This is a genomic window from Arthrobacter sp. 2MCAF15, assembly GCF_052115605.1.
Classification (GTDB): domain Bacteria; phylum Actinomycetota; class Actinomycetes; order Actinomycetales; family Micrococcaceae; genus Arthrobacter.
The window spans coordinates 1-56,412 of record NZ_JBFRGZ010000012.1 but is presented as its reverse complement, the minus strand read 5'-3'; the positions used below and the strand labels follow the sequence as shown (position 1 = coordinate 56,412).

Genomic DNA, 56,412 nt, shown 5'->3' with positions numbered 1-56,412 from the left:
ACAGTTTCCACCGGCACGGGGGCGGAGACCACGCGCTCGGTGCGGGTCTTGGCCATGACCCCTTCGGGGCCAAGCTTCACGACGGCGATTTCGACGCCGGCCGCGAGCAGCCGGTCGGCCTGTTCGTCCGGAGTTCCCTCGCCGACGGCGACGGCACATTCCTTGTCGTTGCCGATCGCCACGGTGACGTGGGGCAGGATCTTGGCGACCTGTTCCCGGGCCTCTTCCTCGGAGGACCAGAACATCGGCCGGTAATCGAGGTCCAGGATGGTGAACTGGCCCGGCTTCAGCCCGGTCCGGGGCCGCGCCTCGTGGGCCGCCAGCTGGGCGCCGCGGCTGGGTTCCTGGCAGAGGCCGGTGACGGTGGACCAGAAGATCCCGGCGTCCCGGATGGCGTCCAGGTCCAGCTCCTCGGCCTTGATCTGCAGGTCAGGGGCGGTGGGGAACCGGCCGTAGAAGTAGAGCGGGAACTCGTCCGTGGCCGGCTTGATGGCGCAGAACGTGACCGCGGTGGGCCATTCCTTGACAGCGGTGACGAAGGAATCGTCCACGTTGAACTTGTGAAGTTCGCGGTGCAGGTATTTGCCAAAGGCGTCGTCGCCGGTCCGGGTGATGACGGCGGTGCGTCGGCCGTGGCGGGCCGCGGCGACTGCCACGTTGGACGGTGATCCGCCAAGGTACTTTCCGAAGGACGTGACATCCTCCAGATCCACCCCGATGTCGTTCGGGTAGATATCAACGCTGATGCGCCCGATCGTGAGCAGTTCGTGGGTCACGGTGATCGCGGACCTTTCTGGTGTGAACTCGGTACCTTTGCGCAGCCTGAGCTTCGGCGCTGGGCGGTCGGCGTGAGCCGGACCACATCCACTACTTTGCCTTAGAATCTATGTACTGTCAAAGGTTTGTACTGACATATTTACAACATGACACGGAGGGCCTGGAAGGCTCCGCTGCAGGGGCGCCGCAGCGTCCACAGAAACGCCCTTTTCGGCTATTTGTCGGGGACTCCGAGTTCTCCGGTGACGTACTGAGCCTGGCCAAAGCCGAACGACCAGTCCCCCGCAGTGTTTTCGACATATCCGATAAAGACGTCCTCGCCGGCGACCCCCGCGGCCGCCAGCCGGTCGGCGATGGCGGCGAACAGAGATTGCTTGGCGGGCTGGCTCCGGCCGGCCTGGGTGAAGATCTGGATCATCACCACATCCGGCGTCCGCTCGAAGCCGAGCCCTGCGTCCTGGGCGACAATCTGTCCCGCGGGATGTTCCGTCAGCACATGGAAGTAGTCGCGCTCCGGAATGCCGAACTCGGCCACGATTGCAGCATGGATTCCCCGACTGAGCCCACGGAGCTGCTCCGGGGCGCGGCCTTGGTTGACGTCAATTCGCACGAGGGGCACTCGCATCTCCTTCGATAGTTTGTCCTGACATACTAACAAAGTAATCACTAAGCGCCCTTCCCGGGGCGCGGAAGGGCGCTTCGTGACCCCGCGTTGGGGTATTGCACAGGCCGGCCGCCAGGGGTATCGTAAACAACCTAGAGGTTGATCAATGAATGCATTGAATACCTCGGATGTTGAATACCTTGGCAACAACAAGGAGGCACCCACCCATGGATTCCAGCGACGACGGCGAGCTCGACGCGGCCTTCCTGGCCCTCGCCGATCCTGTCCGCCGCCGCATCATTGCCCGGCTCAGCCGGGGTCCGGCCACCGTCAACGAGCTGGCGGAGCCCTTCGCGATCACCAAGCAGGCGGTCTCGAAACACATCCAGGTCCTCGAGCAGGCACAGCTTGTCACGCGCACACGTGACGCCCAGCGCCGGCCCGTGCACCTGAACCCCGCACGGCTGGAAGCGCTCACCGCATGGATCGACCAGTACCGGCTGGTCCGCGAGGGGCAATTCCGCAACCTTGACGCCGTGCTTGAAACCCGCGCCGCCCGGGGCGGCACACAGGCAAAGGATGCATCATGAGCAATGCACTGAAACTGACAGTCCCCGAGGGTCTGCCCTTCATCGATTTCGAGCGGGAGTTCGATTTTCCCGTAGCCGAGGTATTCCGGGCCCACAAGGATCCCGAGCTCGTCGCCCAATGGCTTGGGCCGCGGCAAATGACCATGAGCATTAGCCACTACGACTTCAGGACCGGCGGCGGCTACCGCTATACCCACACCGGGCCGGACGGCAGCGCGTATGTGTTCAGCGGCGTCTTCCACACCGTCCGCGAGAACGAGTTCGCCATCCAGACCTTTGAATTCGACGGCTACCCCGATGTGGTGAGCATCGAGTTCATGACCTTCGAGGACCTCGGCGGCGGCCGTTCCCGGCTCAGCGGCCGTGCGGTCTACCCCAGCATGGAAGCCCGCGACGGCATGGCCCAGTCCGGGATGGAGGGCGGCATGTCCGAAGGCTACGAACGGCTCGAAGAAGTCCTCGCCGGGGCAAAAGTCTAGGAAAGCAAAGAACGACGGCGGCGGGCCACCTTCACCGGGAAGGTGGCCTGCCGCCGTCGTCGTCCTTAAACACAGCAACGCGGGGTCACTTCACCCTCATCCCAACCAGTGGAATGGGCGGTCAGTGGCCCCGCGTTGCTGTGGCGCTGTCTTGCTGTGGTGCTTGGTGCCGCGGACCTAGAGGGTCGCGAAGACCTCGCGCAGGAGCTTGGCGGTCTCGGACGGCGTCTTGCCGACCTTCACGCCGGCAGCCTCAAGGGCTTCCTTCTTGGCCTGGGCGGTGCCGGCGGAACCGGAGACGATGGCGCCTGCGTGGCCCATGGTCTTGCCTTCCGGGGCGGTGAAGCCGGCCACGTAGCCAACAACCGGCTTCGTGACGTGTGCCTTGATGTAGTCGGCCGCACGCTCTTCGGCGTCGCCACCGATTTCGCCGATCATGACGATCGCCTTGGTCTCCGGGTCAGCTTCGAACGCCTCGAGGGCATCGATGTGGGTGGTGCCGATGACCGGGTCGCCGCCGATGCCGATGGCGGTGGAGAAGCCGAGGTCGCGCAGTTCGTACATCATCTGGTAAGTCAGGGTGCCTGACTTGGAGACGAGGCCGATGGGGCCCTTGCCCGTGATGTTGGCCGGGGTGATGCCGACCAGGGCCTCGCCCGGGGTGATGATGCCGGGGCAGTTCGGTCCGATGATGCGGGTGACCTGCTTGCCGTTGGCGTCGACCTTGGACTGGGCCAGTGCCCAGAACTCGGCCGAATCCTGGACCGGCACGCCTTCGGTGATGACCACGACGAGGCCGATGCCGGCTTCGATGGCTTCGACGACGGCGTCCTTGGTGAAGGCCGGCGGCACGAAGACGATGGAAACGTCAGCGCCGGTCTCGGCCATGGCTTCCTTGACGGTGCCGAAGACGGTGATTTCGGTGTCACCGTGCAGGACCGTGGTGCCGGCCTTGCGGGCGTTGACGCCGCCAACGACGTTGGTACCGGCCTTGAGCATCAGGGCGGTGTGCTTGGTGCCTTCGCCGCCGGTGATGCCCTGGACGATGACCTTGGAGTCTTTGTTCAGATAAATAGACATAGTCCGGTCCCTCTACTTCGCTGCGTTGGCGAGCTCGGCAGCCTTGTCGGCGCCCTCGTCCATGGTGGCGGCCAGGGTAACCAGCGGGTGGTTGGCCTCGGCCAGGATGCGGCGGCCTTCCTCGACGTTGTTGCCGTCGAGGCGGACTACCAGCGGCTTGTTCGCGGAGTGGCCCAGCTCGGCCAGTGCACCGACGATGCCCTTGGCGACGGCGTCACAGGCGGTGATGCCGCCGAAGACGTTGACGAACACGGACTTGACCTGCGGGTCGCCCAGGATGACGTCGAGGCCTGCTGCCATGACCTCGGCGGAAGCTCCACCGCCGATGTCCAGGAAGTTGGCGGGCTTGACGTTGCCGTGGTTCTCGCCGGCGTAAGCAACGACGTCGAGGGTGGACATGACCAGCCCGGCACCGTTACCGATGATGCCGACTTCGCCGTCCAGCTTGACGTAGTTGAGGTCCTGCGCCTTGGCCTTGGCCTCGAGCGGGTCAGCAGCGTCCTTGTCTTCAAGGTGGGCGTGCTTGGGGTGGCGGAAGTCGGCGTTCTCATCGAGGGAGACCTTGCCGTCGAGGGCAACGATGTCACCGGCGCCGGTCAGGACCAGCGGGTTGACCTCCACGAGGGTGGCGTCTTCCTTCTTGAAAACGTCCCAGAGCTTCAGGATTACGCTGGCGACCTTGCCGCGCAGTTCCTCAGCGAAGCCGGCAGCGGCGACGATTTCGTCGGCCTTGGCTTGGTCGATGCCCACGGCCGGGTCGATCGAGATCTTGGCCAGGGCTTCGGGACGCTCAACGGCGAGCTGCTCGATTTCCATGCCGCCTTCAACCGAGCACATGGCCAGGTAGTTGCGGTTGGCCCGATCCAGAAGGACGGAGAAGTAGTATTCCTCGGCGATGTCCGCACCCTGGGCGATCATGACCCGGTGGACGGTGTGGCCCTTGATGTCCATACCGAGGATGTTGGTGGAGTGTTCAAGCGCCTCATCGGCGCTCTTGGCGACCTTGACGCCGCCGGCCTTGCCGCGGCCTCCGGCCTTGACCTGCGCCTTTACGACAGTAACGCCGCCGATCTTCTCGGCAGCTGCCTTTGCTTCTTCAGGGGTGTGCGCCACGATGCCAGCAAGCACGGGTACACCGTGCGCCTCGAACATATCGCGCGCCTGATATTCAAACAGGTCCACGGTTTAGTGTCCTTCTACGTCGAAGTAGTTTCTGTACAGCCGGACCCCACGTACTCGCGGTTACCGGGCTGCGGAATAAACGCACCCTGCGACAAGCTTGGAAACGAGCCACACGGCGCAATGCTCCTCTGGGAACTCTAGTCCTTTGATCGGACCAGCCCGTCCCAGAGTACCTGTTATGTGAGTAAGGACACTATTCTATGGAGCGTAGAAAAACCCCTAGATTCCGCGGTTTTTAGGGTGTCCGACGGCGTGCAGAAGGGCCGCACGCCGGTCTCGGCGGCGGGCTTAAGACCTGTCCGACGGCGTTTGGCCAACGCGCGCGCGACGACGGGTGGGGCGACGCATGCCGGCCTTGCGGGGACTGCGACTATGCGGACAGCTTGGTGAGCGGCGCGTAGCGCAGCAGCAGCCGCTTCTCGCCGACGTCGAACTTCACCTTGGCGACCGTCTTGTCCCCGGCGCCCTCCACCGCCAGGACGGTGCCGTTGCCGAAGCTGGTGTGGTTGACCTTGTCGCCCACGCTGACGGCGACGATTTCCTTCTGCGGCTGGACCCTGTTCTTGGCCACTGACGCGGGGACGTCGGCGTTGAAGCCTGCGGACGGGCTGGCACCGGCGCCGCGGGCGGTCCCGGCGCCCCAGAAGGATCCGCCGTAGCGGCTCGAACCGATCGCGGTGCCGCTCCCCCAGCCGCCGCCCTGGCGGCTGGCGCCTTCCCGCTTCCACTCGACGAGCTCGGCCGGGATCTCCTCGATGAACTGGCTCGCCGGGTTGTACTGGCTCTGGCCCCACATGCTGCGGACCTCCGAGCGGGTCAGGTACAGCCGTTTCCGGGCCCGGGTCAGGCCCACGTAGGCCAGCCGGCGTTCCTCGGCCAGTTCCTTGGGATCGGTGGCGGAGCGCTGGTGCGGGAACAGCCCGTGCTCCATGCCGGTGAGGAACACCACCGGGAATTCCAGGCCCTTGGCGGTGTGCAGGGTCATCAGGGTGACGACGCCGAGCCGCTTGGCTTCGGCGACGGCGGCCGCCAGGTCATCGGCGGTGCCCGCCGGGGCGTCCGGGATCTGGTCGGCGTCGGCCACGAGGGAGACCTGCTCCAGGAAGGCCCCGAGCGAGCCTTCGGGGTTGTCGCGTTCGTATTCCCGGACGACGGCGACAAGTTCGGCGAGGTTCTCCACCCGGGATTCGTCCTGGGGGTCGGTGCTGGAGCGCAGGGCCGCGAGGTAACCGGTCTGTTCGAGCACGGCTTCCAGGGCGGCGGCCGCACCGGAGCCGGAGGCCACCTCGGCGAGGTCGTCGAGGAGTTTCACGAAGCCCAGCACCGCGTTGACGGAGCGGGTCGCCATGCCCGGCGCTTCGTCGGCGCGCCTGGCGGCGGCCATGAAGGACGTCCGGTCACGCTCGGCAAGGGAGGCGACGGCGCCTTCTGCACGGTCGCCGATCCCGCGCTTGGGTTCGTTGAGGATGCGGCGGAGGTTGACGTCGTCGTCGGGGTTGACCAGAACCCGCAGGTAGGCGAGGGCGTCCTTGATTTCCTTGCGCTCGTAGAAGCGGGTGCCGCCGACCACCTTGTAGGGCAGGCCCACGCGCACCAGGACGTCTTCGATCGAGCGGGACTGGGCGTTGGTGCGGTAGAAAATGGCGACGTCGCCGGGGCGCAGGTTGCCCTCGTCTTGCAGCCGGTCGATTTCCTTTGCGATGAACTGGGCTTCGTCGTGCTCGTTCTCGCCGACGTAGCCGACGATCTTTTCGCCGTCGCCCTCGGCCGTCCAGAGCCGTTTCTCCGGCCGGTTGGGGTTGCGGGAGATTACCGAGTTGGCGGCGCTGAGGATGGTCTGGGTGGAGCGGTAGTTCTGCTCGAGCTTGATGGTTCGGGCGTCCGGGTAGTCCTTTTCGAACTCCACGATGTTGCGGATGTCCGCGCCGCGGAAGGCGTAGATGGACTGGTCTGAGTCGCCGACGACGGTCAGTTCGGCGGCGTCCGGGCCCTCGCCGACGATCTCGCGCACCAGGGCGTACTGGGCGTGGTTGGTGTCCTGGTATTCATCGACCAGGACGTGCCGGAAGCGGCGCCGGTACGAGTCGGCGAGCGCCGGGAACGCCCGGAACATGTAGACGGTCTCGGCGATCAGGTCATCGAAGTCCATCGCGTTGGCCTGCCGCAGCCGCTGGGTGTAGCCCTTGAAGACCTCGGCGACCGCCTGCTCGAAGGGGTCGTTGTGATTGGCGCTCGAGGAGTAGCTGTCCGCGTCGATCAGTTCATTCTTGAGCGCGGAAATCTTGTGCTGGATGGCTTTGGGGGCGAAGCGCTTCGGATCGAGGTCCAGGTTCTTGGCGACCAGGGTGATCAGGCGCAGCGAGTCCGCGGAGTCGTAGATCGAGAAGTTGGAGTTGAGCCCGACATTCTTGGCCTCACGGCGCAGGATCCGGACGCAGGAGGAGTGGAAGGTGGAGATCCACATGGTCTTGGCCCGGCCGCCGACCAGCGCCTCGATCCGTTCCCGCATTTCGGCCGCGGCCTTGTTGGTAAAGGTAATGGCCAGGATCTCCCCGTGATGCGCCCGCCTTGTGGCGATCAGGTAGGCGATCCGGTTACTGAGCACACGGGTCTTGCCCGATCCCGCACCGGCAACAATCAGCAGGGCGCTGCCGGCGTGTTTAACCGCTTCTTCCTGCTCGGGGTTCAGCCCCTCGAGCAGTTCGCTGGCGTTCGGGTGCCGCGGGCCATGCCGGTCCCCGTCATGGCCGCCCTCGGGGCCTTCGGGGCTGTTCGGGCCCCAGCCGGGGGTGGATCCCACCGCTGCCGGGCCTGTTCCGAGAGACGATTTTGTGGCTGTCGCCGTCCTGGGGGCAGCTTGGAAGGGTCCGTCGGCGTAAGGGTCAAACAACATATCCATGGTGTTAACAAGTCTAGGCGGTGCCACTGACAGCGGCGTCCGCGCCCCGGGACATGCCCTTCCCTGCCCGCGGCCAGTGGACATAATCCCCTTATGCCCAGCCCTGACAGCGAAGGATGAGCATGTCCCGCGGACAGGGCATGGGGCTCGGAATGCACATGTCCTCCGCCGCCCCAGCTGGGTGGACACGCTGCCCTTATGCCCAGTCTTGATCGCGAAGGATGAGCATGTCCCGCGGACAGGGCATGGGGCTCGGAATGCACATGTCCTCCGCCGCCCCGGCTGAGTGGACACAAGGCCCTTATGCCCAGTCCTGATCACGAAGAATGAGCATGTTCTCGGGGATCCGTCCTTCGGAGTGAACATGCCCCGCGGACGGGCCGGAGCAAAGGGCATGTCCCACTGAGGAGCCCGAGCAATGGGCATGTTCCACGGAGGAGGCCCGGAGGAAAGAGCATGCCCTCCTGCTACTGCCGCAGAGCGGACATATTGTCCTTAAGCCCAGTCATGGCCGCGAAGAATGGGCATGTCCCCCGGCCGGGTCCTGCGGCGAGGGAGCCTAGCCGACCTGGCCAGAGGTGAGAGCTGCGCGCAGCTGGCGCACCGCCGTCGTGCCTCCCGCTATGAACCAGTCGAGACCGTTGACCCGCACGACGTCGGTTGCGCCGCCGGCCGCCTCGACGATGGCCTTGCCGGGCAGCCAGTCCCACTCGGGGCAGCTGTGCTGGAACCAGCAGTCGAGCTGCCCGTCTGCCACACGGCCGAGGTCGCAGGAGCCGGACCCGAACATGCGCAGCGAGGCCGCCGACGTCGCTGCCGCGTGCCACGGCATGGCGCACATGGGATCGGCAAGCCACGTCGGGTGGATGTACGTTGCCGCGCCGAGTTCAGAAACGGGGGCGTCAGACCGCCCCTTGCCGGACGCGTCGGGGAGGAACGAGACCAGTTTTTCGCCGTTGAGCGTCGCCGCCCGGGAGGTTCCGCCGAGCCAGAGTTTGTCCTCCTCGGGCTGGAAGATGGCTCCGAGGCCTGCGCCGGATGAATCCTTCAGGGCAATGGCCGAGCACCAGTAGGTGGATCCGTGCAGGAAGTTGTAGGTCCCGTCCACGGGGTCTATGACCCAGGTCCGTCCGCTGCTGCCCGCCACGGAGGCGCCTTCTTCGCCCAGGACGGCGTCGTCGGGCCGGCAGCGCCGAAGCTGTTCCAGTACGTAGGACTCGGCGGCGTGGTCGGCGGCCGTGACCACGTCCGAGACCGACGTCTTCTGCTTGCCCTCCAGCCCGGCCTGCCGCATCAGCAGCGCCAGGGTTCCGGCCTCGCGGACCAGGGCCTCGGCGAGTTGATAGTCATCCAGCGACGGGTCGAGATCTGCGGTGCTGTGCCGGCCAAGCCGGTGTTTTCCTAGTTCGGTCACGCGTCCCAGACTATCGGCGCCCGTTGGCAGTGAACAGCCGGCGCGGGCAGGCGGCGAGGGCAGCTGCCCGGGACGGGCGATAATGGAGCCATGGCCAAGACACCCGCGCAGCGGATCAAGAAGCACGGCGCTAACGCGGCGGTCCCCCAGCACCATCTCCCCCCGGTGATCAATCCGACCACCGCCCGGACCCCGCAGAAGGCACAGGGCAACAGCAATCTGATTGTGATCGCCGGCGTCGTGGCCAGCCTGTTCCTGTTCTGGTACCTGCACCTCCTCACCCTCGACCAGCTCACCCAATTGTCGGGCGGCCAGGCCATGCCCGATTCGTTGGTCGGCGGCTTCGACCAAGGGTTCGTGGAGCGCTTGCGCGCGGCCATGGACTCCGACGCCCGGGGCCAGTTGAGTTACGTCCACAAGACGGCCGGCATGCTCTTCCCGCTGATTTTTGGCTTCACGTGGCTGCTGCTGATCGGCACCAACGTGGACCGCAAATCACTTCGCTGGGCACTATGGGCCCTCCCGCTGCTCTTTGCTGTCGTCCGGCTGTGGGGCAACACGGTGATCGATGGAATGATGTCCGCGAACACCCTGGACGGCGGGCAGGTCGCCCTGGCGTCCACGCTCACTGTGGCGGGCTGGGTGCTCCTGGCGTTGAGCCTGGTGGCCGGCGCCGCGGCCGTCTTCCTGGGCCGCAAGGGCGCTGATGATTCCTCCGCCGCCGGACATGTCCAGTCCTAGCCGCGAACACTGGGCGCAGAGGAACTATGTCCACTCCTCCCCACGGGCGGAGGGCATGTCCCCCGGGGAGCTACAGCAGCCGGAGGGCATGTCCAAGCGCGGCTCCGGCTCAGTGCACGGTCAGTGCGCGTCTGTCAGGAATTCCAGGGCCTGCTCTGCACGCTGCGGGGCTCCCGCCTTCTCAAAGTGGTCCGCGGCTTCCAGCAGGTGCCTCCGGGCTTCGGCCCCATTTCCTAAAGCGGCATGAGACCGGCCCAGCAACAGATATGCCTCGCCCAGAATCTGCGGCGACGTTTTCTCGGGGACCGGGAAGATGCTCCCAAGAGTGTCGACAGCCGCTTTTTGGTCCCCAGCCAGAAAATTCCAGTGGCCACGGTTTAGTTTGAGCAGTATGTGATCTTCTTCGGTGCCGCCGATGACGTCGGTGGCCAACTCAGCGCGTTCGATGCAGCGCAGCGTGTCCGCGTCCGCAACATCGGCGGCTAGCCGCATGGCGGCCGACGCCTTGTTGAATTTGGCCCAAATATCAAGATTTCGCGCCGGAGAAAACGTTTCCGCCGCGAGTTCGTGATACTCAAGCCCCTCCTTCACTTTGTTGCAGAGGAACGCAACATTGCCGATAACCCAGTAGGCCTTTCCGACCAACTGGTCATCGACCTCGTTGGAAATATCGTCAGCCAGCAGGAGGCTCTCTTTCCAGGCTTCCTCCAAGCTGCCGCTTTCTGCGAGCGCCGCGATGAGCGCCTGCCGGGCTTTGACGTTATTCTCCACGTCACCCGCACCCCAGGACAGACTCGCTGCCATTCGCGCTGCGTCGGCCGCCTGCCCCAGCATGCCTGCGCCTTGCCTGGCTTTTGCGAGCAGAATATTTGCTTTGCCGCGGGCATCTTCAGCCGGGGCGCCGGGGGCGCTGACCACCAACTCGGCGGCAAGTACCGCACAGGCCTCAAAGTCGCCGGCGTCGAGCAGATTCTCCGCCTGAAAGAGCCTCATACCCCAGGCAGCCGTCAGATCGCCGTCGTTCCTCGCGATTTCCGAGGCCATCTGCGCACTGCTGGCCGCACGACCGAAGTCGTGGCTGGTTCGATATTCCCGGGCCTGCAGCTCTGCGGCGGCGTAGGAAGGCGAAACTGAGTTTCGTTGCATGCCTCAATTATCCGTTGCCGCGGGAGCGGAAACGAACCAGCCACGCAAGAAGGACCTCCGCAGGGTTCACGCAAGATTCACCTCATAAGTGCAGATATCACACTTGATCACAATTCATCATGAATTGTTACCTTGTGGCGTGTCCTTTTCCCCTATACTAAGCCTGTATCACATGAGTCACATCAGCCTCTTACGTATCAGGAGTTCAAATGAAGAAAATCCTTGCAACGCTCCTCGTCGCCGGTGCGCTGGCCGGCGCCGGCCTGTCCGCTTCGGCAGCTGTCTCTGCCTCCAGCGGTTCGAGCCAGGGCTCTGTTGTAGCAGTTGGCTGGTGGCCGAACTCCACTCCGAAGAACTAACGGATACGGAGCGGCTGCGGCGGGCACCGGGCATTATGTCCGGAGCCCGCCGCATTTCTATTTGGGAAGACGGTTTAGCCCGCATCACAGCCACACGTAATGCGACGCCCAGGGCAAAAGAGGCCAGGACGAAAGATCCAACCGCCGCCGTCCCTGCCAGCGCGTTTATTCAGACTTATTGCGGTTTATCAATTGCACAATGTCGGCCGCCGGGGCCGGCCGGCCGAAGTAGTAGCCCTGGCCGCTGCCGCACCCCATCTCACGGAGCACCTGGGCCTGCTCCGGTGTCTCGATCCCCTCGGCCAGCGCCTTGAGGCCGCAGGCGTGGATGAGGTGCAGCACGGCGGCCACGAAGTCCCGCTGCTGCTCGTCGTCGCCCAGGCCGCTGATGAGGCTCCGGTCGATCTTGACCACGTTCACGGGCAGCTTGCGCAGGTAGCTGATGGACGAATAGCCGGTCCCGAAGTCATCGATCTCCAGCTGCACGCCGAGACGCCGCAGGCCGTTGAGCGAATACTGGTCGACATCCCCTCCATTAACTGCCATGGACTCCGTCAGCTCCACGATCAGGTTTGATGCATCCACGCCGGTTTCCCTGAGGATGTCTCGCACATGTTCGATCAGCTCGAGATTTTGCAGCTCGGTGGTGGAAATGTTGACGCGGACGTTGAACGTGCTGTCCACCTGCAATTCCTGCTGCCATGCCCGCAACTGACGCACGGAATTGCGCAGCACCCAGTGTCCCAGGTCCACAATCATGCCGGTTTCCTCGGCGAGGGGAATGAACTGGTCCGGCATGAGGAGGCCGCGCTCGGGGTGGTTCCACCGGACCAGCGCCTCGACGCCTTCGATTCGACCCGAGACCAGGTCCACCACCGGCTGGTAATGCAAGGTCAGCTGGTCCTGCCGGATGGCTTCGCGCATTTCGGTAATCATGACGCTCTGCAGCCGGCGCGCGTACAACAGCGCCGGCTCGAAGACTTTGATGCTGCTGTGAGGCTGCGCCTTTGCGGCGTACATGGCGGTGTCGGCCTCCATGACCAGGTCATCGACGCTCTGGCCGGGTTCTGCAATCCGAAGACCGATGCTCGTCCCGCACGTGATTTTCAGGTCCCCGACGTCGAGGCTCTCGTTGAGCGCGGCGAGGATCCTGTTCGCCACCCGGCGGGCCCGGACCAGGTTGGACTTCGGCAGCATAATGGCGAATTCGTCGCCGCCGAGGCGGGCCACCGTGTCTGTCTCGCGGACGGCGTCCTGGAGCCGGCGGGCGATGACCCGCAGGACGTCGTCGCCGGCGCTGTGCCCCAGGGTGTCGTTGATGCCCTTGAAGGAATCGAGGTCGAGAATCAGGAGCGCCGGCGGCATCTCGCCGCGGGAGGACTCCGCCAGGGCATGGCTCAGAACCGAATTCAGGGCCGTGCGGTTGGCGAGCTGGGTCAGGGGGTCGGTCAAGGCCATGCGTTCGAGTTCCACCTGCGCCTCGCGCAGCATGGCAGTGCGGCTTTCGACCCGTTCCTCCAGCTCCTGGTAGATGGTCTGCAGGTCATCGGCCATCAGGTTGATGCCCGCGATGACGGCGGCAACGTCGTCGCGGGCCCCGGAATGGGGAATCCTGGTGCTCAGATCGCCGCCAGCGATCCGCACAATGCCCTCCACGAGGGCGTGCAGCCTGGGGTCCGGCGCGTCATTCATCACGGGCATACTGCCTTAGCCATTCGACGGCGGCGGGTTCAGAGGTGAAGAACTGCGCCGGGATCGTCTCGCTCTTGGAGCGCAGGAGGTAGTGGGCAATGACCCGGTCCACGGGGCTCTCGCCCACCAGGGCGAAGGCCGTCGCCGCGATGGAACCGCTGTAGACCTGCCGCGCCTCAATGCTGACACCGACGACGCCGGTAATCACCAGGAGCACCGGCATCCGCCGGCCCGCGGCGAGCGCACGGACGGCCTCACCGGCGACGCGGGCCTCCGGCCCCTCGATTTCTTCGTTCGGAGGCAGCAGGACCTCGATGATTCCGCCGTCGATCATCCGCACGCCGATGGCGCGGGCGGCAATGCCGTTCGAGAAGGCCCCGTCGACCGCCGTGACCCCATCGACCACCGTTGCCGCGGCCTCAGCCGCCGCCGCCGGCAGGACAGCGCCGGTCGCCATCTCCGGCAACCGGTCCGCGGGCGGCCGCTCGTCCGGCCCGGCCAGGGCCTCAAGCGTCATCGGACCGCAATTCGACGGCGGCGGTCCGTGGATCCCCAGAGGGCACGGTTTAGCCGGCGGTCACCGTGACAGAGAATAGTTTTCCAGTCGATTTCCTCGGCTGCCTTGGCTATCACAGGGCTCTCCTTGGCTTTCTTGGGCCGGGGACTGACATCGAGCCAGTTAGCCATCCTTAGGAATGCATGCACGGCAGTATTGACAGAGCCGCTGACGTGGATTTGGAAACGGTAAAGGACTCCTGGCGGGGCAACGAGAAGCACTAGGGAAAACGTCAGGAATGTTACGACGACAAGATCAGAGAGTTCCTCAAAGTGAAACCTGAATCCTGAATTCGGATCGTCCGCAAGCTCTTTCAGCATGGCTGCAATACCGTAGCCAATCCCAGCAGCAAGCGTCGTGAGAATTCCTAGCTCAACACCGGTTATCTTGCACCCGGATGGCCTCGCATCAACAATGGACAGCGGCTCGGGGAGCCCCGGGGCTCCCCATTGACGGGTCCAGACCGCACCGTTTAGTGCAGAAGTCACACTTTCCACGTCCAAGCGCGGCAAGACAAGCTGATCTGGCATTCGTCCCCATAAGACTGCAAAGTCGGCATAATGGCGCGCGCCGACGGCAAACCCGCACGCCCGCACCGGAATGTTCCGGCGAGTGACCCCATGATAATGCAAGATCAGGCGCTTACAAGCCATAAAACGTCCCGAAAATCGCTTAGCGAGCCTCCTTCATCGGCACTCTCTCAGCCCACCTGGGCGCGGGCCCGCTTGCGCAGCGTGCGTTCGTGCTGGACCCGCTGGGCGAGGACCAAGCCGGCGGCGGCGACGCCAAGCGTAATGGGGTAGCCCATGAGCCGCTCCAGGGTGCCTGGTTCCGGCACGAGCATGCCTGTCAGGCCGCCTGCGATGAGTGCCACCGAGGACACGATGCCGCAGGCCAGGATGAACCACCCGAGCGGCGTCTGCCTGAGCCACAGCCAGCCGAGGACCAGCAGCGCCAGGGCCCCGGCTGCGAAGTACATCAGGGCGCCGGCGACATGCCAGCCCGATCCCGTATCTTCGGGCACCAGCCCCACGATGATCGTTCCCGCCCCGGCGGTGCCGGTCAGCAGGCGGGCGGCGCCCGCGGCGACCACCCCCGTTCCCCAGCGCCCCCTGCCCGGCATCCGGCCGTGCACGCCGCCCTCTACGCCGCCATGCATGCTGCCCTGCCTGACGGGTACGCCGGCCCGCGCGGCACAGCACATGAGCGCCGAGCCAAGCAGGAGCGCACCGACGATCATGCCCAGTCCCTGGATCACAAACGACGCGTTCATGAGCAGGTGCGCCGGCGAGCAGACGTCCCGGCCGGAGAAGTCCCCGCAGGACACGGCGCCGAGGTCGCTGATGTACCCCGTGCGACGGCTGTAGGGTTCTGCGCCCGCCCAGGCGCCGATCACCGCCGATTCGGCCACGAAATACTGCAGCACGCTCAGCTTCGCCAGGGCCCCGACGTAAAACCGGGTCGCGGCCACATCGGGGTAGTAGAGGGCGCCGGCGGAAAGCTCGGTGGTTCCTGCGGTCATGCCAAGAGCGTAGTACGCGCGCTCACCTTGTATGCTTATATCCGTGTCCGACCGGACCGGCCTTGGGCCGGGCCGCGGACGCCCGCCCTCGTAGCTCAGTGGATAGAGCACGGCTCTCCTAAAGCCGGTGTCGTTGGTTCGATTCCAATCGAGGGCACTTGAACATTCCTGCCCCGGACGAAACCCCGGACACGGGTCCGGACTTTGACCTCCGCGCCTACCTGCGTGGCTCCTGGTCCGTCGACCGCACCCTGCTGGACCGCAGCACCGGGATCAGCGGAACCTTCACCGGCGTCGTGCGCTTCACGGACCTCGACGACGGCGGCCTGGTGTGGCGTGAAGAGGGCACCGTGCACTGGACCTCTTTCAGCGGCGCGCCGTTCACCGGGCCGGCCAGCCGGGAATACCTGTTGCGGTCCGCGGACACGCCGGAGGTCCTGGACGTGTACTTCCCTGACGGCCGCCCCTTCCACCGCATGGGCTTCTCCGGGCAGGCCAACCACGACGTGCACTGGTGTGACCCCGACACGTACCGCGTGAGCTACCAGGTCCTCGGACCGGACGACTGCGGCTACCGCTGGGACGTCACCGGGCCCGCCAAGGACCAGCTGCTTGAGTCCGTCCTGCATCGGCTGAAAGCAGGACCAGAAGCAGGACCAGACGCGACGACAGACGTCTGTTCGGAAGAAAGGAGTGCCGAATGAACCCACGCATTGTCGTCTCCGCCGTCTGCGTTTTCGACCGCTCCGGACGCCTCCTGACCGTCCGCAAACGGGGCACGGACAAGTTCATGCATCCCGGCGGCAAACCGGAGGCCGGCGAAACGGCGGCCCAGGCGGCGGCGCGTGAGCTCCGGGAGGAAGTGGGGATTGTGCTGGCCCCGGACCGGCTGGACCTGCTGGGCTGCTGGCTGGCGGACGCCGCCAACGAGGCTGCCACCCAGATCGAGGCCACGGTCTTCACGGCGCCGGGGGTGTGGAGTGCCCGGCCGTCGGCGGAAATCGCCGAGATCCGCTGGCTGGACCTGGCCGCCGAGCTGCCCGGGGACCTGGCCCCGCTCCTGACGGACCATGTGCTGCCGGCGCTGTCCGCCAAACCGTCAGCCCACCAGGACGGGTAGCGGGGGCCCGGTCGCGCGGCTGGGTACCGCGACCCAGTAGACCGACCCAGTACACCGACCCGGTACCGCGGCTCAGTACCCGGGCACGGCTTCCTGGGCAACCGCGGTGGCCTCGGAGAACTGCGTGCGGTACAGCTCCGCGTAGCGGCCCTCGGCGGCGAGGAGCTCCTTGTGTGTCCCGCGCTCCACGATCGAGCCGTCCTCCACCACCAGGATCGCGTCGGCTGCCCGGATTGTGGAGAGCCGGTGGGCGATCACGACGGCGGTGCGGCCTTCCAGCGCGGCGCCCAGCGCCTCCTGGACGGCGGCCTCGTTGGTGGAGTCCAGCGCGGCGGTGGCCTCGTCGAGGATGACCACCCGGGGCTGCGCGATGAGCAGGCGGGCGATCGTCAGGCGCTGCCGCTCGCCGCCGGAGAGCCGGTAGCCGCGCTCCCCCACCACGGTGTCCAGGCCCTCGGGCAGGGACCGGATCATGTCTTCGAGCCGGGCGCGCCGCAGCGCATCCCACATCTGCTCGTCGGTGGCCTCGGGGCGGGCCAGGCGCAGGTTGGAGGCGATGCTCTCATGGAACAGGTGGCCGTCCTGCGTCACCATGCCGAGGGTCGCGCGCATCGAGTCGAACGTGAGGTCGCGGACGTCCACGTCCGTGCCGGGCGTGGTGCCGCCGAAGCGGACCGCGCCGGAGTCGACGTCGTACAGGCGCGAGAGGAGCTGGGCGATGGTGGACTTGCCCGCGCCGGAAGAGCCGACCAGGGCCACCGTCTGCCCGGGCTCCACCCGGAAGCTGATGCCGTGCAGCACTTCCTCGCCGCCGCGGGTGTCCAGGGTCAGTACGTCCTCCAGGGAGGCCAGCGAGACCTTGTCCGCCGAGGGGTAGGCGAAGCGGACGTCGTCGAACTCCACCGAGAGCGGACCGGGCGGGGAGGCTACGGCGTCCGGCTTCTGCTGGATGAGCGGCTTGAGGTCCAGGATCTCAAAGACACGCTCGAAGCTGACCAGGGCGCTCATCACCTCCACCCTCGCGCTCGAAAGTGCCGTGAGCGGCGCGTAGAGGCGGGTGAGCAGCAGTGCCAGCACGACGACGTCGCCCGCGTTCAGCTGCCCGGCCAGCGCGAGCCAGCCGCCCAGGCCGTAGACCAGCGCCAGGGCCAGGGCCGAGACCAGAGTCAGCGCCGTGACAAAGGTGAACTGCAGCATGGCGGTGCGGACACCGATGTCCCGGACCCGGCCGGCCCGCAAGGCGAACTCGCGGGATTCCTCGTCGGGGCGGCCGAAGAGCTTGACCAGGGTGGCGCCGGGCGCGGAGAAGCGCTCGGTCATCTGGGTTCCCATGGTGGCGTTGTGTTCGGCGGCTTCGCGCCGCAGGTCGGCCAGCTTGGAGCCCATTCGGCGGGCCGGGATCAGGAAGATCGGCAGCAGGATCATGGCGAGCACAGTCACGAGCCAGGACTTGTTGAGCATCACCGCAAGGGTCAGTGCCAGGGCCACGACATTGCTGACCACGCCCGAGAGCGTGCCGGCGAAGGCCGACTGCGCCCCAATGACGTCATTGTTCAGCCGGCTGACCAGGGCCCCGGTCCGGGTCCTGGTGAAGAATGCGATCGGCATTTTCTGGACGTGGTCGAAGACCTTGGTGCGCAGGTCCACGATCACGCCTTCACCGATGGTGGAGGACAGCCAGCGGGTCACGAGGCCCAGCCCCGCCTCGGCCACCGCGACAATGGCGATCAGGACAGCAAGCCAGATCACTGTTGAGGCCTCGGCATGGGCGATGATCTCGTCGACCACCTGCCCGGCGAGGACCGGGGTGGCAACAGCCAGGAAGGCCATCACAATGGACAGCAGCACGAAGGCGATCAGCTTGCCGCGGTGCGGGCGGGCGAAGCTGAAGACCCGCTTCAGCGTCTCCTTGGAGAACGGCTTGGACCCGCTGGAGGCGCGGGTGATGTTGTAGAGGGAGCTCCAGGCGACCCGGTCCATGCTCATGTGGTGCTGCCTTTCGGGGCATCGGCGTGCAGTTCGGTGACGACGCCGCTTTCGAGGTTCCAGCGCGCGTCCAGGCGGACGTTTTCGAGCAGCCTGCGGTCGTGGGTGACCAGCAGCAGCGCGCCGTCGTAGCTGTCGAGGGCTTCCTCGAGCTGCTCAATGGCGGGCAGGTCGAGGTGGTTGGTGGGTTCGTCCAGCACCAGCAGGTTCACGCCGCGGGCCTGCAGCAGCGCCAGGGCGGCCCGGGTCCGCTCCCCCGGAGACAGGGAGTCGACGGGCCGGTTGGTGTGATCGGCCTTGAGGCCGAACTTGGCCAGGAGGGTGCGCACTTCCGCCGGGGTCTGCTCCGTCAGGACGGCCTCGACGGCGTCCCCCAGCAGCAGATCGCCGGCCAGCAGGCCGCGTGCCTGGTCGATCTCCCCAATGGCGACGGACGCACCCATGGAGGCATCGCCGGCGTCGGGCTGCTGGACGCCGAGCAGGAGCCGGAGCAGGGTGGATTTGCCGGCACCGTTGGGGCCGGTGATCCCGATCCGTTCGCCCGCGTTCAGCTGCAGGTTCACCGGGCCCAGGGTGAACCCGCCCTGCTGCGCGACGGCGCCGCGCAGGGTGGCCACCACCGAGCTGGACCGGGGGGCCGCCCCGATGCTGAACTGCAGCTGCCATTCCTTGCGCGGTTCCTCGACTTCTTCGAGCCGGGCGATGCGGGACTCCATCTGCCGGACCTTCTGGCCCTGCTTTTCGGAGGACTCGGTACTGGCCGCCCGCCGGATCTTGTCATTGTCCGGGTTCTTCTTCATGGCGTTCCGGACGCCCTGGGAGCTCCATTCGCGCTGGGTCCGGGTCCGGGAAACGAGGTCGGCCTTGGTGTTGGCGTACTCCTCGTAGCGTTCCCGGGCGTGCCGGCGGGCGACGGCGCGTTCCTCCAGGTAGGCCTCGTAGCCGCCGTCGTAGACCGCCACCGAGTTCTGCGCCAGGTCCAGCTCCACGATCGTGGTGACGCAGCGGGAGAGGAACTCGCGGTCGTGGGAGACCAGGACGACGCCGCCGCGCAGTCCCTGCACGAACGCCTCGAGCTTGGCCAGGCCGTTGAGGTCCAGGTCGTTGGTGGGCTCGTCCAGCAGTACGACGTCGAAGCGGCTCAACAGCAGCGCGGCGAGCGCCACGCGGGCCGCCTGGCCGCCGGACAGGCCGGTCATTCCGGCGTCGGGCCCCACGTCCAGGCCAAGGTCCGCCAGGACCGGCGGGATGCGGTCTTCCAGGTCGGCTGCGCCGGAGGCCATCCAGCGGTCGAAAGCAAGCGAGTAGGCGTCGTCGGAGCCGGGAGCGCCGGAGCCTAATGCTTCTGCGGTGGACTCCATTTCCAGGGTGGCCTGCGCGCAGCCCGTGCGCCGGGCGATGTAGCCGGCGACCGTTTCGCCGGCAATCCGCTCGTGTTCCTGCGGCAGCCAGCCCACGAAGGCGTCGGCCGGGGCCAGGCTTACTGTGCCTTCCTGAGGTTCGTCGACGCCGGCGAGCAGGCGCAGCAGTGTGGACTTGCCGGCACCGTTGGCGCCGACGACGCCCACTACGTCACCGGGAGCTACGGTCAGGGACAGCTTTGAGAAGAGTGTGCGGTGATCGTGACCACCGGAAAGGTCCTTGGCAACAAGGGTTGCAGTCATTAGTTCATCCTCTCACTGCGGCCCAAACTGACCGCCCCGACGGGCAGAACCCGCCCGTCCCGGCAGGCCGAAAAGCAGCCGGGCATAGAAGAACCCGCCGGTCCGGACTTGGGGGGTGTACGGACCAGCGGGTTCGACCATTTAGCATAGTTGAATTAGGACCTCACGTAAAATCCCAGCCCGCTGCGCCACACCGCCGCCATCTCCCGCCTCGACCGCCGCTGCCCCACCGAGTGCCAGTACCCACACTGCCCATCGACTCCGCAGGAAGCCATAGATGCCATTACCCGCAAAGGCGTTCCAACTCTGGCTTCATCGCGTTGCTCCGACGGCGAGCACGGCCGATATCTGCAGGATTTCCGGTATCAAGCGCACCACATTTGCCCAGCAGCTGGTGCGCGGGAAGGTGGCCGAAGCCACCCTGGTCAGCATCAGCCGGGCCCTGGATCTAAGTCCGCTGGCGGAACTGGCGTCCTTCGACCACTATGCCGAGCTGGCCGCCGCGCCGCAGCCGCCAACCCCGGCCGAACTCGTCAGCCAGGTTGCCACCATGGACCTGCTGCGCGCCGTCATTTCGCGCTCCTCCCCCGCGTACGGCGGCTATGGTGACCACGGCAGCTCCATGACCCCCGCATTGTCCCCCGCCCCGCATGCCACATCCGTCCGAAACTGGGTGGACGCGATCGACGACGGTGAGTTGCGTCACCGGGTTTCTGCCGCCACCGGCGTGGCACCGCAAAATTACTCGGCCCAGCTCACCGCCAACAGACTGTCCCCCGAGCTGGCGGTCGCGACAGCCCGCGCGGCGGGCGTAGGATTCACGGGCGGGTTCGTCGCCACGGGCCTGATAACCGAGGAAGAGGCCGGCTGGACGCAGGAGGCGAAGCAGGCCGCCTTGGATGCCCTCTCCGACGGAGACCTTAGCGCTCTGGCCGGAGAGCGGCTCCAGTCGCTCGGTAAGTCCCTGCGGCGCCAGGAGCAGGAGCAGGCACAAACAGAAAAAATTTGGGAGAACCTCGGATGATCGCGATCCTGCAGTGGACCACGCTGGCAGTGTGCTGCACGGTCACGCTGGCCCGCTTGCCGTACGCCCTCCGTGGGCAGAACCGGTCCCTGTTCTCCATCTTCGCGCTCATGACCCTCGCCATCCTGCTCAGCATCGAGGCGCCCTATGTAGCCGTGGACCAAGCCCTCGGAGGCTTGAACGTCGCCAATCTCGTGCTCCGCTTCGTCATTTTCGCCGCCATCTTTTTCCTGGGGTTCCGGGTGGCCCGGGGATTCAGCGCGGACGACGCCCTGCGGCTGATCACCGGCCCTGTCGGCATTGCGGTCGCCGCAGCCGCCTCGGCTGTGGTTGTAGCGGTCTTCCTCATGATGGACACCGCTGGATCCTCGGCAGGGCTGGTCGCGGTGTTCGCCAAGGATGAGCGCAATGCCGCTTTGGTGGAGTATTACGGGGCCGCCGGGCGGCTCTATCCGGCGTACATCACCCTGGCCCTGTTTCCGGCGATGGTGCGGACCCTCCGCAGCGGCCTCCCGGCCCTGGTGCGGTTCAGCGCGGGGTTGCTGGCGCTGGGTACCGTGGCTATTTCCTTGAGCCTACTGTCCCCGGTCATTCCCCCGTCACTTGGATTCATGCGGTTCGTCCTGAACTACTCGGCCGTTCTGTGCCTGGTCCTTGGGCTTTCCTTGATCTGGCTGGCGAAGGCGCTTGCTATGCGGACGACTAAGAAGCAAGCTGGCCTGACCTGAGAGTCGTTCGGCTGGGCAGGCGAGCCATGTGGGAGTACCCGGAATGATTGCAACCCTCCAGTGGGGCACGCTGATCATATGTTCCGTGGTGCTCCTTCTCCGCGTCCCGGATGCGATCCAAGGGCGAAACAGGACCGTTTTCTGGATCCTGTTCCTCGCGACCCTGTGCAGCCTGCTCTCGGTCCCCGGCCCTTATGAGGCAATCGACGCGGCGCTGGGGGGATGGAACCTTGCCCACCTGGTCCTGCGTTTTCTCGTGTTCGCGGCGGTCCTGCTGGTCGGTCTGCGCGTCGCGAAAGGACTGGCAGATGATCGCGGCTACCGCCTCATTGCGGGCCCGGCCGGGGGCTGGGCCCTGGCCCTCAGCGCTGCCGCAGTGGCGGTAATCTTCTTCCTCATGGACACCCGCGGGTCCTCGGTCGGAATGCTGGGCATCACCGACAAGGGTGGACACAACGCCGCCCTGGCGCCGTTCTACGCCGCGGCCGGCCGCACGTATCCCGCATTCGTCTCCCTGGCCCTGCTCCCGGCATTGCTGGCCACCGCCAGAAGCCCCCTGCCCCGGCTGGTGCGTGCCGGGGCAGTAATGACCTGCCTGGGTGCCATCGCCACGGCCTTGAGCTTCCCGGCTTCCTTTGCCCCGGAGGACTGGATCCTCGCGCAGCAAACCATCAACTATTCGGCCGTCCTGGGGTATGTCCTGGGCCTGGGACTGTTCTGGGCTTCCGGGCTCGCCGCCAAGAAAACTGGTAACGCTCGCGCAACATTGCGCAAGAACAATGGGTAGGCCATTCACAAAATCATTAGACCGTGTAAGAATCATGAATGTGTGAAAGCGGCAATCGCTTCGTGTACGGAAGTCAGCCGTGCGAAGCAGAGGCAGTCGTCCAAGCGCCATTGGGGGGATGAGTGGTAGCGGTCCGCAAGGACCGCTCCCACTCAGCCTGCTTAACGGCGTTTTCCCTGCACTTCAGCGCTGGAACCTCAGCGTGACCAGCTGGAACGGCCGCAGCGTAAGCTCGGCAGAGTCGGGACCGGCAGCCACTCCCGGCGCATCGACGGGCCGTTCCAACAGATCCACTGCGCGTATCCCGCGGACCGGGAAGTTGGCCTTCACAAGGCCGGTGGAGCGTTCCCCGAGCGATTCGTACAGCCGGACAATCACGTCTCCGGAGCCGTCTTCAGCGAGCTTGACCGCTTCAACGACGATGGCCTGATTGACCATGGTGACCAGCGGCTCCACCGCGTGGGCACCTTGTGCAACCCGCGGGGGGAGGTTGGTGCGGTAGCCCTCTTCGACGGCGTCCGCGATCGTGGCACCGGGCCGGATCGTGACGTGCAGCTCGTGCCTGCCCTGGTCGGCGCCGGGATCCGGGAACTTCGGCGCCCGCAGGAGCGAGACCCGCACGGTGGTGGTGGTACCGCCGTCGTCCTCCCGGACGTTGCGGGTCACGTCGTGGCCGTAGCTGGACGCGTTGGAGACCGCCACCCCGTAGCCGGGCTCGGCGACGTGGATCCAGCGGTGGGCGCAGATCTCGAATTTCGCGGCCTCCCAGGAGGTGTTGACGTGGGTGGGGCGGAACACGTGGCCGAACTGCGTCTCCGCCGCGGACCGGTCGGCCCGGACGTCCAGGGCGAAGCCGAGCTTGAGCAGTTTTTGCCGCTCCTGCCAGTCCACCAGGGTGGTGATCGCGAGCGAGTCTGCGCCCGCGGCCAGCGTAATCCGCTGGGTCACGGCCGAGGATCCGGCCATCCGCTCCACCACCACGACGGCGTCCGGGCTTTGCTCCAGGGGGTCGCGCTCCAGCGTCACGGAACGCGCCTCAACCAGGCGGACGACGTTCCGGCGGTAGAAGGCGTCGATGTCCCACGCGTCCCATTCATTCGGCGTGTCCCGGTGCAGTTCCAGGAGGTTGCCGGACTCCCCGGGAGCGATCGCCTCCCGCCCGCTGGTGTAATCGATGAGCGAGGCCAGCAGCCCGTCGGCATCGACCACCGCCCGGATGATGCCGTTGTCCAGGATGTAGCCGCCGTCCGCCTCGTTGACCGACACCGGCTGCCCGGGCCGGACGGGTTCGGCAGCACCCAACGCCGGCACGCCCTGGTGCTCCTGCGGGGCGGCGTTGAGGAGGAATTCCCGGTTGCCGGGGCCCAGGGCCGCGGCCGCGGCGTTCGTGATGATGGTTTCCAGCCCCCGTTCGACGGCGGCGTAGTTCCGTTCGGCATCCTGGTGGACCCACGCGATGGAACTGCCCGGCAGGATGTCATGGAACTGCTGGAGAAGGACCAGCCGCCAGAGTCGCTTGAGCTCCGCGGCAGGGTAATTGTGCCCGGCGCGCACGGCCGCCGTGGCACTCCAGAGTTCGGCTTCCCTCAGCAGGTGCTCGCTGCGCCGGTTGCCCAGCTTGGTCTTGGCCTGGCTGGTGTAGGTGCCCCGGTGCAGTTCCAGGTACATCTCCCCCACCCAGACTGGCAGGGGCTCATACTCGGCCTGGGCCTGCTCGAAGAAGCTGGCTGCCGAGCCGATCCGAACCTTCGGGGAGCCTTCCAGGTCCGCCGTGCGCTGCGCCGCGGCCAGCATCTCGCGGGTAGGGCCGCCGCCGCCGTCGCCGTACCCGAAGGGCACCAGGGAGGTGGCCCCGCGGCCGTGGTCCCGGTAGTTCCGTTCGGCGTGCGCCAGGTCCCGGGCACTGAGGTCGGAGTTGTAGCTGTCCACCGGCGGGAAATGGGTGAATACCCGGGTGCCGTCGATGCCCTCCCAGTTGAAGGTGTGGTGCGGCATCCTGTTGACCTGGTTCCACGAGATCTTCTGGGTGAGGAACCAGCGGCTGCCTGCAGCCTTGATGATCTGCGGGAGCGCTGCGGAATACCCGAACGTGTCCGGGAGCCACGCTTCCTGGCATTCGACCCCGAATTCGTCCAGGAAGAAGCTCTTGCCCTCGAGGAACTGCCGCGCCATGGCCTCGCCGCCGGGCATGTTGGAGTCCGATTCGACCCACATCCCGCCGACGGGAACAAACTGGCCGGCGCGGACTTTGTCCCGGATGCGCCCGAACAGCTCCGGGTAGTACTCCTTCATCCACGCAAGCTGTTGGGCCGAGGAACACGAAAAGATGAACTCGGGATGTTCGTCCATCAGCGCCACCACGTTGGAGAACGTCCGGGCGCACTTGCGGATGGTTTCCCGGACGGGCCACAGCCAGGCCGAATCGATGTGGGCGTGGCCCGTGGCCACGAGCCGGTGCGCCGAGGCGTAGGCCGGCCGGGACAGGACGTCGGCCAGGGCGGCCCGCCCGGCGTCCGCGGTTCCGGCGACGTCGTCGGGGTCCATGACGTCCAGCATGCATTCGAGCGCCCGCAGGATTTGGTGCCGGCGGGGCAGGTCCATGGGCAGTTCGTGCATGAGCCCGCTGAGCGCAAAGATGTCCTGCTGGAGTTCCCAGGCCGCCTGGTTGCGTTCGGCGATCGCGATCCTGCCCAGGCGGTACTTGGGCTCGCTGCCCGAGGTGGCCTTGTCGCCGTATGGCGTGGCGGCGAAGGTCCAGTTCTGGGACAAGTCCGGGTTGGCCGCGGCTTCGACATAGAAGTCAACGGCCATGCCGCTGCCCAGGAGCTTGAGCGGGATGTACTGGTTTCGCGGTGAAACCGCCTTGATGATGGTCCCGTCGGACCGCCAGGCGATGCCTTCGCACTGGAAGCCCGGGGCGTCGGCGCTGAAACCCAGATCCACCAGGACTTCCACCGAGGTGCCGGCCGCGGCTCCCCAGCCGTCCGGCACTTCGCCCCGGAGCCGGAGCCACTTGGTGCTCCATGGCCGGCCCCAGGCCGCTCCGTGTTCCTGGGGCGTGAACTCGTGCCGGAGGGCTTCCAGCACGAGCACGGGTTCGTCCGGCGCGTCCCAGCTGCTCAGCGTCAGCGGGACGCTGCGCGGGTAAACGGCGGGGGCAATGCGGTCACGCAGAAAGCGGTCCAGCCGGACTTCCGTAAGACGGCGGTCGTCGTGCAATGTGTTCCTCTTCAGCGTTGGGGGTCCGATTGGCTCCAATCGATGGATAAAACTTACGCCGCGGGGAACCCGTTGGCCAAGTGTTGCTGCTAGCTGGCCGCGGGGGCCGGGACTGCGACGCGCTGCTGGCCTGCGTAGACGTTCAGGCTGGTCCGGCGGCTGAACCCTGCCAGGGTCATCCCGCTGGCTTCGGCCAGTTCGACGGCCAGGCTGGAGGGTGCGCTGACTGCGGCGAGGACCGGGATTCCGGCGAGGGCTGCCTTCTGGACGAGCTCGAACGATGCCCTGCCGGAGACCTGCAGCACGGTGCCCCGGAGCGGGAGCAGGCCTTCGCGGAGGGCCCAGCCCACTACCTTGTCCACGGCGTTGTGCCGTCCGACATCTTCCCGGAGGCACAACAACTCCGCCGAGCCGTCGTCGGCGATTCTGAAGAGCCCGGCGGCGTGCACCCCGCCGGTGAGGTCGAAGACCTCCTGGGCGGACCGAAGGGCATCCGGGAGGGCCGCGAGCGTTTCGACGGGAACGGTCAACGGATCGTGTGCCGGGCTGTAGTGCGAGGATTTTCGCACGGCATCGATAGAGTCCGTCCCGCAAATGCCGCACGAACTGGACGTGAAGACGTTTCGGCCGGTCTCCGGCAGGACGACGTCGGGCCGCAGTTGGGCCTCCACGACGTTGAAGGTCTGGATCCCGTCGGCGTCTTCACCGGCGCAGAACCTGAGCGAGACCAGCTGCTCGGGTGTCCAGATGATTCCTTCGGAGACCAGGAACCCCGCGACGAGGTCGAAGTCGCTGCCCGGCGTTCGCATGGTGACGGAGAAGGACATGTTTCCGAGCCGGATTTCCAGCGGTTCCTCGACGGCGAGGACGTCCTCCCGGTGCCGGACCGGGAATTCGAGGGCGTGCGCGGACCCGTCCAGGACAATTTTGTGCACTTTGCGACGCTGCGTCACGCGGCCCATCGGGTACTCCTTGGCAACATATTCATTTGAGTTTGGCTGATTCCATCATTGCAAGTGCCTGATCCTGAAGCCAGCGCAGCCGGCGGTCGGCATCCCGCGTCGGAGGGCGTTCAGCCCAGGAGGGCGCTCCAGTCGACCGGCCCGTCGCTGGCCGCGGTCTTCCTGGCGGTCCGCTTCGCCGCAGGCTTCGCCACGGGAGCTGCCGAGGCGTCAGGGATCGGCGCACCCCACGGGAGCGCGAACGCGGGGACCAGCTCGCCCAGCTGCACACCATGGGGCGGGACCACCAGGACGCCGTCGGCGGCGGCCAGGCCCCGCATCATTCCCGGGCCGGTGTGCTGCGCCGGGGATGCCATGCCGTAGAGCAGCCGGAAGGGCATGAGCCGGGTCCGGCCGGGATCGGCCTCAATCGTCGAACCGCAGGGCACCTCACTGAGCGGCGGCAGGGAACCGTGCCCCAGGGCCGCGAGGAGCGGGGCTCCGATCGTGGACAGCGCCATCATGGCCGCGAGCGGGTTTCCCGGCAGGCCGAGGATATATCGGCCGTCCGGCAGTTCGGCCAGCACGGCCGGGTGCCCCGGCCGCATCGCGATCCCGTCGATCAGCAGGCGTCCGCCCAGCTCGGCGACCGAACGCCTGAGGTGGTCCGTTCCGGAGCGTCCCGTGCCGCCGGTGGTGATGACGACGTCGGCTGGCAGGCTTTCACCGGCAGGATTGCTGTCCTCGAGGGCGGCGAGCCATTCTGCGTAGGAATCGCCGACCTTCACTTCTTCGGTGCAGATCCCGCCGAGCATTCCTACCACGGCTGCCAGCTGGGGTCCGAACGTGTCGCGGACTTCCCCCGGCGCCGGCCTCCCGGATTGCACCACCTCGGAACCGGTGAAGACCAGTCGCACCACGGCCTTGCCAAGCACCGGAAGCGCGTCGTGTCCGGCCAGGGCGGCGAGGGCCAGGTGGGCGGGATTCAGGACCGCGCCGCTCTTGACCAGGACGTCACCGGCGGCGGCTTCTTCTCCGGCTTTCCTGATGTGGTCGCCGTTGCGCGGGTCCCCCGGCTTCGCGGTGCCGCCGAGTTTCAGCACGGGCAGGCCGTCCTCATCGGCGTCGATGATGCCGCTTTCGCTGCGCAGCACGGCCTTGGCACCGCCAGGGATGAGGCCGCCGGTGGCGATCGGGCTTGCCTGGTGCGGGGCCAGCCGCTGGTCGGGTTCGGCCAGGATCCAGGGACCACCGCCGTTGACGGCCCAGCCGTCCATGGCGGAGGAGGCATAGTGCGGCATGTCCTGCAGGGCCAGCACGTCAGCGGCCAGGGTGCGGCCCAGCGCCTCCCGGAGCGGGACGGGGGCGGCCGGGATGGGCGTGGCACAGTCGAAGGCGAGCTGCCGGGCCTCCTGCCACGTGTGGGCCAGATGCCGGTGCGGCGCGTCCGCAGCGTCCTGGTTCGCGTCCGGCCCTACTGCGTCCTCGTCTACCGTGTCCTCGTCTACTGCGTCGCGGTTCGCGTCCGGCCCTGCTGGGGTCTCCGTGAGGGCGTCCGAGTCCGTGAGGGGGTCCGTGCGGCCGCCTTCGGGGACGTTCCCGCCATGGACGGCCGGTCCGGCGTCGTCCGCAGCCGCAGCCGTCATGCCCCGGGTGCTTCGGCGGCCGCGTAGTCCTTGGCGAGCCGGCGCGCTACGGCCATGGCGTCCTGCATGGACATGGAGTCCGTCGCCTGTCCGGAGCCGGAGGCCAGGCCCGCGGCGTAGCCGGCAATGAATGTGGTCAGCGGCGCGGCCGGGCGCACTATCGAGTGGGCGGCCACCCCTGCCAGGGAGAGGACCTCGTTCACGTCAATCTCAACGTCTTCCAGCTCCAAGGCCTGGAGCAGGGCACGGCACCAGTCTTCCAGCGTTTCATCCTGGCTTTTCACCGTTTGCCTCCATGGTCGAGTTCAGCTGGGGAGTTCCGTGCCGCGGCCCGGACCGAGGCCTGGAATCGTGTCCGATACCCCCAATGCGGACGCATCATCCCAGGTATCAACATCGTCCGTGGACCCCGGGGGAACGCGGACTTCCCGTACGTCCAGCCTAGCAAGAAGGGAGAAGGCCGACGCGTTTTCCAGGCCGCCCCGCTGCCGGGCCTCCGTAACACTTCGTTGTAGCGCGGCCGTGCCATAAAAACCCGCGAGCGGCTGCTTCCGGCCGTCCTGGGAGACGGCCATGACCCCGTCACCGCGGCCCGGTTCCGGCGCGGCCGCCAGGGAGGCCTCCAGCGATTCGGCCAGGACCCGGACGGCAGCGGAGGACCTTGGCATGTCACAGGCAAGGACCAGGGTAAACGGCGCCGGAGCAGCGTCCCCACGCCCGACGGAATGGCCCGAGGCCAGCGCGTCCAGGCCCGCGGCGATGGCAGCGGCCGGCCCGGCGAAGGGCGGCTCCTCCCGGCAGGTCAGGACGCCGTCGGGCAGGTTCCCCGGGTCCGGCCCGACGACGACGGCGCGCCCCGCCCCGCCCGCGGCGCCCAGTGACCGCTCGAGGAGGGTGGCGCCGTCGTACACCAGCCGGGATTTGGGCACGCCGCCCAGGCGGGAGGACCTCCCCCCGGCGAGAATGATGGCATCGAACTCCACCGGCTCAGCCTAGCGCGGCGCCGGCTACGGGCAGATCAGGCACGGCCCGCGCCAGCCCAGAGGTCAGGCGGCCGATTCCGGCAGCAGGAAGGGATCCCAGGCGGGCGTCGGCTTCTCGAGTTCCTTGATCTGCCAGATCGCGCCCTTCGGGGGGCCCGGAACAAACCCGATCTTCCAGCCCATCTCCGCCGGAGTGTGGTCGCTCTTGGCGTTGTTGCAGCGCAGGCAGGCCGCCACCAGGTTCTCCCAGGAATCGGCGCCACCCCGGGACTTGGGCTGGACGTGGTCGATCGTGTGCGCCGCCTTGCCGCAGTAGGCGCAGCGGTGGGCATCCCGGCGGAGCACCCCGCGGCGGCTCACCGCCGTCATGGTGTTGTACCTCGGACGGATGTAGCGGTTCAGCAGGATCACGGACGGGCGGCCCAGGATGTCCTGGGGGCCGACGACGGGGTCGTCCCCTTCCGCCACAACGCTGGCCTTTCCGGTCAGGACAAGGACGAGCGCCCGGCGGAAGGTGATTACCGCCAGTGGTTCATATCCAGCATTCAGAACGAGAGTGCGCATCCGCATACCTCTTCACGGCCGCACCCGCCAGCGGCACGAGGGCCGGCTGCCCTCTGCATGGTCGGGCTATGGATCGACAACACAAGAGTAAACACTCAGGTGCCGGATCACCGAATATTTTTTCACCGGCGCGGCCGTGCGCGCGCAAAGTTCATGGCGCGGTCACGCAAAAGACCCCCGCCAAAGGGCGGGGGTCTTTCGAAATGCTGGAGTGCTGTGGCTTAGCCGCCGACGCGGATGAAGACCGGGCCGGAGCCGACGTTCACGCTGTACAGCGCGGTGGTGCCGCCGTTCCAGCCGCCGTGGACTGCCATGCCGTTGCCGACGTAAACCGCGATGTGGGCCATGCCCACGCCGCCGTTCTGGTAGTAGGCGAGGTCGCCCGGGCGTGCCTCGGCGGCGCTCACGGTGCGGCCCAGGGACAGGTAACCTGCCGGCCAGCCGTGGTAGTGGATGCCGGCCGCGGCCAGGGCGTTGGTGGCGAGGGCGGTGCAGTCCTGCGAAACGCCGATCTGTGCGTAGGCAGCAGCGGCGATGGTCGCGCCAGCTCCGCTGCCGATGCCGGCCGGAGCCTGGGCAGCGACGCCGCCGCTGACGCCAAGCTCGGTGCCGCCGGCGCGGGAGGCCGTGGAGTCCTGGACCTGCACAACGGGCTTCGGGGCCTCAACGACGGGAGCCGGCGTGGTGGTCACGGCGGGCTTCTCGTAGGAGATCGCGATGCTGGAGGCAGCCGAAATGGTGGCCGGAGCGGCGGACTGGACTTCCAGGGCCGAAGCGGAGGTGGATTCGCGCTGAACGTTGGTCTCAGCAGCGTTGGCTGCGATTCCGCTGGTCAGAACCAGGCCGGAAGCTGCGGCGATGACCGCGGCCTGACGGCCCATGCCACCGGCGTTGTCGCCGACAGCCTTAGCAATAACAGCCAGCGAGTTGGTCTTGGTGACCTCGACTCGGTGCCGTGCAACGGTTGCACGAGTAGTCATTAAGTTCTCTCTTTCGTGATCCTTGGACCGCGCGCTTTCGGGCGCGGACTGAGGACGCTCCGGCATCTTGGGGGTACGCCGGATCGCCCCGAAATTGGGTTACTTAGCGAAGGGTGTACTGCGAAGACGCGCCAAAAGCGGAAACTGCATGCTGTCCGGACTCGGTAGAGATTGAGCCTGCGGAACGTGATCCCATCCGGGCGCCTGAAAGGGCGGCACGTGATGTGGATTCCAGCGAGCTCGAAGGAGCCTCGCCGGTGCGCATGCGCGCAGAATTGTGGCGTGAAGACACGAAAGTAGCCTCTCCCAATGCCTACGAGGTGAGCTGTCGGATTCGGATGGGAGTCACCCGGCCGCGCTGCTTCCTTGGAAGCTTTGCGACTTAACCCCTAGGCCTTCTTTCGAAGGCCAAAATTGGTTCCCCCGCCCCTGCCAGACGATGTAATGCGAACGGACCTTGAGCGGTGGCAGAGCTAGGCAATCCACTCAAGAGCGCCAACTTCGGAAAAGTTGGCGTGCTTCAAACCCTACAGCAGTCTTGACCCAATGTCACATTCAGATCACGGCGTGTCACAAGGATTCGATAGCGGTCCATCATCTTTTTAGAGCCATCCGAGCGGGTCAACGACGTCGCCGTTGACCATCACTTCAAAGTGGAGGTGGCAGCCCGTGGAGGCGCCCGTGGTCCCGCTCATGGCGATGACATCTCCGCGCGATACCTTCTGGCCGACCCTGACCGAGGCCGAGGACAGGTGGTTGTACGTGGTCTCCAGGCCGTTGCCGTGGTCAATGACGACCCGGTTTCCGCCGCCATAGGGATGCCATCCGCTGAACGTCACTGTGCCGCTGGCGGCCGCGTGGACGGCCGTACCGCACTGGGCGGCAAAGTCCTGGCCGCGGTGGAACTCGCCCGCACCGCCGGTAATGGGGCTGACACGGTAGCCGAACGGCGAGGCGGTGATCATCTGGTCCAGCGGCGCGCCGAGGGTGCCGGCCGATGCCGCGCGTGTGATGCTGCCCACAGACTGGGCGCTGAGCAGCTGCTTGAGCTTCCCGTCCGGATCACCCTTCGTGGTGACGGCCGTTCGGCTGAAATCGACTTTTGCGGCGGCGGCAGCCGTGACATCCGGCTGTACTGCAGCAGAGAGGGCGCCTGTTCCATCAGCATTGGAGGCCAGCACGGGACTCGTGGCGGGGACCGTCACAGTGAGGACCAGGCCCGTTGCGGCCAGTGCGATGCCGGCCTTCTGCCCGACCCCACTGGCCGCGGCAAATTCCGTTACCTGACGGAACGGGCTGCGCCGCCGCCGGCGTTCATCGCGGTGCGCGTCGCGGGGGCGTTCGGCCATATGCTCTACGGCGGGACGCGGCTCCGGAGCGGGACCGGTCGCGCGGCGACGGCCCCTGGCGGTCTGGGTGGTCAAGAACGGTTCCTCTCTGGATAGCCTGCGAAGTTAGCTGTCGGATTCGGGTCAGAGAGTTCAAAGACCCGGTCCGCCGTTGCAAGCAGCCAGACAGAGAGGCATCCCTGGGGATCCCTCGATGGACGTTGCTTGCCGCTGACGGACTTCACCCCAAGGCTGCTGAAGCAGCAGCCGAAAGTGGTTCCCCCGCCCCTGCCAGGAGGTGGTTCTGCGACTGATCCGCTGGCAGGGCTCGGCTTCGGATCAGGTAACGCTTTGGTATCGGCACTGGCCACTAACTATAGGGGATTAAGCCGTCCGGTAATAAATCCGTAACCCCAGATGTGCAGAACTCATGGGTCGTCCCATGACCGGCGCGTTGTGGCTGGTCAGGCGACTGTTACAAAGACGTGCGCCGCAACCTCGGGCGGCAACTCCAGGGCACCCTCGATATCGGGAACGCGGACCGAGATGTACTCCCCCACCCGCTCCAGCGACACCAGCGCACCAGGCCGAATTCCACCCTCGTCGAGCTGGGCCAGAAGCTCCGGCTCCACCTGGATCGGCTCCGCGAGCCGGTTGACCGTGACCCGCGAACCCGCACCGTAGCCGGCCATGGCCTCCAGCAGGTTCACGGCCCCATCGGCCGGGGCGCCGTTGGACACGCCGCCAAGATCGGCAAGACCGGGAATGGGGTTTCCGTAGGGCGAAACGGTGGGGTGGTCCAGCATCTCAAAAATTCGCCGCTCAACCCGCTCACTCATGACATGCTCCCAGCGGCACGCCTCCTCGTGGACATAGGCCCAGTCGAGTCCGATCACGTCGGCGAGCAGGCGTTCGGCGAGGCGGTGCTTGCGCATGACGCCGATGGCGCGTTTCCGTCCGGTTTCGGTCAGTTCAAGGTGCCGGTCGCCCGAAACAACCACCAGTCCGTCGCGTTCCATCCGGCCGATGGTCTGCGAGACAGTGGGGCCGGAGTGGCGGAGCCGTTCGGCAATGCGGGCGCGCAGAGCAACGATGTTTTCTTCTTCAAGTTCCAGAATGGTCCGAAGATACATCTCCGTAGTATCGATCAGATCAGTCATTCAGCTCAGCTCCTCGAGCGCAGTCCGTGCGTCATTCCCACCGTACCGCGTGCGGGCTGCATGCAGGATGCGCCTGGCAAGAACCGCCGTACGTTCGCATGCCAGCCTAGCCTATTTTGAATTACTCCGGATAATTTTCGTCCGGGCTGGCGCTGCCCCCGAGCGCCCGCGCGCCGGCAGTTCCCGGGCGTCTCAATGACCGGACTGTGACAGGGCCTTTTCCGCGTGGCCGGTACCCGTCAGGCAGAATGAAACAGGCAGAATAAACAGGGGGGCCGTTGTAGCCATCCCCTACCGGGCCACCTTCCAGCCACGCTACGAACCAGCCGAAAATTGGAGCCACTGTGAGCGACACCAGCATCGCGATCCCCGCCAACCTCCTGCCCAAGGACGGCCGGTTCGGCGCCGGTCCGTCCAAGGTCAGGCCGGAACAGATGGAGGCCCTCGCCGCGTCGGCGAAGCTGCTGGGGACCTCGCACCGCCAGGCACCCGTGAAGAACCTGGTCGGCTCGGTGCGCAGCGGCCTGAGCGAATTCTTCCGTGCGCCCGAGGGCTACGAAGTGATCCTGGGCGTGGGCGGATCCACTGCATTCTGGGACATCGCCAGCTTTGGGCTCGTGGAGGACAAGGCGCAGCACCTCTCCTTCGGCGAGTTCGGCTCGAAGTTTGCCTCGGCGACCAACAAGGCACCGTTCCTTGCCGAGTCCTCCATCATCAAGGCCGAACCCGGCACACGCCCCATAGCCCGGGCGGAGGCCGGCGTCGACGTTTACGCGTGGCCGCAGAACGAGACCTCAACCGGCGTGGCGGCCCCCGTCCGCCGCGTGGCAGGCGCCGATGAGGGGTCGCTGGTGCTGGTGGACGCGACCTCCGCCGCGGGCGGGCTGGACGTGGACGTGGCGGAGTCCGACGTGTACTACTTCGCGCCGCAAAAGAACTTCGCGTCCGACGGCGGCCTGTGGCTGGGCCTGTTCTCCCCGGCGGCGCTGGAGCGGGCGGCACGGATCAAGGCCGGCAACCGCTGGATTCCCGATTTCCTGGACCTCCAGACGGCGATCGATAACTCCCGGCTGAACCAGACCTACAACACGCCCGCCCTGGCCACCCTGGTGACCCTGGATGCCCAGGTGCAGTGGCTCAACGCCAACGGCGGCCTGGACTTCGCGGCCGGACGGACGGCCGATTCGGCCGGCCGCATCTACCGCTGGGCCGAGGCGTCCAGCTACGCCACGCCGTTCGTGGCCAAGGCCGAGGACCGTTCCAACGTGATCGCCACGATCGACTTCGACGAATCGATCGATGCCTCGGCGATCGCCAAGGTGCTCCGCGCCAACGGCGTCGTCGACACAGAGCCGTACCGCAAGCTGGGCCGCAACCAGCTGCGCATCGCCACTTTCGTGGCGATCGAGCCGGACGATGTCTCGGCACTGCTCGAGTGCATCGACTTCGTGGTGGCAGAACTCAAGAAGTAGCTTCAGCGTCCGACGGCGTCGCCGCGGCACCAGAACCTGGTGTCGTGTCGGCGCCGTTTCCGCTTTCGACGCGGAAGTACCGCAGCCCGCGCGCCCGGCGGTTGAAGTGGAGCCGCAAGTGCTGGGCCCGGATGATCCACACCAGCCCGATCAGGGCCGCGAGCAAGCCGGCGCCGGCGGCAACCCCCATGGACCAGCGGGGGCCGGCGGTGTTGGCCACCCAGCCGACCAGCGGCGCCCCGATGGGGGTTCCGCCCATGAAGATTGCCATGTAGAGGGCCATCACCCGGCCCCGCATGACGGGGTCCGTGGTGGTCTGGACGTACCCGTTGGCGCTGGTCATCATGGTGATTGCGAACAGCCCCACCGGCACCAGCGCCGCGCCGTACCAGAAATAGCTGGGGGCCAGCGCCGCGATACCAGAGGTCACGCCGAAGGCAGCGGCCGCCCCGAAGATGACCCGCAGCCGTGGCTTCCCCCGGCCGGCGGACATCAGCGCCCCCGCCACGGAGCCGATGGCCATGATCGAATTCATCAGGCCGAAGGCCCCGGCGTCGAGGCCGAATTCCGTGCCCACCATGGCCGCGATGTAGAGGGCGAAATTCAGCCCCAGGGTTCCCACGATGAAGATGGCCACGAGCACCACGATCAGGTCCGGACGGTGCCTGACATAGCGCAGCCCCTCCCGGATCCTGCCCTTGCCCGCCGGGGCGCGCGGCAGCCGGCGCAGCGAGGCCGCCGGGATGTTCGCCAGGCTCAGCAACAGGGCGACGAACGTGAGCGTGTTAATCAGGAAGACCCAGCCGGGCCCGACGACGGCGGTGAGCAGGCCCGCGACGGCGGGGCCGATCATCCGGGCGACGTTGAAGGACGCACTGTTGAGGGCCACGGCGTTGGAGAGGTAGTCGTCCTGGACCAATTCCGAGACGAAGGTCTGCCGCACGGGGGCGTCCAGCGCGGAGACCACCCCGAGCATCAGGGCGAAGGCGTACACATGCCAGAGCTGCGCCGCGCCGGTCACCACCAGGATGCCCAGCCCCGCACTCAGCAGCGCCATCGCGGACTGGGTCAGCACCAGGAGCCGCTTGCGGTCGAAGCGGTCTGCAAGCAGCCCGGCCACGGGTGCCAGGAAGAGCTGCGGGCCCAGTTGCAGGGCCATGGTGATCCCCACCGCCCCGGCATCCTGCGCCGTCAGGTGGGCGAACACCAGCCAGTCCTGGGCGGTGCGCTGCATCCAGGTACCGATGTTGGAGACGAGTGCGCCGATGAACCAGATCCGGTAGTTCAGGATGTGCAGGGACTTGAACATGGACATCAGGTCCAGCCCTCCCTAAACACGCTCCCGGACGCTTCCAACCGTTAGTCGGCCTCCGCGAAGCGTTCCCGCTCATCGTCGGCGTCGTGCTGATCGGCATCCTGCCGGTCAGCGGTCGGCTCGTCAGCGGTCTGCTCGGCGTCGTCGTCAGCGGCGTCCTGCTCGCCGTCGGCGTCAGCGGCGTCCTGCTCGCCGTCGGCGTCAGCGGCGTCCTGCTCGGCGTCGGCGTCGGGCGCTTGCGACGGCGTTTCGGTGCCGGCCGCCTCGTCGGCGGCCTCGTCAGCCTGCGCGTCTTCCGGGCGGACCCGCTCGGCCCACGGAACCCAGGCCGGCGCGAGGATGGCGTCCTCCGAGGGCAGCAGGCCCAGTTCGTCCACCGTGACCACCTTGGAGCGCGAGTTGCGGGTCAGCACCGCGTACCACTGCCAGCCCAGATAGCCGGGAAGCTTGGATTCGAAGAGGTGGGTCACCAGGCGGTCGCCCTCGCTGCGGGCACCGATGTGCTCGCCGATCTGCTCGGCGGGGGCGATGCCTTCCACAGCGGTGCGGGCGACGTCGACGGCGGCGGCCAGGAAGGCGTCAGGCTTGCCGGTGCGCCAGACGGGAACGCCGGCGCGCGGGCGGGTTCCGTGTTTGGAGCCGGTTCCCTTGGATCCGGCAGGCACCGAGGAGCCGGCGGCCGGCAACTGGTCAGGTTCCTGAGTCATCAAGAGCCCTATACGTCCAGCTCGTCGGCAACCTTACGGAGGGCCGCTGCGATCGCCTTGCCCTTGTTGCCTTCCGGGTACTTGCCCGCGGACAGGGTCCCGGACAGGTTGTCCAGCACGGTGACGAGGTCCTGCACCAGCGGGGCAAGGTCCCTGGCGCTGGGCCGCTTCGCCTTGGCGATGGACGGAGTCTTGTCCAGCACGCGCAGGCCCAGGGCCTGGGCACCCTTACGCCCGTCGGCTACACCAAATTCGACGCGCGTTCCGGCCTTGAGCTCACTGACACCCTCGGGCAGGGCGGACTTGGGCAGGAAGACTTCCTGGCCGTCCTCGCCAGCGAGGAATCCGAAGCCTTTTTCCTTGTCATACCACTTGACCTTGCCGGTAGGCACGTAATCAACCTTCTTCGTTCTGCGGGGACACGGCCGGCGGTCACCGCATCCGCATGGTTACGCGGGTTCAGGGTGTGACTGCCCGGACCGTGTTGGTCTGTACCTCCAAGGTTATCCTGCCAAGTTCAATTTAGTGGCTTGAGGCGCGGGGGATGCCGGACTGTTAGCGTTGCCCACATGACACTGATGCGTTACCGGCGGCCCTTCATGATCGCTGCGGCCACCCTTGCTGTGCTGTCCCTCCTTGCCGTCGGCGCCGTCATGGTCATGGCCTTCAACAATGTCGTGGCGCCGGCCTGGATTACCTCCACGGCCCTTTACGGGCTCCCGGTGGCATTCCTGCTCATGCTCGCACTGGTTATGGATGCGGTGGTGGCCCGGCGCCACCCGCGCAGGCCCGGCGAAAGGTAACGTTGGAGCGATGTCCCTCATCCGCGCGCTCAGCAAGGAACTTCAGGCACGAAGCGACGAATCGTTGCGGGCCTTGTTCTCCGCGCGGCCGGACCTGATTTCTCCCGGCGTCCCGGACTTCGCCGCCCTCGCCGCCCGGGCCAGCGGCCGCGTCAGCGTGCAGCGGGCCCTCGAGCGGCTCAACCGCCCGCAAATGCAGGTCTTGGAAACCCTGCACCTGTGCACCAACGCCGATACCGGACACAGCGCGTCGGCGCCGATGCTGAAGAAACTGATCAATGGCGCGTCGGTGGCCGCCATAGACCGCCTGCTCCATTCCCTGCAGGAACTGGCCCTCGTCCACCGTGCCGATCCGCCGCACGGGGTGACTCCCGCCGGAGCCAAGCAGCGGCACTACCTTCCGGTCGGCAGCCTCAAGGATGTGATCGGGATCTATCCCGCAGGGCTGGGCCGCAGCTACACCGAGCTCGTGCGGCTCCAGCCGGCCTTTGCGCAGCGCGTCGTGCAGCTGGTCGGCGAGCTGCACCGTGGCGGGGAGTCCGTTTCCCCCGCCACCACACCGATGGAAGCGGCCTTGTCGCTGCAGCATTGGACGGCTACACCGGAATCGCTCCACCAGATCCTGACCACCGCGCCGGAGCGGACCGCCGCCCTCCTGGCCCGGTTCGGAAACTGGGCCATGGGCGCCGTTCCCCAGGCGCAACGCCGCGCTTCCGTGCTCCACGAAAGCGCCGACGTCGGCCCGGTGGACTGGCTCCTGGCGCGGGGGCTGCTGGTGCCCCTGGACGCCGCCCACGTCGAACTGCCGCACAGCGTGGGAGTGTCCCTGCGTGGCGGCTTTGTCATCGAAGATTTTTCCCTGGTGCCACCGGTCCCCCAGCTTGGCCAGACAAGCGCAGGGCTGCGCCGGAACGCCGCGTTGGGCGCCATCGCCGAGACGCTGCGGCTCGTGGGCGAGGTGCTCTACACGGTGCGTGAACAGCCCCTGGCGACGCTGCGCAGCGGCGGCGTCGGGGTCCGGGAGATGAAGCGGCTGGCGGATTCCCTGCGGATCGAGGTGCACCCGGCCGGCGTACTCGCGGAGCTTTGCGCCATGGCCGGCCTGCTGCGGCTGGACGTCGACAGCTCCGCGTGGGTGCAGCCGCCCCAGCTGGAGTGGCTGGCGCTGCCCCGGCAGGAACAGTGGCTCTGGCTGGTCAATGCCTGGCTGGCCAGCGAGCGGGCGCCCTCCCTCGTGGGCCAGCCCGTGAATGCCGCCGCCCCGGGCGCCGGACACCGGGGCGCGGCCGGGACCACCATCAATGCGCTCTCCGCCGAGGCGCAGCGGCCCGACGCCCCGGTGGTCCGCAAACGTGTCCTGGAGATCCTGAACGAACTCACCCTGGAGGCAGCGGCGCCCGATGGGCAGGCTCCAGTCCTCAATGCCGCCGCCGTGCTGGAACGTGCCGAGTGGGCGCAGCCCCGGATGGCCCGGCGTTTCAGCTCGCTGATCCGCGGCATCCTCACGGAGGCCGAGATGCTCGGCCTGATCGGCTCCGGGGCGCTCAGCCAGCTGGGTTCCGCAATCGCCGCCGAACGGCCGGATGATGCCTTGGGAATCCTGGGCGAACACCTGCCGGCGGCGCTGCAGCACGTGCTGCTGCAGGCGGACCTGACAGCGGTGGCGCCGGGCTACCTCGACCCCGAACTGAGCGAACAGCTCCTCACCATGGCCGCGGCCGAGGGACAGGGACCGGCCACTATCTACCGATTCTCCGTCGCCTCGGTCCGCCGGGCCCTCGACGCCGGTCAGGACGCCGCGGCGATGCTGGACTTCCTGCGCCAGCATTCGGCCACGGCCATCCCGCAGCCTCTCCAATACTTGATCGAGGACACTGCCGCACGCCACTCCCGGCTCCGGGTGGGGGCTGCCGCCAGTTTCATCCAAAGCGAGGACGAGGCTCCCCTTCTGGAGTTGCTCAACGCCCCGGCGGCCGCCGGACTCGGGTTGGTGCGCATCGCGCCCACCGTGGTCATCTCACACGCCGCGCCCCGGGAAGCCGCCCAGGTTCTCAAGGGCCTGGGCCTCGCCCCCGTCCTGGAGGAAGCAGGATCCGGCGTCATCCGGCTGCGCCGCAGCACCTCGGTTCCCGGCGGCGGCCGGCCGGTCTACACGGCCCCGCGGACCGCACCGCCGGAGGCCGACATCGACGCCCAGCTGGCCGTGCTGCGCGGTGACGGGTCCCGGGCACCCGGCTCCGCCGGCGCCCAACCGACGCCGGCTGCCCCGGGCAGCGAGGAAGCGACACAGCTGGGGCTCGAGACCCTGCTGAAAGCGATCCGCCTCAGGCAGCGGGTGATCATGAACGTCGTGGACGGCATGGGGAATGCCAGCCGCGAGACTGTTGTTCCGGTAGCTGTGAATGGCGGGCGTGTGCGGGTGTTCGATCCGGACAAGGAGATCGAGCGGGTCCTGTCCATCCACCGGATTATCGACGTAGAAGCCACAGAGGAAATGCTCCAGTGAATGACGGGCCCCTGATCGTCCAAAGTGACAAAACCATCCTGCTGGAGGTCGACCACGAACTCGCAACGGAGGCACGGCACGCCATCGCGGCGTTCGCCGAGCTGGAACGGGCCCCGGAGCATGTGCACAGCTACCGGTTGACGCCGCTGGGCCTGTGGAACGCCCGGGCAGCCGGGCTGGATGCGGAGAAGGTGCTGGACACCCTGCTCAAGTACTCCCGTTTTCCCGTGCCGCACTCGCTGCTGATCGACGTCGAAGAGACCATGTCCCGGTACGGCCGGCTCCGGCTGGAGAAGGATCCGCAGCACGGCCTGGTCATGCGCACGTCCGACTACCCGGTGCTGGAGGAAGTCAGCCGTGCCAAGAAGATCGCCCCGCTTCTCGGGCCGCGGATCGACGGCGAGACCGTGGTGGTGCATTCCTCCCAGCGCGGCCAGCTCAAACAGCTGCTGCTCAAGATCGGCTGGCCGGCCGAGGACCTGGCCGGGTACTTGGACGGTACGCCGCACCCCATCATGCTCAACGAGACCGGCTGGAAGCTCCGCCCCTACCAGCAACTGGCCGCGGAGAACTTCTGGGCCGGCGGCAGCGGCGTCGTCGTCCTTCCCTGTGGCGCCGGCAAGACGCTGGTGGGCGCGGCCGCCATGGCCACCAGCTCCACGACCACGCTGATCCTGGTGACCAACACCGTCGCCGCGCGGCAGTGGAAGGACGAGCTGCTCAAGCGCACGTCGCTGACCGAGGAGGAGATCGGCGAGTACTCGGGCTCCGTCAAGGAAGTCCGTCCGGTCACGATCGCCACCTACCAGGTGCTGACCACCAAGCGCGGCGGCCTGTACCCGCACCTGGAGCTCGTGGACGGCAACGACTGGGGGCTGATCATCTACGACGAGGTCCACCTGCTGCCGGCGCCGATCTTCCGGATGACGGCTGACCTGCAGGCCCGGCGCCGGCTGGGGCTCACGGCCACGTTGGTGCGGGAGGACGGCCGGGAGGGCGAGGTCTTCAGCCTGATCGGTCCGAAACGCTACGACGCGCCGTGGAAGGACATTGAGAGCCAGGGCTACATTGCGCCCGCCGATTGCGTGGAGGTCCGGGTGGATCTGCCGCGCGACGAACGCGTGGCCTACGCCATGGCCGAGGACGCGGACAAGTACCGCCTGTGCGCCACGTCCGAGACAAAGACCCGGGTGGTGGAGGAACTCGTCGCCGAACACGCCGGAGAGCAGCTGCTGGTGATCGGTCAGTACATCGACCAGCTCGACGAGATCGGCGAGCGCCTCAACGCGCCCGTGATCAAGGGTGACACCTCGGTCAAGGAACGCCAGCGGCTCTTCGACGCCTTCCGCGCCGGCGAGGTGCACACCCTGGTGGTGTCCAAGGTGGCCAACTTCTCGATCGACCTGCCCGAGGCCTCGGTCGCGATCCAGGTCTCCGGTTCGTTCGGTTCCCGCCAGGAGGAGGCCCAGCGCCTGGGCCGGCTGCTGCGCCCCAAGAAGGATGGCCGCGCCGCCCGGTTCTACTCGCTGGTGGCCCGGGACACCCTGGACCAGGACTTCGCCGCGAAGCGGCAGCGTTTCCTCGCCGAGCAGGGCTACGCCTACCGGATCATGGATGCCAAGGACGTCGGCACCGTCGGCTAGGCCCTATTCGGGCGGGTACGGCCCATTCAACACACATATTTCATTCAGAAAACTCCCAGAGTCTGGGAGCATCATGGGAACATGAAGAAGAACGGTCCCGAAGCCAAGCTGCTCGTCGTCGATGATGAACCCAACATCCGCGAACTGCTTTCAACGTCCCTGCGCTTCGCCGGTTTCGAGGTCGTCTCGGCCGGCAGCGGACGCGAGGCGCTGGCTGCTGCCGAGGAGCACTCCCCCGATTTGGCCGTGCTGGACGTCATGCTGCCGGACATGGACGGCTTCACGGTCACCCGCCGCCTGCGCGCCGCCGGCAAACACTTCCCTGTCCTGTTCCTCACGGCCAAGGACGACACCGAGGACAAAGTCACCGGCCTGACGGTGGGCGGGGACGACTACGTCACCAAACCCTTCAGCCTCGACGAGGTGGTGGCCCGCATCCGCGCGGTACTTCGGCGCACGCAGCCCCAGGTCGACGACGACGCCGTGATCCGGGTCGATGACCTCCAGCTCGACGACGACGCCCACGAGGTCCGCCGCGGCGGAACCGTGATCGAGCTGTCCCCCACTGAGTTCAAGCTCCTGCGCTACCTGATGCTGAACCCGAACCGGGTCCTGTCCAAGGCCCAGATCCTTGACCACGTGTGGGAATACGACTTCAACGGCGACGCCTCGATTGTGGAGTCCTACATCTCCTACCTGCGCCGCAAGGTGGACATCGACCCGGATGCTCCTGCACTGATCCAGACCAAGCGCGGCGTCGGCTACGTTCTGCGGACTGCCGAGAAGCGCTGACCTTGCTGCACCGCTGGAAATCGGCTTCGCTGCGCTCGCAGCTCGTGGCCATCATGATGGCGCTGATGCTGGTGGCGCTCACGGCCACGGGCGCGGGCACGCTGACGCTGCTGCACAGCTTCCTGCAGGGCCAGGTGGATGACAAGCTCCGGGCCGCCGTCGAATCCGTGCGCCAGCAGCAGTCCTTCAGCCAGTTGCAGGAGACCAGCTCCACCGTTCCCACCGACTACTCACTGATGCTCTTCAACCCGGGCCTGCCGCCCATTCCGTTCGGTGGCGACAAGGACTCCCATCCCGCCATTAACACCTTTTCCGCGGTGGAGGCCCGGGAACGCCAGCAGATACCTTTCCAGGTCCGCGGGACCGAAGGCGGCAACTGGAGGGTTGTGGCCCTAAGCGTCGTGGACAACAACCAGCGCAGTGCGGTCGTCATCATCGGGCTGCCGCTGGGCCCCGTCGATTCCGTCATGGAACATGCCGCCCTGGTGGTCGTCGGGGTGGGCCTGCTGACCCTCGTGCTGGCATTCTTCATCGCCACGTGGACCGTCTCGCGGTCCTTCCGGCCGCTGGCCCGGGTGGAGAAGACGGCCGCCGCGATCGCCGCCGGAGACCTCTCCAGACGCGTGGAAATCGAAAACCCCAACACCGAAGTGGGGAGGCTGGGAAGCTCGCTCAATGCCATGCTGGCGCACATTGAGGCAGCGTTCGCCGCCCGGATGGCGTCCGAGGAACGCATGCGCCGCTTCGCCGCGGACGCCTCGCACGAACTGCGTACCCCGCTGGTGACCATCCGGGGATTCTCCGAGCTGTACCGGCATGGAGCGCTGTCCACCCCGGAGGACGTGGCCACGGCCATGGGGCGGATCGAGAGCGAAGCCAAGCGCATGGGAGCCATGGTGGAAGACCTGCTGCTGCTGGCCAGGATCGATGAGCAGCGCCCGCTGCAGCAGAAACCGGCGGATCTGCTGCTGCTGGCCAACGACGCTGTGGTGGACACGCAGGCCACCGACCGAAAGCGCGCCATCACCCTCACCGGTCTTGACGGGGCGGGCCCGGCAGCCGCCCCTGTGCTCGGCGATGAAGCCAAGCTGCGCCAGGTGGTCAGCAACCTCGTGGGCAATGCCCTGCGCTACACGCCCGAGGGAACCCCGATCGAAATAGGCGTCGGGGTCCGGACGGCCCCGGACGGAGCCCGGCAGTCCGTGATCGAGGTCCGGGACCACGGTCCGGGCGTCCCGGAGGAAGAGGCGGCCCGGATCTTCGAGCGCTTCTACCGGGCGGACACCTCGCGTACCCGTGAAACCGGCGGCAGCGGACTTGGCCTGGCGATCGTGGCGGCCATTGTCGGCTCGCATGCCGGGTCCGTACGGGTCGGGCAGACTGACGGGGGCGGGGCCACCTTGGTGGTCAGTATCCCGTTCCTTGACGAGGACGCCAACGAACTGTCCCCGGCAGACTTGTCCACATAGGACCCGACGGCGGTGTCCGGGCCGGGCGCTGTCCGCCTACGCTCGGGGTGTCCGGAAAATCCGGATGAGGCCGTCGCTCCCTCCGGGTTCCTGCCGCCGACTCTCGTCGCTGGCATTCACCGTGCTCCGCCGGGCCGTGGCCGCCTCCCCGAACGTTCGAGAGGGCATTGCCATGAGCATCATCTCCGTCGACACGGAACTCCTCCAGCTGAAATCCGCGAACGTGCAGGCCACGGTGGAACGGATCAGCGCGGACGTCCACGCCATGAAGCGTGGGCTGGACGAGCTTCAGGGCAGCTGGCGCGGCTCCGCGGCGACGAACTTCCAGAACCTGGTGGCCGAGTGGACACTGACCCAGGCCAGGGTGGAGGCCTCCCTGGCGTCGATCAACCTCGCGCTGAATTCCGCGGCGGCCACCTACGCCCAGGCGGAACTGGGCAACGCGCACCGCTTCACATAAGTCTCAGAGGCCCCATGAGGGTCCCACGGGCTTCGAGCGGGCCACGGCCTGGTTCTCCTCCCTGGGTCTCCTCCCCTGGGTGTCAGGCCTCGGCTCTCAGGCCTCGGGTGTGCCCTGATGGAAGCGGAGCCGCCATTGCGCGCCTTCAAGGACCCACAGGGAGCTGCGCAGGGCCGATCCCTCGCGCGTGTGGCTGCGGTAGGTCAGGAGCACGGTCTTTTCACCCAGCCGGTCCGCGCCCAGGAGTTCCAGTTCCACGGGTCCGCCCGGGTTGTCCTCCAGCGCCATCATCATGGCGTCGCGGGTCCAGAGGCGTCCGGAGCTGCCGATTTCGGTGAAGTCGGGGTGGAGCAGGACTGCCGTGCGTCCCAGGTCTGCCCGGGTTTCCGGCTGGAGCAGTTCCCGCTCGAGCGACTCGACCACGGCTTCGGGGCTGCTCCCCGCCAGGGCCGCGGCCGGTTCGTCCTCGAGTTCGCTGAACAGGTCCGGCTCGTCGAAGGTGCCTGCCGCGCCAAAGAGTTCCTGTTGGCCGGAGGGCGTCGTGGCCCGGGCCGGCCGCACGGCCTGCTGCGGGGCTGCCTGCAAGGTCGCCTGCGGCGCCTGCGCGGCCGTGGAGTCCGCGGTGGTGGCCGGTGGCGTCCCGTCTGCCGCTGTCCCGAATCCGGGGCCCTGCCGGACGGCCACGCCCTGCTGGTATGCGGTGGCTGCCGCCCGGGCACGGTCGTCCGCCGCCTCGTTCAGCTCGTGCCCCGCATGGCCCCGCACCCATTCGAAGGTGTATTTGCGGCCGACGAGCGCCTGGTCGATGTCCTTGAGGAGGTCCACGTTCAGCACCGGCTTGCCGTCGGCCTTGCGCCAGCCCTTGCGCTTCCAGCCCGGCATCCACTTGGTCACGGCGTTGATGACGTACTGGCTGTCGCAGAGGATCAGCAGGTCTTCGCCGGGCACATGGGCCGTTGCCCGGAACAGGTCCAGCACCGCCATCAATTCGCCCTGGTTGTTGGTGCCGTGGGGCCACCCGCCGGCCCGCCAGCAGTCGTCGTTCACGTACCAGGCCCAGCCGGCCGGGCCGGGATTTCCTAAGGCCGAACCGTCGGCCGCTGCTGTAATCGTCACTGATCTATCCTGCCAGACCCCGCCGACGCCCACGGACGGTGTCCGCCGGGAAGGCGCTTAACCGGCGGCGGCGGCCCCACCCGAAGGTGGGACCGCCGCCGTCGAACAGCCTGTGGTGGCTGGAGCGGGGGGTTAGAAACCGCCCATGCCGCCCATGCCGCCCATGTCGTCGCCGCCGCCCATCTGGGCGCCAGCCTTCTCGGGCTTGTCGGCCACAACGGCCTCGGTGGTGAGGAACAGGCCGGCGATGGAAGCCGCGTTCTGCAGGGCAGAGCGGGTTACCTTGACCGGGTCGTTGATGCCGGCGGCCAGCAGGTCGACGTACTCGCCGGTGGCTGCGTTGAGGCCGTGGCCTGCGGGCAGGCCGCGGACCTTGTCCACCACGACGCCGGGCTCGAGGCCGGCGTTGAAGGCGATCTGCTTCAGCGGGGCGTCGATGGCAACGCGGACGATGTTCGCGCCAGTTGCCTCGTCGCCGGAGAGCTGCAGGTTCGCAAACGCCTTGGCGCCGGCCTGGATCAGGGCAACGCCACCGCCGGCGACGATGCCCTCTTCGACAGCAGCCTTTGCGTTGCGGACGGCGTCCTCAATGCGGTGCTTGCGTTCCTTGAGCTCGACCTCGGTTGCCGCGCCGGCCTTGATGACTGCAACGCCGCCGGCCAGCTTGGCCAGGCGCTCCTGCAGCTTCTCGCGGTCGTAGTCGGAATCCGAGTTCTCAATTTCGGCGCGGATCTGGGACACGCGGCCGGCGATCTGGTCGGCGTCGCCTGCACCCTCGACGATGGTGGTCTCGTCCTTGGTGACAACAACCTTGCGGGCCTTGCCGAGGAGTTCGAGTCCGGCGGTCTCAAGCTTGAGGCCGACTTCCTCGGAGATGACCTGGCCACCGGTGAGGATGGCGATGTCGGCCAGCTGGGCCTTGCGGCGGTCGCCGAAGCCCGGAGCCTTGACGGCAACGGACTTGAAGGTGCCGCGGATCTTGTTGACGATCAGGGTGGCCAGGGCCTCGCCCTCGATGTCCTCGGCAATGATCAGCAGCGGCTTGCTGGACTGCATGACCTTTTCCAGGACAGCAACCAGTTCCTTGACGTTGGAGATCTTGGAGTTGACGATCAGGATGTACGGATCCTCAAGGACCGTTTCCTGGCGCTCGGCGTCGGTGACGAAGTAAGCCGAGATGTAGCCCTTGTCGAAGCGCATGCCTTCGGTGAGCTCCAGCTCCAGGCCGAAGGTGTTGGACTCTTCGACGGTGATGACGCCTTCTTTGCCGACCTTGTCGAGGGCTTCGGCGATCAGGGCGCCGATCTCGTTGTCGCCGGCGGAGATGGACGCGGTGGCGGCGATCTCTTCCTTGGTCTCGATTTCCTTGGCGGAGGCCAGGAGCTCGACCGTGACGGCTTCAACAGCCTTCTCGATGCCGCGCTTGAGGGACAGCGGGTCAGCACCGGCCGCGACGTTGCGCAGGCCTTCCTTGACCAGGGCCTGTGCCAGCACGGTTGCCGTGGTGGTGCCGTCGCCTGCGACGTCGTCCGTCTTCTTGGCAACTTCCTTGACCAGCTCGGCGCCGATCTTCTCGTAAGGATCGTCCAGCTCGATCTCCTTGGCGATGGAAACACCATCGTTGGTGATCGTGGGGGCGCCCCACTTCTTTTCGAGGACGACGTTGCGTCCCCGCGGGCCGAGGGTGACCTTGACGGCGTCGGCGAGGATGTTCAGGCCCCGCTCAAGACCGCGGCGTGCCTCTTCATCAAATGCAATGATCTTGGCCATAACGGCAGTAGTCCTTTCGGGACAGTCGTTAAGAATGAACCTTCGCTGTGGTGCCCGCGACGGACGATCCCTGCCCTGCGGCCTCTGTATGCCGCCGGGTCCGGGATCTCACCCCAGCAAGGTGTTCCTTTAGCTCCTGGACCGGCTGCCCCACTCCGCGGCCGGGCGGACCGGGCGTCGTGTTAGCAGTCAGTGCGCTGGAGTGCTAACTCAATAATTAGCACTCCCCCGGGGAGAGTGCAAGCAGTGGCCGGCCCGAACGGCCCGCCACGCGGGCACAATACGCTAGGAGCGATCAGCCGCCGCTGCTGCTGGCGGCTTCCGTTCCAGTCATCGTGGCCAGATTGTCCTCGCCGTAGGTGTAGACCATGTAGTTCGCTTCGGTGATGTCGCCGTGGGAATTAAAGTTGATCCGGCCGGATTGGCCGTCATAGTCCGGGCGCTGGCCTGCCCGGAGGGCATCTACGCAGTCCTTGTAGCTCGTGCACGTCTTGCTCGCGGGCTGGCTGGCTTGCTGGGCGGCTTGCGCTGCCCCGCCGGAGACCGTGACGAGGGACGCCGCGATGGAGGTTCCGGCGTCGTCCTCTGCCGCGGCGGCAGCGACGGCGGCCAGGATGACGGCGTCGTACGTCTCGGCGGCGAACACCATGTCCTTGAGCCCGGGATCAACGGCAACGAGGTCCGCCTGGAAGGCGGCGGAGGGGAACACGCCGGGCAGGATTCCGCGTGCGCCGTCGAGGGCCCGCGCCCCCAGTCCGGTGCCGTAGCGGCTGACCGCCCCGTCGCTGAGCACAAGTTTCTTGCCGGCAAGGCCGGCATTGTTCAGTTCGGCGATGGCACCCTGCGCGCCGTCCCGGGAGACCAGGACCACGGCGTCGGGATTTACGGCCTTCGCGGCGGCGGCAGCCTGCTGCGCCTGGCCGGGCGTGAACTCCGGGTCGGCCAGGACTTCCATTCCGGACTGCTTCGCCGCACCGACAACGGCTGCGGCGACGTCTTTGCCGTAGCCGCCTTCCTCGTGTACGACTGCCAGGGTCCTGGCGCCGCCGTCCTTGGCCAGCTTGGCCAGGACGGACGCCTGGGCGATGTCGGCCGCGGCGGTGCGGAAATAGTAGCCGCCGCTCTTGTAGTTGCTGAGCGCACCGGCGGCGTTGGCCGGCGAGATGACCGCTACCTTGGCGTTGGCCAGCACGTCGATGGCGGCAGGGGCACGGCTGGAGTCGGTGGGACCGATCACGACGTCGGCCTTGGCGGCGACCAGCGCTTTGGCCTGGGCTGCGGTGTCCGTGCTGATGGTTTCCGGCAGGAGCTCCACCGGTTTGCCCTTGTGGCCGCCGGCAGCGTTGATCTCCTTGATGGCGAGCTTGGCCGCCGCGAGCTGCGGGGCGTTCAGGAAGTTCTGCCGGCCGGTGTTGTCCAGGATCAGGCCGATGCGCAAAGTGCCGTCACCGCTCGCGTCGGCGCTGGCCAGGCGGGCGCTGCCGGCAGGTCCCAGGCAGCCCGTCAGGGCCAGTGCCATGGCTGTTCCGACCGCCAGGGCGCGCCCCACAGGAAGTGTTCCTTTCAGGCGTGCTCCCTTCAGGCGTGCTGAGGAGTCCCGCGGGGCGTTTTTGAGCGCGGCCAGTGCCACTAGGCGGGCCGGACGCTTTCGGCCTGCGGGCCTTTTTCGCCCTCGCCGACTTCCAGCTCCACCCGCTGGCCCTCGTCCAGGGCGCGGTAGCCCTCGCCGACGATCGCGGACCAGTGCACGAAGACCTCGTTCTCGGAACCGTCCACGGTGATGAAGCCGTAGCCCTTTTCGGCGTTGAACCACTTGACGGTTCCCAGTGCCATGGTGTCCACACTTTCAGCTAGCTTGCGTGCGGCCCACCTCAATGTGCGCCGCGGACTGCGAAGAGAAATCCGCAGATACTGTACCCACAGCGTCCCCCAGGAACGTTGGCGGCGGGCAGGGCCACGGCCTAATAGTTATTGAGGCGTAACCGGAATGGCTACTGGAAGCCGGGGCCAAGGACCACGACGAGGGGCAGGTTGAACTCCGTGGACTCCACGAGGGTGTCGATGCCCAGGAGCGTTCCGAGCGCCTCCGCGTTGCCCTTCTGTTCGGCATCGCTGTAGAAAATCACCGACGTCTGCTGCGGGACGCCGCCCCAGTTGCCTGTCTGGCCCAAGATCCAGCCGTCGGAGCTGACGGTGCCGCCGACCCTGCCGGCGAGGCCGGCCGTGGCGGTCCCGTTGTAAATCGTCACCGGCTGCGTCTTGTCCACGCCGGCGGCGGGGATACTGGGCGTCGCCGACGGCGCTGCCGCGGGATCTGTGGCGCCCGGATCGGTGGCCGTGGGTTCCGGGCTCGTCGGCGAGGGGCTGGGGCTGGCCGGGCTCGTGGCGGACGGAGCGGCGGTGGCGTTCTCACCGACTGCCGAGGCCTGGCCTGCGGAGAATCCGAGCTTCGGCAGGATCAGGAACGCCACAAGGCCTATGGCCAGCGCTACGCAGCCAGCAGCCAAGATGGGGGCCAGGCTCCGGCGGCGCGATTCTGCGACGGCCCGGTGGACACCCTGGCGGGCAGAGGTCTCCGGGACCCGGTCAAATTCATCCCGAGCGTATTTGGTCATGGTAAAACGACGTCCTTGCTGATTTCAGACGGGTGCCCGAGGCCGGAAGCGGCGCAACAGGACGCTGCGCATCCGGCTGCGCGTGACGCTACTTTACGAATCTGTTCCCAGACGACGCGCAGTGCGGGCACGTTGGCGTGATGTACGTAGTCTACGCAATCTCTTGACCAGCATGGGATCGTGGGCCAGCGCTTCCTCGGTATCGATGAGGGCATTGAGGATCTGGTAGTAGTGCGTGGCGGAAAGATCGAACAGCTCACGGATGGCCTGTTCCTTGGCCCCGGCGTACTTCCACCACTGCCGCTCCAGGGCCAGCATCTGCTGGTCGCGGGCGCTCAGCGGAGAATCCGCGGATACCTCGCCCAGGCCTGCGCTGGCAGCGAAGGTTTCGGCAAAATCCCCCGCGAGCCCGTGCTCTTGCGCTGTTTCGGCCACGACACACTCCCTGGTTGATTCCGAAAACCGGTTGATTCCGAAAAAACTGGTTGGATCCGGCAAAAAGCCATTCCCATGCTACGGCCGAATGACAGGGTTGTCATTCGGCCGGGTGCTGGCGCGGGCGGTGTCTGCGGAAGAATGGGGCTGTGTCCAATCCCGAGTTTCATTCCGAGCCTGATTCCGGTGCGCTGTTCGAACTGGAACCTGAACCCGCCGATCGCCTCAGCTTCGCGGACCTGGCGCGCCTGCCGCTGGGCGAGCTGGTGGCGCCGGACTGGGCGAAGGCGCTGGCGCCTGTGGAAGCGCAGTTGCGGGAGGCCCTGACGTTCCTCGCCGGTGAGGTGGCTGGCGGGCACGCGGTGCTGCCCTCGCCGGCAAACCTGCTTCGGGCTTTCCGGCAGCCGCTGGCCACCGTCAGGGTCCTGGTGGTGGGCCAGGATCCCTATCCGACGCCGGGGCACGCCGTGGGGCTCTCGTTCGCCGTCGACAGGGCCACCCGGCCGATCCCCCGCAGCCTGGCGAACATCTACAAAGAGCTTCAGGACGACCTCGGATTCCCCCCGCGCGTCCATGGGGACCTCAGCCGCTGGGCGGAGCAGGGTGTACTGCTGCTCAACAGGGTGCTCAGTGTCCGGGCCGGCGCTGCCGGCTCGCACCGTAACAAGGGCTGGGAGGCCGTCACGGCGGCCGCCATCCGGGCCGTCGCGGACCGCGCGCCCGCAGCCGATGCCCGTGTGGGTGCTGACGCCGCCGCGGGACGCGCAGCCCTCGTGGTGATCCTGTGGGGGAAGGACGCTGAGTCCGTGAGGCCGCTGCTGGGATCTGCTGCCGTGATCGCCAGCGCCCACCCGAGCCCGCTCTCTGCCTCGCGCGGCTTCTTCGGCTCCCGGCCCTTCAGCCGGGCCAACGCCCTGCTGCAGGAACAAGGCAACGGCACGGTCGACTGGGAGCTGCCGCCGCTGCCGTAACAGGCCTCTGCCGAGTCTCCCGGCCACGGTTCTTTGGTTAGGCTTGCCTCATGACCTCCCTCCCCGCCACAACTTCGGCCACCCGGAACACGCGTCCCCAGACCGACCTGACGGTCCTGCGCAAGGAGCAACTCTCCCCGCACATGGTCCGGATCATCGCCGGCGGGCCTGGCTTCGCCGGGTACGTCAACAACGACTACGTGGACCGGTACGTCAAGATCGTGTTTCCGCAACCGGGTGTCGAATACCCGGAGCCGCTGGACCTGTGGGCCATCCGGGAAACCATGCCGCGCAGTCAGTGGCCGCACACCCGGACCTACACGGTCCGCTGGGTGGACACCGCAGCCCAGGAGCTGGCCATCGATTTCGTGATCCACGGCGACGAGGGCCTCGCCGGGCCTTGGGCGGCCTCGGCCCAGCCAGGCGAGCGGCTGACCTTTACCGGCCCGGGCGGCGGGTACAACCCCGATCCGGCGGCTGACTGGCACCTGTTTGCCGGGGATGAAGCCGCGCTGCCGGCCATCGCTGCCGCCATCGAGTCCCTGCCGGGGGACGCCCGCGGGCTCGCCATCCTCGAGGTGGACAGCGACGCCGACATCCAGCCCATCGCCGGCCCGGCCGGCGTCGAACTGCGCTGGCTTCTGCGCGACGGCTCCCCCGCCGGCGACAGCGAGCTGCTGGTCACGGCCATCCGAGACGCCGAATGGCCCGAGGGCCGGGTGCAGGTCTTTGCCCACGGCGAACGGGGCTATATGAAAGGCCTCCGGGACGTTCTCTACGTCCAGCGCGGGCTGGAGCGGGCCCAGGTGTCCCTCTCGGGTTACTGGGCCAAGGGCCGCGTCGAGGACGACTTCCAGGCGGAGAAGAAGCTGCCGATAGGCAAGATCTAACAGCGCAAGATCTAAAGCGGAAGATCTAAAGCGGAAGATCCAAAGGGCGCAAGATCTAACGCGGCAAGATCCAGGAGCGAGCCGGGGCTGGCGCTGCGGAGTCTCCCCACCTTTGCCACCACGACGCCGGGACGCGAAGGCGTGTCGGCCCGGCACGCCGTCGCGTCCTCGCAAAAGTGGGGAAACCCGGCGCCTCAACCCGATGCCTCAGCCCGGCGCTCAAACCCGGCGCCTCAGGGCAGCCAACACCCAGGCGCCGCGGGGAGCTAGCGGCGGCGGGCCCTGCGCCGCTCGTTGCTCGCCAGGCTCCGGGTCAGGGGCCGCGCCAGGGTGTCACCGAGCACGATCCCGGCAGCGACGCCGAGCACGATTGCGCCGGCGTTGAGCATCCCGCCGGCGCCCATGAGAATCTCCGATTCCTCGATGGTCAATACATACATGGAGCGGAATATGGTGAGTCCGGGGAGCAGGATCAGGGCGGCGGGGACTGCCACCACCAGCTGCGGAGCGCCCATCCGGAGGGCCACCACGCGGGCCAGCAGGCCGATCACCACCGCGGCGAGAGCCGGGGCGAAGCGGGAGCCGATGCCCAGCGCGTCGCCCCCGATCAGGACCAGATAGCCCACGATGCCAACTGCCGCCGTCGGCAGCAGCAGCTTCAAACTGGTCTGTTCGGTGATGCCGATCATCAGCACCGCAATGGCGATCAAGATGATGACCACCCACAAGTCATACTTGGGTGGGAATGTTTTGGTGACGTCGATCGGGTCCATGCCGGTCATGTCTCCCACGACGAAGCCGACGGCGATGCCGGCCACGAGCGCCCCGAAGGTCAGCATGGTGGACAGGAACCGGCCGGCGGCCGTGACCGGGAAGCCGTTGATCGCATCCTGCACCGAGGACACGAGGCGTCCGGTCGGCAGGAGCAGCAGGATCCCGCCAACCACCACGATTTCGGGGGCTATTTGCACCCCCAGCGGGGCGCCAAAGCGCCACAGCAGCAGTGCCACGATGGTCACCAGGAACGAACACGAGGCGGTGATGAAGAAGTCCGGGGTACGCCAGCGGCCCAGCTGGCGGGCCAGGAGGCTGACCAGCAGGTTCGAGAGGAACGCGACCAGCGAAGCGCCCAGCCCGCCGCCCAGGACGCCGACGAAGACGGCGGAGAACACGCCGAAGGCCACGGTGACCATCCACCGCGGGAACGGCTTGGGGCTTCGGGTGATCTCCTCCAGCCGGCGCGAGGCTTCCTCGCGGCCGACGCCGCCGGCCACGATGTCCGTCACCAGCTGGTGCACTTGCGAGAGGCCCGCATAGTTGTTGGTCCAGGACCGGACGACGCGCAGCAGCGAGATGGGCGTCTGGTCCTTCGGGGCATAGTTGATGGCCACCGACTGGTTGGTGATGTCCACCTCGATGTTCTTGAGCCCCAGCGCAGCGGTGATCGCGATGATGCTGGTCTCAACTTCGAGGGCGCCCGCCCCGTACCGGAACATGGATTCGGCCAGCTTCAGGGCAAAGTCGATGGTCTTGCGGGCTGCGGCGTCCACCCCGCCGACCTGGATCATCGGGTTGGCGTACGGGCTGCCGGCGAGCCGGTCCACGATGCTCATGGGCGCCGTCGGAGGGTTTTCGCCCTGGACCAGCCGGCGCAGCATCCGCTTGGCTGCGGCGTTCTGACGCACCTGCATGGCCGACATCGGTTGGGTCCGGGGCAGGCCGTCCGTGGGCGGCCTGCGGTGGCCGTCGTTTCCGTTATTCATTCCGGCCTCCTCACTGTCCTTGGTCGGCTATTTAGTAGAACTGCTGGCCCGTGCGCCGGGTATAGAGCTGGCGTGCCACGCGCTCCCCCGCCGTCATCCACGCTTTGTACTTCAGCGGGCTCAGGACCTGGTCATAGCAGCCGACGAAGTCGGTCACGGTCTTGCTGAAGCTGGTCTTGAACAGGCCCAGCCCATGGAAGGGGTTCGAGGTGTCCTTGAGCTTGTCGCTCGGCGGAGTGCCGCAGAAGTCGTATTCGGTGCAGCCGAGTTCCTTGACCTGGCCGATCGCGGTCCACTGCACGAGGTGAGAGTCGCCGTACTGGCCACGCTTCTGCAGGGAGCCGCCGTCTTTGTACGTTCCCTTGCGGCCGTAGTTGATGACGAACGCGCCAACCGAGGGCACGCCGTTTTCGTACACGAACAGCAGCCTGCCCTGTTTCCGGTCCAGGAAGTTGGTCCAGAACTGGCGGTAGTACTCGTACTCGCGCACCCGGACCTGGGACTTGGCCTCCACCGTGGTGGTCATCAGGCCATACATCGCCCGGAAGTTCTCTTCGGTGGGCTCGGCGTTATGGACCTCCACGCCCTCACGGATGGCGCGGCGCACCGCATTGCGGCCCCGGGAGTGGAGGTTGCGCAGCAGCTGGTTTTCTTCGGGCTCAATATCGAGCAGTGCCGTGGAGTCGTTGGGCTGCAGGTTGTGCGTCTTGACCAGGCCCGCCCCCTCGAGGATCCGTGCGGCGTCCTCGGACAGGACGATATCCGGCTCGATCTTGATCGCGAAGACGCCCAGCTTGGCCCTCTTGACGAAGTCCGCGTTGGCCGCTGTGATCCCCGGGATGTCCTCGACGGACGCCACATCGGGCCCCTTGATCAGGTACCAGAGTTTGCCCAGCAGCGGAAACGACTTCTCCAGGATGAGGTTGTAGCTCGTGTAATCGGCCGTCTCGTAGACCAGGTGCAGGGGCTTCCAGCCAAAGTGCTGCTTGACCTCGGCAAAGGCTTCCGATTGCAGGAGATTGCCGCCGTTGGGGTTCGCGGTGACGTGGTCATCCCAGTTGGCAATCTCCTCGGCAGAGGCAAAGCGGGCAGTGAATTCGCGCAAGGGTGCGGTATCCAATCATTGCGGTACGAGCTTCGGCGGCATGCGGACATGCAGCCCCAAGTCTATCGGTCCGGACCCTGCCGAAGGTCCGGGCCAGGCGGTTACGCTGGTCTCATGCAGGCTCAGCATCAACCGCTCGAAGGCCGTCCGGGGGCGCCCGACGGCCGGGTGCGCGGCGCAGGCGCCGGCTCAGGGGCCGGCCCCGGCGCCCACTCAGGCACTGGCTCGCAAATAGTCGCGCTGCTGTTGTTCCTCGGCGCGTCGGCGCTCGTGGCGGGCCTTGGCGGCCTGGCCACGGCCCGCCACGTCAACGGCTGGTACGCCACTGCGGACACGGCGCCCTGGTCCCCGCCCAACTGGGTCTTCGGGCCGGTCTGGACCGTCCTGTACACCGCCATGGCCGTCGCGGGGTGGCTCATCTGGCGCAGCCATGCCGAGGGGTCCAAGGCGGCCCTGACAGCCTACGGCGTGCAGCTGGTGCTGAACCTGCTCTGGACCCCGGTCTTCTTTGCCCTGTACCCGGTGCTCGGAACGCCGGCGCTGTGGATCGCGTTCGGGATCATCGTGGCGCTGGCTGTGGCGGTGGGTGTGACGGTGGTGCTGTTCGGGCCGATCAGCCGGACGGCAGGGCTGCTGATGCTGCCCTACCTGTCCTGGATCGTGTTCGCGTCCTCGCTGAACCTCTGGGCGGCGCTGCACAACTGACGCTGCCTACCCCGCGCCCGCAGGCGCCGGTCAGTTCCCTAGCACTCCACCACGTTCACGGCGAGGCCGCCCATGGCCGTTTCCTTGTATTTGGAGCTCATGTCGCGGCCGGTTTCCCGCATGGTCACGATGACCTCGTCCAGGGAGACCCTGTGCGAGCCGTCGCCCCAGAGCGCCATCTTGGCGGCGTTGATGGCCTTGGCCGCCGCGATCGCGTTGCGCTCGATGCAGGGGACCTGGACGAGCCCGCCGATCGGATCGCAGGTCAGGCCCAGGTTGTGCTCCATCGCGATTTCCGCGGCGTTTTCCACCTGCGCCGGCGTGCCGCCCATGACTTCGGCCAGGCCGGCGGCCGCCATCGAGGACGCCGAGCCCACCTCGCCCTGGCAGCCGACCTCCGCGCCGGAGATCGAGGCCTGCTCCTTGTACAGCACCCCGATGGCGCCGGCAGTCAGCAGGAACTTGACCACCACGTCGTCGCGGTCGGCCTGGGTTGCCTTGTCCATGCCGGGGGCAAAGTGCAGGGCGTAGTAGAGCACCGCCGGGATGATGCCGGCGGCGCCGTTCGTGGGCGCGGTGACCACGCGGCCGCCGGAGGCGTTCTCCTCATTGACCGCGAGGGCGATCAGGTTCACCCATTCCTGCCAGTACTTCGGGTCCCGGAAGTCGGGGTCCTGGCCGCGGGTTTCCTTCAGCAGCCGCTC

53 protein-coding genes, 1 tRNA gene and 2 riboswitches (1 of these 56 only partly in view) are annotated in these 56,412 nt (G+C 67.1%); of the genes, 20 read left to right on the top strand and 34 right to left on the bottom strand.

Annotated elements, in window-relative coordinates; all coding sequences use genetic code 11:
- Positions 1 to 776, bottom strand: partial view of a 5-dehydro-2-deoxygluconokinase gene (gene iolC, locus AB4089_RS14325; protein WP_441409943.1) — the 5' portion only. It extends 229 nt beyond the left edge of the window; the window shows 776 of its 1,005 coding nt (coding positions 1-776); its start codon is at positions 774 to 776; its stop codon lies off the left edge, out of view.
- Between the two features lie 215 nt (positions 777 to 991).
- Positions 992 to 1,396: a tautomerase family protein gene (locus AB4089_RS14320; protein ID WP_441409942.1), complete on the bottom strand. Its 405-nt coding sequence runs from the start codon at positions 1,394 to 1,396 to the stop codon at positions 992 to 994.
- A gap of 212 nt (positions 1,397 to 1,608) precedes the next feature.
- Between AB4089_RS14320 and AB4089_RS14315 the strand changes: the two genes are divergently transcribed.
- Positions 1,609 to 1,971: an ArsR/SmtB family transcription factor gene (locus tag AB4089_RS14315; RefSeq protein ID WP_441409941.1), complete on the top strand. Its 363-nt coding sequence runs from the start codon at positions 1,609 to 1,611 to the stop codon at positions 1,969 to 1,971.
- Complete coding sequence (locus AB4089_RS14310; RefSeq protein ID WP_441409940.1) at positions 1,968 to 2,450, top strand: SRPBCC family protein; 483 nt, start codon at positions 1,968 to 1,970, stop codon at positions 2,448 to 2,450. Before AB4089_RS14315 ends, AB4089_RS14310 begins: the two co-directional genes overlap by 4 nt.
- 177 nt (positions 2,451 to 2,627) lie before the next feature.
- Here AB4089_RS14310 and sucD read toward each other — a convergent pair whose 3' ends face one another.
- The 4 genes from sucD to AB4089_RS14290 form a co-directional block, all read right to left on the bottom strand.
- The gene (gene sucD / locus AB4089_RS14305) at positions 2,628 to 3,530 is read right to left on the bottom strand and encodes a succinate--CoA ligase subunit alpha (RefSeq protein WP_018776033.1); all 903 of its coding nucleotides are present in this window, start codon (positions 3,528 to 3,530) and stop codon (positions 2,628 to 2,630) included.
- Positions 3,531 to 3,542: 12 nt separating this feature from the next.
- Positions 3,543 to 4,712 carry an ADP-forming succinate--CoA ligase subunit beta gene (sucC, locus tag AB4089_RS14300; RefSeq protein ID WP_441409939.1) on the bottom strand — a complete coding sequence of 390 codons (1,170 nt, stop codon included), beginning with the start codon at positions 4,710 to 4,712 and terminating at the stop codon, positions 3,543 to 3,545.
- 370 nt (positions 4,713 to 5,082) lie between these two features.
- Complete coding sequence (gene pcrA, locus AB4089_RS14295) at positions 5,083 to 7,605, bottom strand: DNA helicase PcrA (RefSeq protein WP_441410076.1); 2,523 nt, start codon at positions 7,603 to 7,605, stop codon at positions 5,083 to 5,085.
- Positions 7,606 to 8,170: 565 nt separating this feature from the next.
- Complete coding sequence (locus AB4089_RS14290) at positions 8,171 to 9,025, bottom strand: inositol monophosphatase family protein (protein WP_441409938.1); 855 nt, start codon at positions 9,023 to 9,025, stop codon at positions 8,171 to 8,173.
- 90 nt (positions 9,026 to 9,115) lie between these two features.
- Between AB4089_RS14290 and AB4089_RS14285 the strand changes: the two genes are divergently transcribed.
- A complete protein-coding gene (locus AB4089_RS14285) occupies positions 9,116 to 9,766 on the top strand; it encodes a hypothetical protein (protein ID WP_441409937.1) in 651 nt (216 codons plus the stop codon).
- Positions 9,767 to 9,886: 120 nt separating this feature from the next.
- Here the strand turns inward: AB4089_RS14285 and AB4089_RS14280 are convergent, their stop codons facing one another.
- Positions 9,887 to 10,912 carry a hypothetical protein gene (locus tag AB4089_RS14280; protein WP_441409936.1) on the bottom strand — a complete coding sequence of 342 codons (1,026 nt, stop codon included), beginning with the start codon at positions 10,910 to 10,912 and terminating at the stop codon, positions 9,887 to 9,889.
- 209 nt (positions 10,913 to 11,121) lie between these two features.
- Here AB4089_RS14280 and AB4089_RS14275 point away from each other — a divergent pair, with 209 nt between their 5' ends.
- Complete coding sequence (locus AB4089_RS14275) at positions 11,122 to 11,271, top strand: hypothetical protein (protein ID WP_164468567.1); 150 nt, start codon at positions 11,122 to 11,124, stop codon at positions 11,269 to 11,271.
- A 165-nt stretch (positions 11,272 to 11,436) separates the two neighbouring features.
- Here the strand turns inward: AB4089_RS14275 and AB4089_RS14270 are convergent, their stop codons facing one another.
- From AB4089_RS14270 to AB4089_RS14255, 4 genes are all read right to left on the bottom strand, one after another.
- On the bottom strand, positions 11,437 to 12,963 hold the full coding sequence (locus tag AB4089_RS14270) for a putative bifunctional diguanylate cyclase/phosphodiesterase (RefSeq protein ID WP_441410075.1): 1,527 nt from the start codon (positions 12,961 to 12,963) through the stop codon (positions 11,437 to 11,439).
- Positions 12,956 to 13,480: a DUF7793 family protein gene (locus AB4089_RS14265; protein WP_441409935.1), complete on the bottom strand. Its 525-nt coding sequence runs from the start codon at positions 13,478 to 13,480 to the stop codon at positions 12,956 to 12,958. Before AB4089_RS14265 ends, AB4089_RS14270 begins: the two co-directional genes overlap by 8 nt.
- Positions 13,477 to 14,007 carry a hypothetical protein gene (locus tag AB4089_RS14260; protein ID WP_441409934.1) on the bottom strand — a complete coding sequence of 177 codons (531 nt, stop codon included), beginning with the start codon at positions 14,005 to 14,007 and terminating at the stop codon, positions 13,477 to 13,479. The genes AB4089_RS14265 and AB4089_RS14260 overlap by 4 nt, the downstream gene beginning before the upstream one ends.
- Before the next feature lie 212 nt (positions 14,008 to 14,219).
- Positions 14,220 to 15,041: a hypothetical protein gene (locus tag AB4089_RS14255; protein WP_441409933.1), complete on the bottom strand. Its 822-nt coding sequence runs from the start codon at positions 15,039 to 15,041 to the stop codon at positions 14,220 to 14,222.
- A gap of 84 nt (positions 15,042 to 15,125) precedes the next feature.
- Between AB4089_RS14255 and AB4089_RS14250 the strand changes: the two genes are divergently transcribed.
- The 3 genes from AB4089_RS14250 (at position 15,126) to AB4089_RS14240 (ending at position 16,161) form a co-directional block, all read left to right on the top strand.
- Positions 15,126 to 15,198, top strand: a tRNA-Arg gene (locus AB4089_RS14250).
- A 1-nt stretch (position 15,199) separates the two neighbouring features.
- On the top strand, positions 15,200 to 15,745 hold the full coding sequence (locus AB4089_RS14245; RefSeq protein ID WP_441409932.1) for a DUF6314 family protein: 546 nt from the start codon (positions 15,200 to 15,202) through the stop codon (positions 15,743 to 15,745).
- Positions 15,742 to 16,161, top strand: a complete 420-nt coding sequence (locus AB4089_RS14240; RefSeq protein WP_441409931.1) for an NUDIX hydrolase — start codon at positions 15,742 to 15,744, stop codon at positions 16,159 to 16,161. The genes AB4089_RS14245 and AB4089_RS14240 overlap by 4 nt, the downstream gene beginning before the upstream one ends.
- 72 nt (positions 16,162 to 16,233) lie before the next feature.
- Here AB4089_RS14240 and AB4089_RS14235 read toward each other — a convergent pair whose 3' ends face one another.
- Complete coding sequence (locus AB4089_RS14235) at positions 16,234 to 18,147, bottom strand: ABC transporter ATP-binding protein (protein ID WP_441409930.1); 1,914 nt, start codon at positions 18,145 to 18,147, stop codon at positions 16,234 to 16,236.
- Positions 18,144 to 19,811: an ABC-F family ATP-binding cassette domain-containing protein gene (locus AB4089_RS14230; RefSeq protein WP_441409929.1), complete on the bottom strand. Its 1,668-nt coding sequence runs from the start codon at positions 19,809 to 19,811 to the stop codon at positions 18,144 to 18,146. The genes AB4089_RS14235 and AB4089_RS14230 overlap by 4 nt, the downstream gene beginning before the upstream one ends.
- 277 nt (positions 19,812 to 20,088) lie before the next feature.
- On the opposite strand from AB4089_RS14230, the gene AB4089_RS14225 reads away from it, so the two are divergent.
- The 3 genes from AB4089_RS14225 to AB4089_RS14215 are packed head-to-tail and all read left to right on the top strand — an operon-like array spanning position 20,089 to position 22,350.
- The gene (locus AB4089_RS14225) at positions 20,089 to 20,835 is read left to right on the top strand and encodes a hypothetical protein (protein ID WP_441409928.1); all 747 of its coding nucleotides are present in this window, start codon (positions 20,089 to 20,091) and stop codon (positions 20,833 to 20,835) included.
- Positions 20,832 to 21,563: a hypothetical protein gene (locus tag AB4089_RS14220; RefSeq protein ID WP_441409927.1), complete on the top strand. Its 732-nt coding sequence runs from the start codon at positions 20,832 to 20,834 to the stop codon at positions 21,561 to 21,563. The genes AB4089_RS14225 and AB4089_RS14220 overlap by 4 nt, the downstream gene beginning before the upstream one ends.
- A 43-nt stretch (positions 21,564 to 21,606) precedes the next feature.
- Positions 21,607 to 22,350: a hypothetical protein gene (locus AB4089_RS14215; protein WP_441409926.1), complete on the top strand. Its 744-nt coding sequence runs from the start codon at positions 21,607 to 21,609 to the stop codon at positions 22,348 to 22,350.
- A gap of 183 nt (positions 22,351 to 22,533) precedes the next feature.
- On the opposite strand, the gene AB4089_RS14210 is transcribed toward AB4089_RS14215, so the two are convergent.
- From AB4089_RS14210 to AB4089_RS14170, 9 genes are all read right to left on the bottom strand, one after another.
- A complete protein-coding gene (locus tag AB4089_RS14210) occupies positions 22,534 to 25,569 on the bottom strand; it encodes an alpha-mannosidase (RefSeq protein WP_441409925.1) in 3,036 nt (1,011 codons plus the stop codon).
- Between the two features lie 89 nt (positions 25,570 to 25,658).
- Entirely contained in the window at positions 25,659 to 26,531 is an 873-nt protein-coding gene (gene fdhD, locus AB4089_RS14205; protein ID WP_441409924.1) for a formate dehydrogenase accessory sulfurtransferase FdhD, read from the bottom strand.
- A 110-nt stretch (positions 26,532 to 26,641) separates the two neighbouring features.
- Positions 26,642 to 28,156, bottom strand: a complete 1,515-nt coding sequence (locus AB4089_RS14200) for a molybdopterin molybdotransferase MoeA (protein WP_441409923.1) — start codon at positions 28,154 to 28,156, stop codon at positions 26,642 to 26,644.
- Positions 28,153 to 28,440 carry a DUF6457 domain-containing protein gene (locus tag AB4089_RS14195; RefSeq protein ID WP_441409922.1) on the bottom strand — a complete coding sequence of 96 codons (288 nt, stop codon included), beginning with the start codon at positions 28,438 to 28,440 and terminating at the stop codon, positions 28,153 to 28,155. The genes AB4089_RS14200 and AB4089_RS14195 overlap by 4 nt, the downstream gene beginning before the upstream one ends.
- A gap of 21 nt (positions 28,441 to 28,461) precedes the next feature.
- Positions 28,462 to 29,139 carry a molybdenum cofactor guanylyltransferase gene (mobA, locus tag AB4089_RS14190; RefSeq protein WP_441409921.1) on the bottom strand — a complete coding sequence of 226 codons (678 nt, stop codon included), beginning with the start codon at positions 29,137 to 29,139 and terminating at the stop codon, positions 28,462 to 28,464.
- Positions 29,140 to 29,202: 63 nt separating this feature from the next.
- A complete protein-coding gene (locus AB4089_RS14185; RefSeq protein WP_229993807.1) occupies positions 29,203 to 29,703 on the bottom strand; it encodes an HNH endonuclease in 501 nt (166 codons plus the stop codon).
- A 221-nt stretch (positions 29,704 to 29,924) separates the two neighbouring features.
- Complete coding sequence (locus AB4089_RS14180; RefSeq protein ID WP_441409920.1) at positions 29,925 to 30,683, bottom strand: NlpC/P60 family protein; 759 nt, start codon at positions 30,681 to 30,683, stop codon at positions 29,925 to 29,927.
- 296 nt (positions 30,684 to 30,979) lie between these two features.
- Positions 30,980 to 31,149, bottom strand: a riboswitch (cyclic di-AMP (ydaO/yuaA leader).
- Between the two features lie 136 nt (positions 31,150 to 31,285).
- Positions 31,286 to 32,107, bottom strand: a complete 822-nt coding sequence (locus AB4089_RS14175) for a M23 family metallopeptidase (protein WP_441409919.1) — start codon at positions 32,105 to 32,107, stop codon at positions 31,286 to 31,288.
- A gap of 4 nt (positions 32,108 to 32,111) precedes the next feature.
- Positions 32,112 to 32,325, bottom strand: a riboswitch (cyclic di-AMP (ydaO/yuaA leader).
- Between the two features lie 150 nt (positions 32,326 to 32,475).
- Positions 32,476 to 33,171, bottom strand: coding sequence for a metal-dependent transcriptional regulator (locus tag AB4089_RS14170; protein ID WP_441409918.1), 696 nt, complete (start codon positions 33,169 to 33,171; stop codon positions 32,476 to 32,478).
- Positions 33,172 to 33,515: 344 nt separating this feature from the next.
- Here AB4089_RS14170 and serC point away from each other — a divergent pair, with 344 nt between their 5' ends.
- A complete protein-coding gene (gene serC / locus AB4089_RS14165; RefSeq protein WP_441409917.1) occupies positions 33,516 to 34,643 on the top strand; it encodes a phosphoserine transaminase in 1,128 nt (375 codons plus the stop codon).
- On the opposite strand, the gene AB4089_RS14160 is transcribed toward serC, so the two are convergent.
- Genes AB4089_RS14160 through AB4089_RS14150 form a run of 3 tightly spaced genes read right to left on the bottom strand, consistent with a single transcriptional unit; the run spans position 34,633 to position 37,057 of the window.
- The gene (locus tag AB4089_RS14160) at positions 34,633 to 35,958 is read right to left on the bottom strand and encodes an MFS transporter (RefSeq protein ID WP_441409916.1); all 1,326 of its coding nucleotides are present in this window, start codon (positions 35,956 to 35,958) and stop codon (positions 34,633 to 34,635) included. The two genes, serC and AB4089_RS14160, sit on opposite strands and share 11 nt — an antisense overlap.
- A gap of 44 nt (positions 35,959 to 36,002) precedes the next feature.
- On the bottom strand, positions 36,003 to 36,665 hold the full coding sequence (locus AB4089_RS14155) for a DUF3027 domain-containing protein (protein ID WP_441409915.1): 663 nt from the start codon (positions 36,663 to 36,665) through the stop codon (positions 36,003 to 36,005).
- A gap of 8 nt (positions 36,666 to 36,673) precedes the next feature.
- Positions 36,674 to 37,057: a cold-shock protein gene (locus AB4089_RS14150; RefSeq protein ID WP_390205746.1), complete on the bottom strand. Its 384-nt coding sequence runs from the start codon at positions 37,055 to 37,057 to the stop codon at positions 36,674 to 36,676.
- A 177-nt stretch (positions 37,058 to 37,234) separates the two neighbouring features.
- Here AB4089_RS14150 and AB4089_RS14145 point away from each other — a divergent pair, with 177 nt between their 5' ends.
- From AB4089_RS14145 to AB4089_RS14120, 6 genes are all read left to right on the top strand, one after another.
- On the top strand, positions 37,235 to 37,468 hold the full coding sequence (locus AB4089_RS14145) for a hypothetical protein (RefSeq protein WP_441409914.1): 234 nt from the start codon (positions 37,235 to 37,237) through the stop codon (positions 37,466 to 37,468).
- Positions 37,469 to 37,478: 10 nt separating this feature from the next.
- Positions 37,479 to 39,974, top strand: coding sequence for a helicase-associated domain-containing protein (locus AB4089_RS14140; RefSeq protein ID WP_441409913.1), 2,496 nt, complete (start codon positions 37,479 to 37,481; stop codon positions 39,972 to 39,974).
- Positions 39,971 to 41,617, top strand: a complete 1,647-nt coding sequence (locus AB4089_RS14135) for a DNA repair helicase XPB (protein ID WP_441409912.1) — start codon at positions 39,971 to 39,973, stop codon at positions 41,615 to 41,617. Before AB4089_RS14140 ends, AB4089_RS14135 begins: the two co-directional genes overlap by 4 nt.
- Before the next feature lie 81 nt (positions 41,618 to 41,698).
- Positions 41,699 to 42,409, top strand: coding sequence for a response regulator transcription factor (locus AB4089_RS14130; protein WP_441409911.1), 711 nt, complete (start codon positions 41,699 to 41,701; stop codon positions 42,407 to 42,409).
- Positions 42,410 to 42,411: 2 nt separating this feature from the next.
- Positions 42,412 to 43,878, top strand: a complete 1,467-nt coding sequence (locus AB4089_RS14125; protein WP_441409910.1) for a sensor histidine kinase — start codon at positions 42,412 to 42,414, stop codon at positions 43,876 to 43,878.
- A gap of 172 nt (positions 43,879 to 44,050) precedes the next feature.
- Positions 44,051 to 44,338, top strand: a complete 288-nt coding sequence (locus tag AB4089_RS14120; RefSeq protein ID WP_441409909.1) for a WXG100 family type VII secretion target — start codon at positions 44,051 to 44,053, stop codon at positions 44,336 to 44,338.
- A gap of 96 nt (positions 44,339 to 44,434) precedes the next feature.
- Here AB4089_RS14120 and AB4089_RS14115 read toward each other — a convergent pair whose 3' ends face one another.
- The 6 genes from AB4089_RS14115 to AB4089_RS14090 form a co-directional block, all read right to left on the bottom strand.
- Positions 44,435 to 45,454, bottom strand: a complete 1,020-nt coding sequence (locus AB4089_RS14115; RefSeq protein ID WP_441409908.1) for an RNase H family protein — start codon at positions 45,452 to 45,454, stop codon at positions 44,435 to 44,437.
- A 132-nt stretch (positions 45,455 to 45,586) separates the two neighbouring features.
- Positions 45,587 to 47,224 (bottom strand): chaperonin GroEL, encoded by a 1,638-nt coding sequence (gene groL / locus AB4089_RS14110; protein WP_441409907.1) that lies wholly within the window; start codon positions 47,222 to 47,224, stop codon positions 45,587 to 45,589.
- Positions 47,225 to 47,519: 295 nt separating this feature from the next.
- Positions 47,520 to 48,743 carry an ABC transporter substrate-binding protein gene (locus AB4089_RS14105; RefSeq protein WP_441410074.1) on the bottom strand — a complete coding sequence of 408 codons (1,224 nt, stop codon included), beginning with the start codon at positions 48,741 to 48,743 and terminating at the stop codon, positions 47,520 to 47,522.
- Positions 48,744 to 48,853: 110 nt separating this feature from the next.
- Positions 48,854 to 49,057 carry a cold-shock protein gene (locus AB4089_RS14100; protein ID WP_441409906.1) on the bottom strand — a complete coding sequence of 68 codons (204 nt, stop codon included), beginning with the start codon at positions 49,055 to 49,057 and terminating at the stop codon, positions 48,854 to 48,856.
- 158 nt (positions 49,058 to 49,215) lie between these two features.
- Entirely contained in the window at positions 49,216 to 49,839 is a 624-nt protein-coding gene (locus AB4089_RS14095) for a LytR C-terminal domain-containing protein (protein WP_441409905.1), read from the bottom strand.
- Between the two features lie 93 nt (positions 49,840 to 49,932).
- Positions 49,933 to 50,274 (bottom strand): DUF3263 domain-containing protein, encoded by a 342-nt coding sequence (locus tag AB4089_RS14090; protein WP_441409904.1) that lies wholly within the window; start codon positions 50,272 to 50,274, stop codon positions 49,933 to 49,935.
- A 149-nt stretch (positions 50,275 to 50,423) separates the two neighbouring features.
- On the opposite strand from AB4089_RS14090, the gene AB4089_RS14085 reads away from it, so the two are divergent.
- Positions 50,424 to 51,245: a uracil-DNA glycosylase gene (locus tag AB4089_RS14085; protein WP_441409903.1), complete on the top strand. Its 822-nt coding sequence runs from the start codon at positions 50,424 to 50,426 to the stop codon at positions 51,243 to 51,245.
- Positions 51,246 to 51,295: 50 nt separating this feature from the next.
- Complete coding sequence (locus AB4089_RS14080; RefSeq protein WP_441409902.1) at positions 51,296 to 52,135, top strand: siderophore-interacting protein; 840 nt, start codon at positions 51,296 to 51,298, stop codon at positions 52,133 to 52,135.
- A gap of 266 nt (positions 52,136 to 52,401) precedes the next feature.
- On the opposite strand, the gene AB4089_RS14075 is transcribed toward AB4089_RS14080, so the two are convergent.
- Entirely contained in the window at positions 52,402 to 53,898 is a 1,497-nt protein-coding gene (locus tag AB4089_RS14075; RefSeq protein WP_441409901.1) for a threonine/serine ThrE exporter family protein, read from the bottom strand.
- Positions 53,899 to 53,929: 31 nt separating this feature from the next.
- Positions 53,930 to 55,018, bottom strand: a complete 1,089-nt coding sequence (locus AB4089_RS14070) for a lipid II:glycine glycyltransferase FemX (protein ID WP_441409900.1) — start codon at positions 55,016 to 55,018, stop codon at positions 53,930 to 53,932.
- Between the two features lie 99 nt (positions 55,019 to 55,117).
- Between AB4089_RS14070 and AB4089_RS14065 the strand changes: the two genes are divergently transcribed.
- A complete protein-coding gene (locus AB4089_RS14065; RefSeq protein WP_441409899.1) occupies positions 55,118 to 55,708 on the top strand; it encodes a TspO/MBR family protein in 591 nt (196 codons plus the stop codon).
- A 38-nt stretch (positions 55,709 to 55,746) separates the two neighbouring features.
- On the opposite strand, the gene AB4089_RS14060 is transcribed toward AB4089_RS14065, so the two are convergent.
- The coding region (locus AB4089_RS14060) for an L-serine ammonia-lyase (RefSeq protein ID WP_441409898.1) at positions 55,747 to 56,412 on the bottom strand (666 nt) is incomplete at its 5' end.

Bases quoted from the DNA above. Each gene is read 5' to 3' on its own strand.
- AB4089_RS14315 (WP_441409941.1), top strand. From the start codon at position 1,609: ATGGATTCCAGCGACGACGGCGAGCTCGACGCGGCCTTCCTGGCCCTC.
- AB4089_RS14310 (WP_441409940.1), top strand. From the start codon at position 1,968: ATGAGCAATGCACTGAAACTGACAGTCCCCGAGGGTCTGCCCTTCATC.
- sucD (WP_018776033.1), bottom strand. From the start codon at position 3,530: ATGTCTATTTATCTGAACAAAGACTCCAAGGTCATCGTCCAGGGCATC.
- pcrA (WP_441410076.1), bottom strand. From the start codon at position 7,605: ATGTTGTTTGACCCTTACGCCGACGGACCCTTCCAAGCTGCCCCCAGG.
- AB4089_RS14285 (WP_441409937.1), top strand. From the start codon at position 9,116: ATGGCCAAGACACCCGCGCAGCGGATCAAGAAGCACGGCGCTAACGCG.
- AB4089_RS14280 (WP_441409936.1), bottom strand. From the start codon at position 10,912: ATGCAACGAAACTCAGTTTCGCCTTCCTACGCCGCCGCAGAGCTGCAG.
- AB4089_RS14275 (WP_164468567.1), top strand. From the start codon at position 11,122: ATGAAGAAAATCCTTGCAACGCTCCTCGTCGCCGGTGCGCTGGCCGGC.
- AB4089_RS14270 (WP_441410075.1), bottom strand. From the start codon at position 12,963: ATGAATGACGCGCCGGACCCCAGGCTGCACGCCCTCGTGGAGGGCATT.
- AB4089_RS14265 (WP_441409935.1), bottom strand. From the start codon at position 13,480: ATGACGCTTGAGGCCCTGGCCGGGCCGGACGAGCGGCCGCCCGCGGAC.
- AB4089_RS14255 (WP_441409933.1), bottom strand. From the start codon at position 15,041: ATGACCGCAGGAACCACCGAGCTTTCCGCCGGCGCCCTCTACTACCCC.
- AB4089_RS14240 (WP_441409931.1), top strand. From the start codon at position 15,742: ATGAACCCACGCATTGTCGTCTCCGCCGTCTGCGTTTTCGACCGCTCC.
- AB4089_RS14235 (WP_441409930.1), bottom strand. From the start codon at position 18,147: ATGAGCATGGACCGGGTCGCCTGGAGCTCCCTCTACAACATCACCCGC.
- AB4089_RS14230 (WP_441409929.1), bottom strand. From the start codon at position 19,811: ATGACTGCAACCCTTGTTGCCAAGGACCTTTCCGGTGGTCACGATCAC.
- AB4089_RS14225 (WP_441409928.1), top strand. From the start codon at position 20,089: ATGCCATTACCCGCAAAGGCGTTCCAACTCTGGCTTCATCGCGTTGCT.
- AB4089_RS14220 (WP_441409927.1), top strand. From the start codon at position 20,832: ATGATCGCGATCCTGCAGTGGACCACGCTGGCAGTGTGCTGCACGGTC.
- AB4089_RS14215 (WP_441409926.1), top strand. From the start codon at position 21,607: ATGATTGCAACCCTCCAGTGGGGCACGCTGATCATATGTTCCGTGGTG.
- fdhD (WP_441409924.1), bottom strand. From the start codon at position 26,531: ATGGGCCGCGTGACGCAGCGTCGCAAAGTGCACAAAATTGTCCTGGAC.
- AB4089_RS14200 (WP_441409923.1), bottom strand. From the start codon at position 28,156: ATGACGGCTGCGGCTGCGGACGACGCCGGACCGGCCGTCCATGGCGGG.
- AB4089_RS14185 (WP_229993807.1), bottom strand. From the start codon at position 29,703: ATGCGCACTCTCGTTCTGAATGCTGGATATGAACCACTGGCGGTAATC.
- AB4089_RS14180 (WP_441409920.1), bottom strand. From the start codon at position 30,683: ATGACTACTCGTGCAACCGTTGCACGGCACCGAGTCGAGGTCACCAAG.
- AB4089_RS14170 (WP_441409918.1), bottom strand. From the start codon at position 33,171: ATGACTGATCTGATCGATACTACGGAGATGTATCTTCGGACCATTCTG.
- AB4089_RS14160 (WP_441409916.1), bottom strand. From the start codon at position 35,958: ATGTCCATGTTCAAGTCCCTGCACATCCTGAACTACCGGATCTGGTTC.
- AB4089_RS14155 (WP_441409915.1), bottom strand. From the start codon at position 36,665: ATGACTCAGGAACCTGACCAGTTGCCGGCCGCCGGCTCCTCGGTGCCT.
- AB4089_RS14145 (WP_441409914.1), top strand. From the start codon at position 37,235: ATGACACTGATGCGTTACCGGCGGCCCTTCATGATCGCTGCGGCCACC.
- AB4089_RS14140 (WP_441409913.1), top strand. From the start codon at position 37,479: ATGTCCCTCATCCGCGCGCTCAGCAAGGAACTTCAGGCACGAAGCGAC.
- AB4089_RS14130 (WP_441409911.1), top strand. From the start codon at position 41,699: ATGAAGAAGAACGGTCCCGAAGCCAAGCTGCTCGTCGTCGATGATGAA.
- AB4089_RS14120 (WP_441409909.1), top strand. From the start codon at position 44,051: ATGAGCATCATCTCCGTCGACACGGAACTCCTCCAGCTGAAATCCGCG.
- groL (WP_441409907.1), bottom strand. From the start codon at position 47,224: ATGGCCAAGATCATTGCATTTGATGAAGAGGCACGCCGCGGTCTTGAG.
- AB4089_RS14105 (WP_441410074.1), bottom strand. From the start codon at position 48,743: ATGGCACTGGCCCTGACGGGCTGCCTGGGACCTGCCGGCAGCGCCCGC.
- AB4089_RS14100 (WP_441409906.1), bottom strand. From the start codon at position 49,057: ATGGCACTGGGAACCGTCAAGTGGTTCAACGCCGAAAAGGGCTACGGC.
- AB4089_RS14095 (WP_441409905.1), bottom strand. From the start codon at position 49,839: ATGACCAAATACGCTCGGGATGAATTTGACCGGGTCCCGGAGACCTCT.
- AB4089_RS14080 (WP_441409902.1), top strand. From the start codon at position 51,296: ATGACCTCCCTCCCCGCCACAACTTCGGCCACCCGGAACACGCGTCCC.
- AB4089_RS14075 (WP_441409901.1), bottom strand. From the start codon at position 53,898: ATGAATAACGGAAACGACGGCCACCGCAGGCCGCCCACGGACGGCCTG.
- AB4089_RS14065 (WP_441409899.1), top strand. From the start codon at position 55,118: ATGCAGGCTCAGCATCAACCGCTCGAAGGCCGTCCGGGGGCGCCCGAC.